Source organism: Porphyromonas crevioricanis (assembly GCF_900476255.1).
Taxonomy (GTDB): domain Bacteria; phylum Bacteroidota; class Bacteroidia; order Bacteroidales; family Porphyromonadaceae; genus Porphyromonas; species Porphyromonas crevioricanis.
Genome location: NZ_LS483447.1, coordinates 1122401 through 1180071 on the forward strand (window position 1 = coordinate 1122401; position 57671 = coordinate 1180071).

General features: G+C 44.6%; 31 protein-coding genes, 1 tRNA gene and 1 pseudogene (2 of these 33 running past the window's edge). 24 read left to right on the forward strand and 9 right to left on the reverse strand.

Annotated features, from left to right (window positions below; genetic code table 11):
- The 6 genes from DQN70_RS05005 to DQN70_RS05035 all read right to left on the reverse strand — a co-directional run.
- Nucleotides 1-556, reverse strand: the start of a protein-coding gene (locus DQN70_RS05005; RefSeq protein WP_023935739.1) for a hypothetical protein. The gene continues 1040 nt to the left of window position 1, outside the view; 556 of the gene's 1596 nt are visible here — the first part of the coding sequence; its start codon is at nt 554-556; its stop codon lies off the left edge, out of view.
- 33 nt (nt 557-589) lie between these two features.
- Entirely contained in the window at nt 590-2524 is a 1935-nt protein-coding gene (gene fimD / locus DQN70_RS05010; protein ID WP_042225920.1) for a fimbrial tip adhesin FimD, read from the reverse strand.
- Nucleotides 2525-2551: 27 nt separating this feature from the next.
- The gene (locus tag DQN70_RS05015) at nt 2552-3898 is read right to left on the reverse strand and encodes a fimbrial protein (RefSeq protein WP_023940395.1); all 1347 of its coding nucleotides are present in this window, start codon (nt 3896-3898) and stop codon (nt 2552-2554) included.
- A gap of 30 nt (nt 3899-3928) precedes the next feature.
- A complete protein-coding gene (locus DQN70_RS05020; protein ID WP_023935744.1) occupies nt 3929-4819 on the reverse strand; it encodes a FimB/Mfa2 family fimbrial subunit in 891 nt (296 codons plus the stop codon).
- A 251-nt stretch (nt 4820-5070) separates the two neighbouring features.
- Nucleotides 5071-6231 carry a fimbrial protein gene (locus DQN70_RS05025; protein WP_023940396.1) on the reverse strand — a complete coding sequence of 387 codons (1161 nt, stop codon included), beginning with the start codon at nt 6229-6231 and terminating at the stop codon, nt 5071-5073.
- Between the two features lie 1240 nt (nt 6232-7471).
- A complete protein-coding gene (locus tag DQN70_RS05035) occupies nt 7472-10507 on the reverse strand; it encodes a leucine-rich repeat domain-containing protein (protein ID WP_158441735.1) in 3036 nt (1011 codons plus the stop codon).
- A gap of 184 nt (nt 10508-10691) precedes the next feature.
- Between DQN70_RS05035 and DQN70_RS05040 the strand changes: the two genes are divergently transcribed.
- The 18 genes from DQN70_RS05040 to feoB all read left to right on the forward strand — a co-directional run bounded on the left by DQN70_RS05040 (nt 10692) and on the right by feoB (nt 33102).
- On the forward strand, nt 10692-12341 hold the full coding sequence (locus DQN70_RS05040) for a fumarate hydratase (protein WP_042120077.1): 1650 nt from the start codon (nt 10692-10694) through the stop codon (nt 12339-12341).
- Nucleotides 12342-12728: 387 nt separating this feature from the next.
- The gene (nhaA, locus tag DQN70_RS05050) at nt 12729-14075 is read left to right on the forward strand and encodes a Na+/H+ antiporter NhaA (protein ID WP_023935755.1); all 1347 of its coding nucleotides are present in this window, start codon (nt 12729-12731) and stop codon (nt 14073-14075) included.
- 114 nt (nt 14076-14189) lie between these two features.
- Nucleotides 14190-15080 carry a CsgG/HfaB family protein gene (locus tag DQN70_RS05055; RefSeq protein WP_023940399.1) on the forward strand — a complete coding sequence of 297 codons (891 nt, stop codon included), beginning with the start codon at nt 14190-14192 and terminating at the stop codon, nt 15078-15080.
- A 9-nt stretch (nt 15081-15089) separates the two neighbouring features.
- Nucleotides 15090-15428 carry a hypothetical protein gene (locus DQN70_RS05060; protein ID WP_023935759.1) on the forward strand — a complete coding sequence of 113 codons (339 nt, stop codon included), beginning with the start codon at nt 15090-15092 and terminating at the stop codon, nt 15426-15428.
- Complete coding sequence (locus DQN70_RS05065; protein WP_036888526.1) at nt 15425-15865, forward strand: DUF4810 domain-containing protein; 441 nt, start codon at nt 15425-15427, stop codon at nt 15863-15865. The genes DQN70_RS05060 and DQN70_RS05065 overlap by 4 nt, the downstream gene beginning before the upstream one ends.
- A 1-nt stretch (nt 15866) precedes the next feature.
- The gene (locus tag DQN70_RS05070; RefSeq protein WP_023940400.1) at nt 15867-16541 is read left to right on the forward strand and encodes a GNA1162 family protein; all 675 of its coding nucleotides are present in this window, start codon (nt 15867-15869) and stop codon (nt 16539-16541) included.
- A gap of 230 nt (nt 16542-16771) precedes the next feature.
- Nucleotides 16772-16843: transfer RNA gene (locus DQN70_RS05075), tRNA-Met, on the forward strand.
- A 256-nt stretch (nt 16844-17099) separates the two neighbouring features.
- Complete coding sequence (gene ftsH, locus DQN70_RS05080) at nt 17100-19103, forward strand: ATP-dependent zinc metalloprotease FtsH (protein WP_042120078.1); 2004 nt, start codon at nt 17100-17102, stop codon at nt 19101-19103.
- An 18-nt stretch (nt 19104-19121) separates the two neighbouring features.
- Entirely contained in the window at nt 19122-19967 is an 846-nt protein-coding gene (locus DQN70_RS05085) for a phosphatidate cytidylyltransferase (protein WP_023940402.1), read from the forward strand.
- Between the two features lie 69 nt (nt 19968-20036).
- Nucleotides 20037-21452 carry a DUF389 domain-containing protein gene (locus DQN70_RS05090; protein WP_023935770.1) on the forward strand — a complete coding sequence of 472 codons (1416 nt, stop codon included), beginning with the start codon at nt 20037-20039 and terminating at the stop codon, nt 21450-21452.
- Nucleotides 21453-21640: 188 nt separating this feature from the next.
- Nucleotides 21641-22192, forward strand: coding sequence for a pyruvoyl-dependent arginine decarboxylase (locus DQN70_RS05095; protein WP_023935772.1), 552 nt, complete (start codon nt 21641-21643; stop codon nt 22190-22192).
- A 211-nt stretch (nt 22193-22403) separates the two neighbouring features.
- On the forward strand, nt 22404-24068 hold the full coding sequence (locus DQN70_RS05100; RefSeq protein WP_023935774.1) for a T9SS type A sorting domain-containing protein: 1665 nt from the start codon (nt 22404-22406) through the stop codon (nt 24066-24068).
- A gap of 425 nt (nt 24069-24493) precedes the next feature.
- The gene (gene gdhA / locus DQN70_RS05105) at nt 24494-25831 is read left to right on the forward strand and encodes an NADP-specific glutamate dehydrogenase (protein ID WP_023935776.1); all 1338 of its coding nucleotides are present in this window, start codon (nt 24494-24496) and stop codon (nt 25829-25831) included.
- Between the two features lie 104 nt (nt 25832-25935).
- A complete protein-coding gene (locus DQN70_RS05110; protein ID WP_023935780.1) occupies nt 25936-26478 on the forward strand; it encodes an HD domain-containing protein in 543 nt (180 codons plus the stop codon).
- 103 nt (nt 26479-26581) lie between these two features.
- A complete protein-coding gene (locus tag DQN70_RS05115; RefSeq protein WP_023935782.1) occupies nt 26582-27826 on the forward strand; it encodes an N-acetylmuramoyl-L-alanine amidase family protein in 1245 nt (414 codons plus the stop codon).
- Between the two features lie 44 nt (nt 27827-27870).
- Nucleotides 27871-28764: an MlaD family protein gene (locus tag DQN70_RS05120; protein WP_036888530.1), complete on the forward strand. Its 894-nt coding sequence runs from the start codon at nt 27871-27873 to the stop codon at nt 28762-28764.
- A gap of 64 nt (nt 28765-28828) precedes the next feature.
- On the forward strand, nt 28829-30364 hold the full coding sequence (locus DQN70_RS05125) for an MBOAT family O-acyltransferase (RefSeq protein ID WP_023935786.1): 1536 nt from the start codon (nt 28829-28831) through the stop codon (nt 30362-30364).
- A gap of 179 nt (nt 30365-30543) precedes the next feature.
- Nucleotides 30544-33102: a ferrous iron transport protein B gene (gene feoB / locus DQN70_RS05130; protein ID WP_042225910.1), complete on the forward strand. Its 2559-nt coding sequence runs from the start codon at nt 30544-30546 to the stop codon at nt 33100-33102.
- A 772-nt stretch (nt 33103-33874) separates the two neighbouring features.
- On the opposite strand, the gene porU is transcribed toward feoB, so the two are convergent.
- From porU to DQN70_RS05145, 3 genes are all read right to left on the reverse strand, one after another.
- The gene (porU, locus tag DQN70_RS05135; RefSeq protein WP_023940411.1) at nt 33875-37363 is read right to left on the reverse strand and encodes a type IX secretion system sortase PorU; all 3489 of its coding nucleotides are present in this window, start codon (nt 37361-37363) and stop codon (nt 33875-33877) included.
- A 65-nt stretch (nt 37364-37428) separates the two neighbouring features.
- Complete coding sequence (locus tag DQN70_RS05140) at nt 37429-38055, reverse strand: fumarylacetoacetate hydrolase family protein (protein ID WP_023935798.1); 627 nt, start codon at nt 38053-38055, stop codon at nt 37429-37431.
- 65 nt (nt 38056-38120) lie between these two features.
- On the reverse strand, nt 38121-39347 hold the full coding sequence (locus DQN70_RS05145) for an S-adenosylmethionine:tRNA ribosyltransferase-isomerase (protein WP_036888533.1): 1227 nt from the start codon (nt 39345-39347) through the stop codon (nt 38121-38123).
- 163 nt (nt 39348-39510) lie between these two features.
- Here DQN70_RS05145 and DQN70_RS05150 point away from each other — a divergent pair, with 163 nt between their 5' ends.
- From DQN70_RS05150 to DQN70_RS05180, 6 genes and pseudogenes are all read left to right on the forward strand, one after another.
- Nucleotides 39511-40767 carry a hypothetical protein gene (locus DQN70_RS05150; protein ID WP_111759346.1) on the forward strand — a complete coding sequence of 419 codons (1257 nt, stop codon included), beginning with the start codon at nt 39511-39513 and terminating at the stop codon, nt 40765-40767.
- A 151-nt stretch (nt 40768-40918) separates the two neighbouring features.
- Nucleotides 40919-41515: pseudogene (locus tag DQN70_RS05155) on the forward strand (transposase); the annotation flags it as partial.
- Nucleotides 41516-42298: 783 nt separating this feature from the next.
- Nucleotides 42299-47728 (forward strand): DUF6603 domain-containing protein, encoded by a 5430-nt coding sequence (locus tag DQN70_RS05165; RefSeq protein WP_145980603.1) that lies wholly within the window; start codon nt 42299-42301, stop codon nt 47726-47728.
- A 20-nt stretch (nt 47729-47748) separates the two neighbouring features.
- On the forward strand, nt 47749-51429 hold the full coding sequence (locus DQN70_RS05170; RefSeq protein WP_143742814.1) for a hypothetical protein: 3681 nt from the start codon (nt 47749-47751) through the stop codon (nt 51427-51429).
- 13 nt (nt 51430-51442) lie between these two features.
- The gene (locus tag DQN70_RS05175; protein WP_023940906.1) at nt 51443-56209 is read left to right on the forward strand and encodes a hypothetical protein; all 4767 of its coding nucleotides are present in this window, start codon (nt 51443-51445) and stop codon (nt 56207-56209) included.
- 25 nt (nt 56210-56234) lie between these two features.
- On the forward strand, nt 56235-57671 hold the 5' portion of the coding sequence (locus tag DQN70_RS05180; RefSeq protein ID WP_023940904.1) for a hypothetical protein. It continues 459 nt past the right edge of the window; 1437 of the gene's 1896 nt are visible here — the first part of the coding sequence; the start codon lies at nt 56235-56237; its stop codon lies beyond the right edge, outside the window.

A 57671-nucleotide genomic window follows, 5' to 3' on the forward strand; every position in this document is an offset into this window, starting at 1 on the left:
CGAAGGGAGACAAAGTGCCTTTGTCCCACGTTTGATACAGAGCAAATGTTGCACCAGCAAGCTTCGGAGTATTGACTACGAGCTCGAACTTAACCTTATTTCTTAACAAAGCTATCGTACCCAAGTCTTGACCTGCCGTAACGGCCGGATATGTTTTGTGTGCCCACATGCGAATTTCTTCTCCTTGCACATTCAAGGCTGGTAGCATCTCCTTTTCATCCTTTCCAATCCAATTCTCGGGGTTGGTAAGCGTGTAGTTGGCAATGAAGTGTATGCTCCTGCTTTTGTCCGAGCGATTGATATTCACAGTGAAGCGATTGGTCGTTGCTTCTTTTTGGGCAACTGACCGCTGGAGGAATAACCCATTTTCATTGAATACCCACAGCTCCAGTGTATTGATAGTGTTTTCGTCCACTGCACGCATGGTGCTGAACTCCGGCATATCTACCGTAAAGGAAACCCTGGCATCATCCTCCGGCCCGAAAGACTCTCTTTCTTCGGACGAACATCCTACCCAAATGAGCGGTAGGAGAAGCATGTATATAAACTTTTTCATAGCAAATATTCCTTTGTCTTTAGGGGGGCTGTATTACATATTCTCTTTCACGTCTCTCACACAACGTACGTGAGCTTGATGAGTTGTAGCATTACCAGTCCCATTCCTTATTTTCGTGGTTGTTCCGGAAGCGTTCCAATAATACCTGCCAGTCATGATGGATTGTACAGCTCCTTGAGGAGTGTTTTGTAGTTTATCGACCAATTGGATTTCTGCATCCGTTGGTAAACGCCAGTCGTCAAGAACTTTCCCTCCTCGCGTCTCTGTGTAGGAAGCGCAAACGTGTAGGGCATAAGAATCTTGTGGGGTGTTGTCATACTTTAGGTTACCATTGCTATAGGTTTTCTTGTATTCCATACGAATGGTAGCTCCCAGTTGGGAAGCCAATTCAAACGAGGGAGAAATCATTTTCTTCGTAGCTTCGTCAGAAAGAGTTATATGATGATCTCTAAACTGCAAGGTGTTTGAGGGAAGATAAAAACCTTTGGTTTCCACTGGTGGAAATCCGAGTATCATGTCTCCGGAGGGGATGAGCGACACAATGTGGTATATGGCCTTGTTGTTCAAGTTGGGTGCCAAAGTACCATCGGGCCTCCAACTTGATTTTTCACCCCAGGTGAAGAGGATATACTCGGCCGGGAATTGTATTACCACAATCTTTTCCATCAAACCGGGGACTCCATTGAATACATGCACCTCAAATTTTTTTGGGACATTGTTCTTCGGTAGTTTACTCTTGATTTTAATCTTACTCCCATCGAATGATACTTCCGGATACATCTCATTTCCGGGAGGGATTGGATCATGGTGCTCTACTCCATTTTTATCCACGAAGGAATAGTGAGGATCTTGGATTACCGCTGTTATGGGTATTTTGGATGTGACATAGGAGACTTCGTACGTCTCGATCTTACTCATCGTCACATTGTGCTCAGCAACCAGCAGATATTCAGTAGCCGGCAATCCAAACTCATCCTCGTTTTTCTCCCACTCCTTTACTGATAGTTCTCCATGTATGGATACCGGCTCTTCTTCTGCGCTACCACCCAGTACCTCTATCTTGGTGTTGATTTCGTAGATACAGTTGCTTTTGAGCTTTTTGTCCGAAGCATCGATGGGGATAGTGTAGTAACTGTCTACCTCTTCACTCGGGTTATTTTGTTTTTTGAATCGGGCGTGAATCTTTACCTCCGGCTTCAGGGAATTATCGTTGTCCCAAGAGGAGAAGTAAGAATAGTAGTGCGGTTTCCTTCCTACTGCTAATGGGCGGTATTCACTATCCTTGTACTCTGCTGTGTTAGGTACCTCTTCGGCATCAAGATAAGCCTTAGTAACGATATTGTGAGCCTTCGCTTCAAGAGAACCGTCTACCAGATCATATCCGTCCACCCCGATTGAGGTGAGATTTACACGCAGCTTGGAGGCCAGCCTTTTTACCTGCACTTCTCCGAGTACTTTCCCTTCGAGGGTAGACATATCAATGTTCTTGGCCGTTGAGCCATACATTACGAAATCGTTCAGGATGTTTGCCTCTATGCTTTTCTCTACGAGGAGATGTTTCAGATCATTCTCACTCTCAGGAATGGAAGCCGGTTCGATATTGACTAACAAATGGATGTTGAAAGTCTTACTTCCGTCGAACTTGCTTTGTACATCCTGTGGTACGGGTATCATGTAGCGGCTTTGCTCTGCATTGAACAGAGAAGTACAGTTGACATCCCATACGAGCTGGTGGGTTGCATTGTCGTAGACAGCGAGCTGGAGGGAGGATACTTTATTCTCATTTAGAGCATCATCTCCCGGCTCCGTACCGGCTCTGACAACGTTGTTCTCTCCGATCCGAATTTGCAGGCTGAGAGTCTCTATATTTTCTTGTCCCTTCCTTACCAGCTCTTCCTGATTACATCCCTGCCAAATCATTAGGAATGCTAGCACAAGTAAGTAAGAGAATGCGAATCTTGTCTTCATATCTAAAATCTTCATCTTTATATGTAGTTACCTCTGGATGATAGAGATGCTCGCCGGGTTTGTATGTGCACCGTTAAGCACTTTGTTGCCTCCTACTGCGAATGACAAGGTTGTTCTGCGTACTCCGCCACCGGGGGCTTTGAGTGGAAGGATCTTAAGGGAATATTCGGTTTCTCCATCGGCATCTCCTTCTGAGACGAAGTCTCCCTCTTCTTTGAAGCCGAAGTCCAAACCGTTGGAGAGCGTTGCCTTCCAGCGAGAATGAGTGGCAGCCTTGATCTTGACTCTAAGTACCAGAGGTGAGCTTTGCGACACTTCTTGCTCTTCTGTGAGTGCACTCTCCGGATCTATCGACACAAGGTAGGGCTTTACAAAGTCGAAATTTACATCCTCCACATTCCACGGCAACACCTTCGTACTTAGCAGTAACACATTGGTTTCTCCCAACTTGCTTATTGTGGCAGAAACTTTGTAGTGATGGTTGCGCAGGATGGAATAGTGGTGATCTACCGAGGTTGTCTCGTCGTTGATATAGGCTCTATAAGTGGTCGGGATACCGTTAAAGAGAGCTTTTACTTCCAGTCTGGAAGCTCTATCGGTTGTATCTGCTACAATGATTCCGGGGTTTTCGTACACGTATATGCAGCCGTTGTCCATCACACTTTGAAACTCTCCCGTGAGAGAAAGATGTGTGCCATTGTAGTTTTTCTCCCAATTCCAAAGCCCTAAAGCAGGATCATAGGCTCCCAATGGACTCGCAGCGAAGAGCGTCCCCGTCTTGGCGTTGCGCTGTATTGCCAATGAGGTGATTGCTACTTCGTCTGTGTTGCTGTTGGTTTCTTTCTTGATTTCAAGGGAGATCTTAGCCACAACACGTTGAAGAGTTACACTTATCGAGGAAGAATTGTCCTCGGCAATTGTTACTCCAGTTTGCTTGCCCGTCATCAAGAGAGGAATCTCTTGTGTTTGTGCTGTCTCTATGGGTTGAATTGCATTCAAATCGGAATAGAAGAGGACATCATCCAACTGTGGTGTGATAGCTGTGGGTTCGTTCGCTATCACGTAAATAGTGCGATCGCTGCCCACATGGGCTTTGATCGTCATAGTTTCGCTCAGCTCAGCCGCTTTGAAATGCTTTTGGACATCAAGTCCTGCAGGACTGAAGACCATAATCCTCAGACTTGTGATGCGAGCATCATCGGCAAAGAGTCCTCCTCCGTCTCTCAACTCTATCCCGGAAATACGGAGAGAGAGATTTCCTTCTTTGTCACTGCCTCCGATAGACGCTTCCTTGTTGCACGCAACTCCAATCCACAAAAATCCCAGAAGCAGGATCAGAGCAGAAATGCTGTATGTGAATGTATTCTTGATCATAGCGTATAAGAGGTGTTCCTCCTTAATAATTTAGTATTCAACAAATTGGTATACTTCATTCCATGGCGTAACAACTACCTCCACGCTTATATTAGCTCTCAGGTCAATGATGATGTTCAGCAATCGACCTACTTCGGGGAGAAATTCTTTCCCGTCCGAACCTTTTGAGAATGTGCGCTCCTTGTTCCCATTTACCATGAGATCCAGATTGAGCAATTTGTTTTCTGCCGTGGGGTAAATTCCCACTATGGGTGTTTCAAAGTTTCCATTGCTGTCCACATTTCCCGGGAGCTTATACTTGACAAGTTTTCCCATCAAGTCCGATACTAGCTTGTAGGTATCCGGTGTTTCCCCAATCACAGGTCCTGTGGTGGCCGGATCCGGTGCAGTCGTTTTGCCTGCCAGCCATCTTTCGTAGCCACGTATAAGCACATGTACTTGAGCTGTGCGCCTGCGAATATCCAGTGTTTTTCCCTCTGTTTCTTCTACATCTCCATACTCCACCTCTGTCTCCAGCGATCCGGAGAGAAGATCCGGAGCAGTCTCTGCCATGCCCCCTTCGGATGCGAGTTGGAAAGATATGTCTGCGATGCTCTTGACATCGTTTGTTTGCGACCACATACGGTCATTCGGGTTTGCCCATGCGACAAAAGTCAATTTCTTGGGACCAAAATATCGGATATATACAGGGGTGCGTGCAGCTATTTCTTCGCCGGAACGCTCGATACGTTCTACGAGTTTTCCGGACTCGTCAAAGACAAACAAGACGACACGCTGCACGTCCCCGGATTCGGTAATATCCCTCTCGTCAATATCAAGAGCTCTGATATATAACTGGAAAGGTCGAGGACAATCCGAGAGGTCCTCCTCAATACAACAACCAATAAAGCATCCCGATATCAGAAAAAACAATATCGGCATGATTAATTTCTTTGCGTCTGTCATAACGAATACGTGAATTTGGTTCGGTAGTTTGCAATGGCCTGTTATTGAGTCTTAGTCATAATCCGAGGCCTGCGTTTCCTACTCAGGTTAGTAGAGAGGGGGAGGGAGGAGGTCCTCCCTCTTTCCCCTCTTGAGATTACATTCTAAATAGCTCCGCCAGTTCTCCAAGGGTGATTCCTATTCTCTTAATTCATAGATAGTTCCCTTGGATAGGCTTCGGTAAGAGATTACCAAACGACTTTCTGAGTCACTTCGTTCCAAGCCTGAACCTTACATGTAACACTCAGATTAGCATCTTTAGCTACAGGGTTTTCTGGAGTGTTTGTACCGGGACCATTGATATCTACTTCCATGAAGTACTTGTGGTTGCGTTCAACTCCCTTTTTCTCGCTGTTCCCTTCGATCTTGGTCGTCTTGCCAAGCTCTCTGTTGATTATAACAGGATAGAATGTTGTGTGATCTGTTTCTGAAACAATCCACTTCATTTCTGCAGCGATTTTAGCTTCTTCCGCACTCAGTTTATTTCCCTGTGCATTTTTTAAGGTGCCCTTGAAACAAAGGATAGTAGGATATTTAACATCCTCTTCTTTGTTTGACAGCAGATAGAAACCCGCTTTTTTCAGCAATTCATCAGTAGCCTCATTTACACCATAAGGCATTGAAAAAACCATTGTAAGGAATTTCTTTACCTCGTATGTGGCAGGAGTATAGGTGCCCGCAGGAACATTTTCGCCGAAGTAAAATCCAGCAGTTGCCAAAGTCAGATCTTCCCCAAAGATTTTGGACTCTTTCTTTGCTACAAGAGCCATTACGGTACTTAGTTCTACAGAGAATTTCTTCTTGAAAGCATCAGAGAATTCTGTATCCACCTTTTTTACTTTCACTGCAGCATGTACGTGGGCCAGATTAGCCTCAACATCATTCTCAGGATCGTTTCCCTCTTTCAAAACCTTTTTAACCTCTGCTGTCATCATCAAATGGTCTGCAGTTGCAGACGGAATTCCTCCTTCCAGATTGCATGTCAGATCCTTAGCTTCCTCCAAGGTGAGGTCTTCAAAGGCAAGTGTCCCCTTGTTGGCAACCACGAGGATGGTGTGCTCTCCTGTAGTACACTTGATGTCTTCTGCTTTCCATTCTGCCCCCACGAGCTGAGCCGCTTTGCAGGCTTCCTGGATTCCGGCTGCATTGTACACGAGCACTGTGGCGTCAGAAATTTTTTGCTCATTTGCCGGATCTTCTGCTACTGCGCGCATGGCCGGAGTAGCCTGAATTGTTACACTTACTGAAGCATCTTTTGCATCCGCAAGACCGTTGAGAGTCTCATTTTTGTTACAAGCCAACAACGCCAAAGCGGCCAATCCACTCAAGAAAAACTTTGTTGTTTTCATCTTCTTTTTGTTTTTAGTTGAACAATTAGTTAGTTATATTCTCTTTTTCTTTTACAAATACCTCCCGTGCGATGTCAGTCCTTTCGGACACCCTTTCAATGTTTCTCCGTTGTTATTTTCTCTGTACCGAAAATGTGACCTCGCAAAACGAGGCCTTTCCCTTTTTTGATTTCCTTGTTTCTATCTGTTGGGGTGCAATGTCACCAACCCTGCCTTCTCTTTATCCAATAAGGATCGAAAATGCACAATTGAAACCTTTTACCAACCCCACGTCACCTCCTGCAGTAAAGATGGTGTCTGCACACTTGTGTTTGGTTTTTACGTATTCCGATACTCTCTCTCGGAGATGCGATCACTCACTCGTTTATCCCTTCAATCTCCTTCTCCCATACGGAATACTACTGCAAATGTAGAGATATTTGGTATATATTCCAAGCCCTTTTTTGTTTTTTTGCCTCATATATTTACTTTCGAATTCAAGTTGTTAATACAAAGGATGTTAAGAAGTGAGGGTAGATAACAAAGAGTAATATTCCATACGATAAATAGAAGAGAGTGGTGTAAAAATAGCATTGAAAAAAGGTATTTGATGAAAAAGAAAATGCCTCGGCGTATGTATTACCCGTCAGTAGAACAAGAACCCGGCCGAGGTGGGCTCGGTAGGGTAGATTAGGTTATACAATATTCCTCGTACCTACATGTTTCCTATATATTATAATAAGGTGTAGTTGCTTCCACGCAATACATGCAATAGTCACAACTGGGTTGATACAATTTTCTATTTATTGGCGTATTAATTTGTATTTGTTTTGTGATTTATACGTAAACTTTTTGTTGCCTTTTTAGGGCCAAAAAGAGACTCATTTGGCCTTGTCTTTTCTCTCTTATTTGCTTCCTATGGGAGCCGTTTTTTTATGACACGGGAGAGAAAGAAAATTCTCTCCTGAGAGAAATTTTGCTAACACAGGAGAGAATAAATTTTTTCACAGGAGAGAATTTTGACCCTCCCAGAATGCCGATGAATAGAGCATTTTGAGAAGTGGATTTCGAGAGTACGAAAGGGAGGATATTAGCTCGGAGATTTAGGCCTTTTTCTCTCGAATTTTCTCGTTTAGAGCCAAGATTGGATTTTACAAAACATGTCGGTTTTTGTCTCTGAAACAGTTCCTCAAAAAAGAAGTCGGGCACCCTATTGCCATAGCAAACAGGATGCCCGATTTCTGCAGGAGAGATGTTATGATTAGCGCATCAGCTTGATCACAGAGTGCCCTTCTATGTGCAGTAATACCGCGAGCCCTGCATGGGGAGTGGGGACGAAGAACTGCCCTTGTTGGGTCTTAGATCGTGTGAGCAACTCTCCGCTAACTGTACAAGTCGTATAGTTGAGACCTGCAGCGAACCCCTCTACAAGCCACCCATCGGATACCTTGTATATTCTATAGTTGCTATGCTCAATGGTCTCTATCCTGGTGTCGATGCTACCTTTGATGTGCTTAAAAATCTTCCAACCATCTGCTTGGGAATATGCATCCACGGCATCGGGTTTTACGTGCAAGGTGGCTTCGTCTAAGAAAACAATATCGGAGAAAGCATCGGCCTCAATGTCGGCAGGCTTGCTGTCATAGGCAAAGACACGTTTGATACTCTGGCATTTCTCAAATGCTCCTTTCCCGATTGTGCAACCATCGGGGATATGGATCTCTTCAAGTAAGTTGCAGATACCGAACACCCCCTTTCCAAGGCTTTTGAGCGTAGGAATGTGTGGGAAGAGAAGCAATGAACGTCCATAGTAGAAAGCCGAATCTCCGACAGACTCCAATCCGGGACTAACATTCTCTTCGTATCCTACAGAAGCAAGAACAGGGTTGAATGCCAATGCTTGAGCTTCTATTTTACGCAAAGATGCCGGTAATTTTATCCCCTTCACAGCCGGATGATACGACAGAGCGAGACGACCGATCGTTTGCAGACCTTCTGGCAATTTGATTGCAGCTTCTTCACCCTCGATAGGACGAGTGGGGAAGAAGAGCAGAGTAGCTCCATCTTGTGTATAGAGAGCTCCATCTACCGATTTGAGAGCCGTATTGTCTATTGCCACGGTTACATTTTTCAGTAAGGGGCAGGTCGCGAAAGCTCCTGGCATGATACCAAGTGCAGAGGCAATGATTTGGTAGGTATCTCCCTCTCGTCCGGCCGGATAGGCTATCAGAAGAGTCTTTTCTTTGTTGTAGAGAACTCCGTCTTCTGCTGTGAAATGAGGATTCTCAGCCGGTACTTCGAACTGCCGTAGAGCTGTGGCATAGAGGAAAGCTTGTTCTCCTATATACTTCAGATCCTTGTTCAGCGTCAAGGAGGTCATTTTGTTAGCCCCTTCGAAAGCCTTGGCGTCTATGTGGGTCACCTCGCCGGGCAAGATAGCGGCACCCTCGGGGTTCCAGGAGATCAGGTGGCCTTTTTGGATCACGGGAGCATCCGGATCCGGTTCGCCACTTTGGCTGCACAGTACATTAACCTCTATATCACTGGAGAGACTCTCTACTACATAGGTAAGCTCTCTGTGTCCACTTACCGTTTCTGAATTGAGTTGCCATTCCTCAACCTTGTTTGCTCCGATAGGGTGGGCTGTAAAGATGATTTTACTGCCTTTGGGGAGGGCATCTCCTGATTCGAATGAAGAGCCATCTTGCAGAGCCGCTGTAAGGGTGCCGTTGTCAGTGTTGAAGGAGCTGAATTTGACGATGAAATGATCCGTCATTCGGTCGAAGTTTACCGCTATATCAAGCCCGTCTTCGGCTTTGCACTCATAGGTTGTTTTGCCATTTTGCCCCGATATTACTTCATAGCTTATTTGAGAGCCTTCACCGACTTCTTTCGACCAGTCTGTCACGCGATACCCTCTTCTGGGCGAAGCCGTGAACTTCAGATTGCTGTTCAGCGGCACCTTTTCTCCATAAGGGACATTGATGCCCCCATCTCGGGAGCAGGAGATCGTTCCCTGGCTGGGAGCCAAACTACGGTAGAAGATATAGCAACCTTCGTCTTTCTTGCGGAAAGTTACATTTAGATTGATGTCCTCTGTTACCGATGCGATCTCGTACATATTGTTCTCTACACTCGAGCTGATATCCGTGCCATTCAGAGTCCAGCTTGCTACATAGTAGTCGAAGAAAGGAATAGCCTTGAAAGTAATCGTTGAGCCGGTGGGCAAGGTTTGTCCCGACACCACAGCTACAGCCCCGGTTGTCCAGCTCTCTACTTTCCCTCCATCGGAGTTGAAAGAGTAAGTAATAGTTACGTTTGTTATAACCGAAGGAGCACCGACAATGATCTTTGTTTTTCTGAGTTCTTTGCTCAGTCGTGTTTTCACTTCTTCGGAAGCTACATACAGGGTTGTGCTTTCTTTGTCATTGAAAGCTCCGTTGAATCCCTTGAAATTGGGACTCAGATGTATGTCCATTACTCTCAAAGAGCCAACACCGTTCATGGTAATGAAGCTGTTGTTTTCTACCTCTTCGAGCTTTGGTACTATCAGCTCTGCCAGCGAGCTGCAGCCGTTGAGCGATTTGTCTCCTAAGACGGTAGCCTCCGGCAGGGTCACTTTTGTCAGTCGAGAACAGCCGAACATGGCCGACTCTCCAACTTTTTTGCATCGCCCATCGAGAGTCAGCAGTTCAATACCTCCCGCCACTGCAACTAATACACCGTCCGTTTTGCGGATCAGTGCATTTTCGGAGGTATAGAAACCTTCGGCTCCGGCCTCTATTTGCAGGTTTTTGAGCATTGTGCAGTTGGTAAATGGATTTGCACCAGTGCTGGCAAGCGATTTGCCCAGAGATACGTTCGTCATGGCCGAACAGTTGGCAAATGCTCGTTTCTCCAGTTTGGTGATCGCAGGGAGGGCCAAAGCCTCCAAAGAAGAACAGGCATCGAAAGCCTCTTCTGCAATTTCGGTCACTTTCGGAGCCATTATGCTCACAATGCCAGTACATCCCTTGAATGCATTTTTTCCGATTTTGACTACGTTCTTGAAGTCTACCGAAGTGATTGCTGTGTTGCTTATCGGATCGGTGTCTCCCCAGCCATCGGGATCGGGTTCGCCCGGTGTGTAGAAGCAGTTTTCTGCAATCTCGGTTACATCCTCGGGAATTGTAATACTCCCACTTGCGTCTGCCCAGGAAATCAATTTGCCGTTCTCTATCTTTTGGGCAAATACATTCGATAGCGGTAGTGCCTGCAATACAATTGCAAATACTACCCATTTGAAAATCCTTTTCATTTGCATTTTATTTCTTGTTTGAAAAGGAGGGGTCGGGACCCCTCTGCCAACGAAGGTACAAACCTTAATGAGACTGTTGCTCCTTGATCCCGAAATATGCATTATCCTTCTCTCTTATAAATTAGAGACAAAAATGTACCTTTGAGAGAAGTTATAATCGATTATCATTTCTCTAATTGTCATCATGCCTACACCAGAATTTCGATATCAAAAGCCATTTGAGATGGCTACAGACAAGACCGAGTATTATCTCCTGACGAACGAGTATGTCTCCGTCCGCCCCTTTGCCGGGAAGGATATGCTCTGTGTGGATCCTGAAGGATTACGTTTGCTGGCACGTCAGGCCTTTCATGATGTTTCTTTTTTTCTCAGGAAAGAGCATCAGAGACAAGTTGCTTCGATCCTTTCCGATCCCGAAGCCAGTGAAAACGATAAATTTGTTGCTCTTACTATGTTGCGCAATGCAGAAGTCTCTGCCAAGGGACAACTGCCGTTTTGTCAGGATACGGGTACAGCTATTGTCTTGGGCAAAAAGGGGCAGAACGTCTATACCGGAGGTGGAGATGAAGCTGCTATTTCGCATGGGATATACGATACTTATACGACAGATAACTTGCGCTATTCGCAGAATGCTCCCCTTGATATGTACCGAGAGGTCAATACGGGTTGTAACCTGCCTGCTCAGATAGATCTCATGGCAGTGGATGGCGAGGAATATAATTTTCTTTGCATTGCCAAGGGAGGAGGATCGGCGAATAAGACTTTCCTTTATCAGGAGACAAAGGCCCTGCTTAACCCGGATCGGTTGCTCCCTTTCCTTGTGGAAAAGATGGCCTCACTTGGCACGGCTGCCTGTCCTCCTTACCATATAGCCTTTGTGATTGGTGGCACCTCTGCCGAAGCGAACCTCAAAACCGTAAAGCTGGCTTCGGCCAAGTATTATGATGAGCTTCCCACCGAGGGTAATGCCTTAGGGAGAGCTTTTCGTGATGTGGAGCTGGAGCAAAAAGTGTTGGCCGCAGCTGCTAAACTTGGCTATGGAGCGCAGTTTGGAGGTAAATATTATGCTCATGATGTTCGGATTATCCGTTTGCCGAGGCATGGAGCCAGTTGCCCCGTGGGAATGGGAGTGAGCTGTTCGGCAGACCGTAACATCAAGGCTAAAATCAATCGGGAGGGGATATGGATCGAGAAGTTGGAGACCAACCCGGCAGCACTTATCCCGGAGGAATATAGACAGGGGATGGAAGGGCAGGTAGTGAAGATTGATCTCAACAGGCCGATGAGTGAAATTTTGGCCGAGCTGGATCGCTATCCTGTGTCTACTCGTCTTTCTCTCAGTGGTACCATTATTGTTGGTCGAGATATTGCTCATGCCAAGCTGAGAGAGCGTATAGAGCGAGGCGAAGGATTGCCGGACTACATCAAGAATCACCCAATTTATTATGCTGGTCCGGCCAAGACTCCCAAGGGGATGCCTTCCGGCTCTTTTGGCCCGACCACAGCAGGGCGCATGGACTCTTATGTAGATCTTTTCCAGTCTCACGGAGGCTCGATGATTATGATAGCCAAGGGAAATCGATCTGAGGTTGTCACAAATGCCTGTCATAAGTACGGAGGCTTCTATTTGGGGAGTATAGGCGGTCCGGCAGCTGTTTTGGCGGAAAACAGTATCCGAAAGGTGGAATGCCTCGAATATCCCGAATTGGGTATGGAGGCCATTTGGAAGATAGAGGTAAAAGATTTTCCTGCCTTTATCCTTGTGGATAACAAAGGGAATGATTTTTTCGCTGAGATCCGGAGCCGTTGTGCCAATTGTGCCATAGGAAGGTAGCTATCGGCAGACACAACCCTCTCTTGTCTCTATAAATACTGTAGATGAGGCCTACTTTTGGGCCGTATTTTATTCGGACAGAGAGGGAGGAGTCTCGCTTGTTACAACAGGAACGATGGATGAAGAATGGTGCCGGAAGGTATATGCGCAGATTAATTCTTCTACCTTTCTTTGCAAGGTTATTGCGTAATACGGCAGTCGCTGTGCTGTTCATTGACGTTCAGGTTTGGTCTCATACCCAAGTGCTTCCCTTACCTCGAGAGCATCAAAGCCCTGCGATTGCCATCATCCTGCAAAGCCCGGCAAGAAGCTGTTTGGGTAGTTTGGGAGAGTCTGTACAACGGTCTCTTCGTGTGATTTAGGTTTTTATTAAAAGATACACAGCTTATGATGAAAAGAAAGCTCATCAATCCGTTGTCACGGATTACGAAAAGAAAGCCCAATGCTACATTGATGCTCTTTGTCGCTGCTGTATTGGCGGTGATTGTGGCTAATAGCCCATGGAGTCGGTTTTATTATGAGTTGCTCAACTATCCCGTATTGTTGCAAATAGGCAACTACAGCGTTTTTTCGCATAATGGCGAGACCATGAGCTTGTTGGAGTTTGTAAATGATGCCCTGATGGCAATCTTCTTCTTTGTTGTCGGCTTGGAGATAAAGCAAGAGATGTTAGTCGGGGAGCTGAGTAGTTTTCGCAAAGCCGTCCTTCCCATTGTAGGGGCCTTCGGTGGTATGATTTTTCCGGTACTTTTTTACCTCTCCGTTTGTCATACAGGCGATGAGATACATGGAGCCGCTATTCCTATGGCTACGGATATTGCCTTTGCTTTGGCTGCTTTGGCTGCTTTGGGAGCACGAGTGCCTACCAGTCTCAAAGCATTCTTGACGGCCTTGGCCGTGGTGGATGACATAGGGGGTATCATCGTGATCGCTATCTTCTATTCGGGGCATATTTCCTTCCTGCTGTTGGGAGTAGCTTTGGCTATACTTGTATTGATGTTTGTATTGGGAAAAATGGGAGTGACACACAAGGCTTTCTATTATCTCTGTGGAATCGTCGTTTGGACTCTCTTTGTCGGTAGTGGCGTGCATGCTACTATTGCCGGCGTCTTGCTGGCTTTCACAATCCCGGCACACTCAAAAGTCAATATGCACAACCTTCGGTCAGAGATGCGAGTCCTGTTCAACCTGATGCCTGATGGAGAACGCACTAATAGAGATGTTACTATGCTGAGTCGTGACCAGATCAGTATCATTTCTTCGATGAAAAAGAAGGCTGCCAAGGCTATCTCTCCGGTACAGGAAATGGAGTCGGACTTTTCTCCCTTCGTGAACTTCTTTGTTCTGCCACTGTTTGCTTTCGTCAATGCAGGGGTGGTACTCGGAGGCGTAACTGCAGAGGGAATGTTTGGAGTACCCTTGGCTATCGTACTGGGTTTGTTTGTCGGCAAGACTTTGGGGATATTCTCTTTCACAGCCCTTTTCATCAAATCCGGTCTCGGATGTATGCCTAAGGGAATGACTTATCACAACCTGCTTGCTCTTTCCATGCTTGGAGGTATCGGCTTTACTGTGGCTCTTTTCTTGGCTTCTCTGTCGTTTGGCGATGTCCATCCGGAGTTGTTCAACGAGGCTAAAATGGGTATCTTCTCTGGTTCGATTTTGTCGGGGATTTGTGGATACTTCTGGCTACGCTATGTCTTATCTAAGGAGCATAAAGCCGGGATAATATAGGGTTGGAATTTGTTTTTAGTAGGATTTTCAATGGACGAGGTTTTCGAGAGCCTCCGATCAGGAGAAGTACATTGGTGTTTTTGTATTGAAGGTTAAATTTTAATAGTTAAGAATATGATTGAAAGGGTATTCACTAAGCTCTCCGTTATCTCTGCCGTGGCAATCATGCTGGCAGTTCCATTTTCTGCGTTGGCGCAAGAGAAAACTATCAAAAGGAAGGTCGCAATAGGTAGATTCTCTAACGAGACACAGTATTCCAAAGGGCTTTTCTACGACAAGGACAATGATCCCATGCGAAAACAGGCCTTGGATATTTTATCATCCAAACTCGCAGCCAGTGGGAAATTTGTCCTTTTGGAAAGAGATGATCTTGATGTCCTCGTGGCAGAGGCTGGAGAGGGGATGAACAAGATTGGTGCCGATTACATTATTCTTGGTTCGATAACGGAGTATGGTAGAAAGGTAGAAGGACAACAGAAGATTTTCTCCTCAACCAAGACTCAAACAGTGGAAGCGGGAGTAAGCGTTCGTCTTGTAGAAGTTGCAACAGGCCTGATTGTTTATTCTGATGAGGCCAAAGGATTTGCAGAGACCACCACTAAGCAGACCCTTGGTATTGGTGGCACTGCCGGCTTTGATGCTACGCTTAGTGATAAAGCAATTTCTGGAGCTCTCAGTCAATTGGTCGAAAACATTATCAATAAGTGCATGGATAAGCCGTGGAGGTCATATATCCTCTCTGTTGATGAAGGTTCTTATATCATTTCGGGTGGTATATCACAAGGATTGTCTGCCGGAGATGTCTTTAATGTTTATAAGAGAGGCCGAGTGGTTAAGAATCCTCAAAACGGACTCTCCGTTGAACTCCCTGGACAAAAAGTTGGTGTTGTTTCTGTGCTCTCTTCGTATGGCGAAACTCCAGAGACGGAAATTTCTTTCTGTTCTTATAAAGGGGAAGCTATAGATGTTGAGAATCTTGGTAAGTATTATATCTCAGACAAATAAGGATCGTATATGAAGAAATTTATTGTCGCAACTATTGTAGCTCTGTTGTTTACAGGCTGTGGAGTAGGTTCGTATTCCATTTCTTCGGGCAAGGCAGATGAGGGAATGCTCTCATTTGTCAGTGCTCGTAAAACACCTATAACCGTTACAGTTGATAATAAAACATTCAATGTTAGTACTGTCAAGGGCAAGGCCTGGCACAAGGACCGAAACATCAAGAAGACTGCCCGAAATACAATCTTCTTGACTCCCGGTCAACATGATGTCATTGTTGTCGCAAAAGGTTCCAAAGTTTATCACAAGAGAGTTTTCATTTCCACACAAGAACACAAAGTGATTGAGTTGTGAAACAATTGTTTATCTCTTTGCTGGCAGTAGTACTCCTTTCCTCTTGTGGTGTTACAAACTCCCTGTATTATTGGGGTGGAGTGCAAGGAGGAACGACTGTCTATGAACATTTGGCCTACCAGTCGTATGACAAACAGACTCCAAAGAGTATCTGTAATCTTATCACTGTGTATGAGAATATGGTGAAAAAGCCCGGAGGTGTTAGGCAAGTTCCTCCTCCCGGTATTTGCGCTGAATACGGGTATCTTCTTCTTCAACAGGAAACAGCTTCTATATTTCTCAACAATGCTACGGCATCTCAGAAACGCCTCTTTAAGACCGATGATTATGATGCTCTGTTTCAGGAAAGGGGTAGAGAGATGCTACAGAAGGAGATAGAGCTGTATCCGGAATCTGCAAAATTCATTGGACCATTGATCAAAAAACTTGTGAGATAACATGAAAAGATTAATCTCCATCATTATTCTTGCAGTGTTTGTGAGTTCCTGTGGATTAGGAAAGCAGATGACACGCGAGTCGCAATATGCCTCCTTGTATGAGAATATGCCTGCAACTATTCTTGTCATGCCTCCCATTAATAATAGCTCCAATGTTGAGGCCAAAGATTTGCTGTATACATCCATAAGTCGTCCTCTTGTGGAAGCCGGATACTATGTGATTTCACCCCTTCTTGCAATGGATGTTCTTAAGTCAGAGAGTGCTTATGATGCAGAACTTTTCATAGATAAGCCACTGACAATGTTTAGGGACTATTTTGGTGCAGACGCAGTGGTTTTCTCTCAAATTGATGATTGGACTAAGCGAGGATTGGGAATTGAAACAAAGATTCGATACATCATTAAGTCTACAATTACGAACGAAATACTATTTGACCGTAGTTGTGATCTTTATCTTGATCTTCAGCAAAATTCTGGAACAGGTAGTACATTCAGTGCTTTTGTAGATCTTGTAGCATCCGTCATTGTTACTGCAACAACCGACCATATTGTAGCTGCAAGAAAGGCAAACTACTATATCTTCAAGGATATGCCTCATGGGAAATATAGCCCCTTGTATCTGAAAGATAAGGATGTAGTAGTCGAGGATAAAGATGTCAAGAAAAGGGTCAAATAGAACTCTTGTGCAATTCCATTATGCCTTGTTCTCTTATCTTGCAGATCCTGTAATAGATCCCTTTGACACCTTGTTTGGGTGAAATAATAAGAGTATGGGAAGGGCAAGTGTTCCGAAATATCTACCCTCTGAAAGATGCTTGTTAGCTTGAAAAAGCTCCTTGTATGTGAGACTTGATGACAAAAGTTTGGTAGTATCAATATAATTGCTACCTTTGCAGCGCATTTGATCGCGGAGTGGAGCAGTGGTAGCTCGTTGGGCTCATAACCCAAAGGTCGTAAGTTCGAGTCTTGCCTCCGCAACTAAATAAGGACCACCATAAGATTTCAGGATCTTTATGGTGGTCTTTTTATCTAATAGCTGAGAGCTTTCCCTTTGAGACTATTGCATAAAGAGAGATTGCTAACTACCTCCTAATGGTTTGTTTGGGCTATCTTTGCGAGGCAGTGCGGAGTGGGTTTGTGAGGATATTGTAGCAAGGCTCACGGCTTTTGGGCAACTTTTGACTTCGGCTGTTTGTTGCTACAGGAAAAGAAGTGTAATTCGCAATCGAGTCTGATGATAAAAAAACAAAACAAACCATCTCCTCCAAAAGGAGGCAGGGGGTTCAATCCAATCTGGATATACGTGGGCATATTTGCTGCCTTGATTGCTTTCTGGGCTATATCCGGAGAGATGAATAGGTACAGCAAAGAGTTGAGTTGGAATGAATTTCAAGCCATTGCCAAGCGGCAAGCATTCAGCAAAGTATCTGTGGATAGAACAACCAACTCTGCGGAGGCAGTTGTACGCCCTCAAATGGTGGATAGTGTTTTCCAACCTGGAGATTTCCCGGCTCGAACTGTGAGTAATCAGAATCGAGAATATGTAGTACGTACGATTATTCCTTCGGTAGATAAATTCTCCGATTTTTGCGATGAGAACCACTTGGAAGCGGAGATCTCCTATGTAGAGAAAGGTTTTAGCCTGTGGTCTATCTTACTCAATTTTGGCCCATTCCTCTTGTTGATTCTCTTTTGGATCTGGATGATGCGTCGCATGAATTCCGGTGGAGGAGCCGGTGGTGGAGGTGTGTTCAGTGTGGGTAAGTCAAAGGCCCAGCTCTACGATAAGACGGGTGTGAATGTATCTTTTGCCGATGTTGCCGGTCTCAAAGAAGCTAAGCAGGAGGTTGAGGAAATTGTGCATTTCTTGAAAAATCCGAGCAAATACACCGAGTTGGGGGGGAAGATACCCAAAGGAGCTTTGCTGGTAGGCCCTCCGGGTACGGGCAAGACCTTGCTGGCCAAGGCAGTGGCAGGAGAGGCGCATGTCCCATTCTTCTCTATGTCCGGATCGGACTTTGTAGAGATGTTTGTCGGTGTAGGAGCCTCTCGTGTAAGAGATCTTTTTAAGCAGGCCAAGGAGAAAGCCCCTTGTATCATCTTTATAGATGAGATAGATGCGGTGGGGCGAGCTCGTGGTAAGAATGGTAATTTCGGAGGAAACGATGAGCGAGAAAATACGCTTAATCAGTTGCTTACCGAGATGGACGGATTTGGCACCAACTCGGGGGTGATCATCTTGGCTGCGACGAACAGGGCCGATATTTTGGACAAAGCTCTGCTCAGAGCCGGGCGCTTTGACCGTCAGATCTATGTGGATTTGCCTGATCTGAATGATCGAAAAGAGATCTTCCTTGTTCACTTAAAGCCTATCAAGACCGATGCTACCGTGAATGTCGACCTTTTGGCTCGACAAACACCTGGCTTTAGCGGAGCCGATATTGCCAATGTTTGTAACGAAGCTGCTCTTATTGCAGCTCGTGAGGGTAAGGCTTTTGTCGGTTGGCAGGACTTTATGAATGCAGTAGACCGTATCGTTGGAGGGCTGGAGAAGAAAAACAGGATCACCACGGCAGAGGAGAAGAAAAGTATTGCTATCCATGAGAGTGGTCATGCTACAATTAGCTGGATGCTTGAGTATGCGAATCCTCTGGTGAAAGTGACGATTGTTCCCCGAGGTAAGGCTTTGGGGGCTGCATGGTATCTCCCCGAAGAGCGACAAATCACCATTACAGAGGCTTTGTTGGATCAGATGTGTGCAACCTTGGGAGGCCGAGCTGCAGAGGAACTTTTCTTGGGACGTATTTCCACCGGAGCTGCCAATGATCTTGAGCGAGTGACACAGTTGGCCTATGCCATGGTGACTATATATGGGATGAGCTCCAAGTTGCCCAATCTGAATTACTATGCCATGCAGGGTGATGGCTACAATTTTACCAAACCCTACAGCGAGTCTACCGCTATGCTTATAGATGAGGAGGTGCAGCGGATTATAAATGATCAGTATGACCGGGCGAAGAGGATTTTGCAGGAAAATAAGGAGGGACATGCCCGACTTTCCGACCTTCTGCTTGAGCGGGAAGTCATCTACACAGAAGACGTAGAAAAGATCTTCGGAAAACGTCCATGGAAGTCCCGTACAGATGAGTTGCTTTCTTCCTCGTCGGAGGTAACTGTCAAGGACGAACCCTCTCCGGTAGAGGAGTCTGATCCTCATTTGCCCGACAAAGAATCGTAATAAAGACTTTATAGCACGATGAAGACCTTGATTATTCGCTCCATCTCAGGCCTGGTATATGTGGCACTGCTTGTTTGTCCCATTTTTTTCAAATTGCCGGGTTTCTATGTTGCAGTCTTTTCCCTGATTGCCCTATTGTCTTTGAGAGAGTTTGCCTTATTGGTAAATCTGAATCGTAAACGCTGGCTGCGTACCATATTAGATTGTCTGGCTGGGGCTTACCTTTTTATGGGGCATCTGCTATACTGCACGGACACGATGGGGATAGAGGTCTTTTTCCCCTACCTTTTCTATCTGTTGTACACTTTGATCCGCAATATCTATTCGGATAGAGAACAGATGGTACGAGATACATCCTTGACTTTTATGGGGCAGGCTTATGTTGTGTTGCCTTTGCTTTGTGCCAATTTGATTGCCTTTGGACCTCATACCACCTCTTTTCTGGATATGAGAGTCGGGTTGTTGCTCACTGTCTTTGTGTTGATCTGGGTCAATGATACTTTCGCATTCCTTTCCGGCTTGTCTTTTGGTCGCAGGAAACTTTTCCCCTCAGTCTCTCCCAAAAAGACTTGGGAAGGTTTTTTAGGCGGTGTATTGGCAAGCATGATAGCAGCGACTTTAATAGGCCGCTTCTTGATAGAAGGAGGTGGTGGGTCGAATTTTTTGATGTGGCCATTGCTCGGACTGATTGTTTCTGCGACTTCGACTTGGGGAGATTTGTTTGAATCCAACCTAAAGCGTTTGGCTGGTGTCAAAGACTCTGGAAACTTGATCCCGGGGCATGGAGGGATGCTTGATCGTATAGATAGTGCTCTTTTTGCTTTGCCTGCAGCTTTTTTTGTCTACACCGTATTTATCCCGTAGATCATTATCGCCACCACGGGATAGCAGGTGTTCTTGTGAAGTCCAACAATATAAATAGCAGCTCGGATCATGGAAGAACATTCAACAACTGATACCTCCAATAATCAACCGGAAGAACAGGAGAGAGGTACCTTCTCTATACTGTGTGAGTTAAAGGAACGATTTCTCCATATCATCAACCTGAAGGAGGGACGGGAGGATGATCAGTGGATTATCGAGAATATAAAGGCCGATGTCGATTTTCGAGGATCTAAATTGTGGATTCTTGTTTGCGCTATTTTCATCGCATCGTTAGGGTTGAATGTCAATTCTACGGCCGTAATAATAGGAGCGATGTTGATTTCCCCTCTCATGGGGCCTATCATCGGTTTTGGTTTGGGGTTGGGAATCTCCGATTTTGCCCTAATCAAACGCTCTTTGCGCAATTTAGCCTTGACAACGGTTTTCAGTATCCTAACGGCTACGATCTATTTCCTCATCTCTCCTCTTAATCAGGCTCAATCCGAATTATTGGCCCGTATTCAGCCGAGCATCTACGATGTATTGATAGCTTTTGTCGGTGGCGCCGCCGGTATGATTGCCGGTAGTAACAAGAGCAAAGGGAATGTCATCCCGGGTGTGGCTATTGCTACAGCTCTTATGCCTCCTCTTTGTACAGCCGGCTATGGCTTGGCAACTTGGCAGATGCAGTTCTTTTTCGGAGCTTTTTATCTCTACATCATCAATTCTGTTTTTATTGCAGCTGCCACTTTCCTTTTCGCCCGTCTTTTGCACTTGCCTCGTAAGGTGTTTGTGGACAAAGAGAAAGAGAGAAAAGTGCGCCGATTAGTGACCGTTTTTGCTGTCGGAACTATTTTGCCCAGTATATACCTGAGCTATGGGATGATCCGTGAAAGCTATATGGAAGACGCCGCCATACGCTTTGTGAAGGAGCAATTCAATGATCCACAAACACAAGTGATAGGTAGTCAGTTGCACAAAGAAGAGAAAGGCAGACATCGTTTGGAGGTAATTCTTTTCGGAGCCAGTTTGTCTGATGTGGAGATTGAGGATTTGTCTGCCAAGATGCCGAATTATGGTTTGAATGATGTCTCTCTGATTGTTAAACAGGGCTTTGAGCAGGAGGCAGATATGAAAGAGTTGCGAGAGGTATTGCTCAGAGATATGTATGATAACAGCGAGCGAATAATTACACGTCAGCGTTTGCAGATAGACTCTCTGACAGCCGTACTATCGTCTTACTCCAAATATGCTCAAATAGAAAGACAGGTGAGTAAAGAGGCTTCGCAGCTTTTCCCTTCGGTCAATTCTACTTTGCTTGTTCCCTCGGCGGCATACATCAGTGGTCAGGATTCCACTCTTACAGTGATCGTTGAAGCCGGCAACAAACTGAGTGAGAAAGATCGTCAGAAACTGGAATCCTGGCTCCACACCCGCACCGATGCCAAGAAGTTGAGAATGGTCGTAATGAATGCTACTCCGTGACACTGCACGGTATAGGAGGAGAGGTGCATCTCCTTTCTCAAGTGTGAGTTTCTATCGTGTTTATGGCAAATGGAAACTTTGCTACCTTTGCAAGGCTGTACTCGGGGGAGTTTGCTTTTGAAGTCTTGCTCCATAGTAGCCGGCATAAGTGATATTTTTAGTAACGTTTAAGTATTCAGCTGATTGAGATGAACAAATTCTATGCGAATGTAATACCCAACAAGTTCTTCGTTACCAAAGGAAGTGGCGAATCCGATTTGGAGCTTCATGCCGGCTCATACCATATGGCTCTCTACGATGCCGGTATTTCGGATTTTAATATCATGACTTACTCCTCTGTCTTACCCGCTACTGCCCATTTGGCAACGATGGATGAGATCGATTTACCTCCCTTCGGATCTGAAATGAAGACTATCATGTCTGTCTCTCATGGTTTCCAAGATGAGTTCGTTTCTGCCGGTGTGGTGTATGCTTGGATGTACAAAGACGAAAACTTCGATGAGAAAGTCGGAGGTTTGGTTTGTGAGGTAAGTGGTCGTTACCGTATTGAAGAGTTGGAAAGCCGTCTGATACGTGTTATCAACGATCTGCACCGAAAGACATATTCTCAGTATTACCTTGGTGAGCTGAATTTTATCACGGAAGGGATCACTATAGAGAAACGCTATGGGACAGCCTTGGCAGCTCTCTGTTTTGTGGACTTTATTACACCAGAGATACAAGTCAATCCGGAGCATTGATTCTTTTTGATTTTTTACTAAAAACAGGACACCCTTTATGCAATGTTTCGTAGAGGGTGTTCTTTTTTTAGAAGGATAGAGATGAAAGACGGATTTTTTTTCTACATTTACCTCGCGCTTTCGGGGTCCTTTTGTGAAATATTCTTGCTCATATATAGGGAGGACTAAAGATGTAAGTTTTTTTAGGTGTAGAAAACATAAAGTTTTAGTTATGAAAAAGATTACAAGATTTTTCTCTGGAGGGTTATTTGTTGCTTTGGTCATCTTATTGTCTGGGTTGTTGCCATGGCAGGTTGCTGCTCAGTCTGACAAAAATGTCATTACAATAGAAACAAAAAAAGAGATAGGGGTAGAAATCAAATTGAAGATCTCTGCTGAGGGTAGCGTAACCATCAAGGGAGTAAAAGATCCCGAGAAATTCCAAAATGGTAAGGAGATCGTTTATAGAGTTGATAATTCCAAGATTCAGATTGAGGGGAATGTAACTGATTTCCAGTGTCGATTTGGAGAGCTTTCTGCTCTTTTCATCTCAAATCATACTTCGATTGTCAATTTGGTATGTAACAACAACAAGTTGACGAAGTTGGATGCTTCGAATTGTGAGAAGTTGGAAAGTTTGAAATGCTACAATAATCGCTTGGAAGCATTGAATGTTTCTGGCTGTACTTCCCTAAAGGAGTTGGATGCTAGCAACAATACGATATCAGAAACAAATTTTGCTAAATGCCAAAGCCTTGTATCGTTGATATGCAGTGAAAATAGTCTAGCAGAGATAAATCTTGAGGACTGTAGATCTTTGGAAGAAGCACGCCTTCAAGAGAATGCCCTTAAAGGCTTGGATGTTAGTAATAATAAAGCCTTGAAGAAACTATCCTTGCACACTAACTTTATCCAAGGGGATAGAATGAGGACTCTCGTTAATAGTTTGCCCGAACGGGATAATAAAAATCGAGGAGAATTGGTAGTGGTAAACCAATATGGAGATAATAATGTATGCCTCGTGGAAGATGTGGAAATTGCAAAAAATCGCAAGTGGGATGTCCTAAATAGAGAGAGGGGTTTTTACCCCGGGCGTGCTCCGATAGGGAATGGTGTAACTCGGTTGATCTTCGATGAGTCTGTCGAAGTTGGTCGTGTAATCAATCTCAACATCAAAACAGTAGAAGGCGATTTTGATGTTGAGGGGGCTTGGGTGAAGAGTGCTACATCTTGGAATAGTACCTATGTAATTACTTCTAAAGAGCTGGTGATAAAGGGAGACTTATTAAGATTGAGTTGCAATAGGAATGACTTGAAGAGTGTTGATATTACCGCTTGTCCTACAATGTCTTCTTTGGATTGTAGTGTAAATAAACTCACGAGCTTGAAGATCTCACCCAATTCATCTCTCACAAGGATAAGCTGTTATTCAAATCAGCTTGTAGGAGAGGAAATGGTTGATATGCTTAATAATTTGCCCGATTTATCTTCTGCTCCCCAAAAAGGAGAATTGTATGTGATTAATACCAAGGCTCAACCGAGAGATAAGAATGTTTGTACTCCAGAGGATATCAAGATACCTTACGGGCGTGGTTGGATTGTATATGACCAAAAGGGGAATGATGTCGTGGAATTCCCAGGTCGTTACCCCCTGTCTGTTGCAAGTGATATGAAGTCGGGATCTGTGAAGCTGTATCCTAATCCTGCACGAGCTTTCCTGAATATAGAGGGCTTACCGGTTGGCACCATGGTGCATGTATATTCTCTTGTCGGGGAAAGGCTTCTTTCCGCCGAGAGTTCTGTGGTGGGCAAGATGACTCTTGACGTTTCTAGTTTGCCTCGTGGAGTCTATCTATTGTCTGCAGGAGAGACGGTTTTCCGTGTTACATTGAAGTAAGTGTAGGTACGCTTTTTAGTCGCTGTCCTGCGTATTGAAGGGAAAGTGTATATGCGAGCATCCCACAGCCTCCTATCAAGTTGTGGGATGCTCGTTTCTGAGAAACTTGAAGAGACTGCTGCATAGCACGGACACTTGCTTAGTTGTTTTTGATATTCGAGCTTGGCATAACGAAAAGTATACTTTTTATTCTCGTTTTCAATTTCTTGCATTTTCCGTATCCTGTAGAGTCAATGAAATGGTAAGTTTTAATGGTTATTTCGAGGCTTATGCAAAATTCTTTTTAGAGAAGGAATACAGGGAACCATTAGTTTGTTGAACAGTCTCATTCGGAAGCTTTTATTCCTTCAAACCGTTGTTTATTGCAACGCAAAGCTCTACCTTTGCCGAAGTGATTATTCCAAACCTAAAACAGTGTTTCTATTATGAAGACTAGTGAAATCATGGCCCAGCTTGAAGCCAAGCACCCGGGCGAAAGCGAGTTCCTTCAGGCAGTTCGTGAAGTACTTCTTTCAGTTGAGGAAGTTTACAATCAGCACCCTGAATTTGAAAAGAATGGTATCATCGAGCGTATTGTAGAGCCCGATCGTATCTTCACTTTCCGTGTGCCTTGGGTAGATGATGCAGGTAAGGTGCATGTTAATATCGGTTACCGTGTACAGTTCAATAATGCTATTGGGCCGTACAAGGGGGGGATTCGATTCCATCCATCTGTAAACCTCTCTATTTTGAAATTCCTCGGATTTGAGCAGACATTCAAAAATGCTCTTACAACACTTCCTATGGGTGGAGGAAAGGGTGGTTCAGACTTCGCTCCTAAAGGACGTAGTGAAGCCGAAATCATGCGTTTCTGCCAAAGCTTCATGACCGAGTTGTGGCAAAATATTGGTCCTGACACGGATATTCCTGCAGGTGATATAGGTGTAGGTGGTCGTGAGGTGGCTTATATGTATGGTATGTACAAGAAGCTCGCACGCGAATGTACAGGTACGATGACCGGTAAGGGCTTTGAATTTGGAGGCTCTCGTCTCCGTCCTGAGTCTACAGGTTTTGGTGCCGTATACTTCGTACACAATATGTGCAAGGCTCACAACATCGATCTCAAGGGTAAGACTGTAGCAATCTCCGGCTTCGGTAATGTGGCTTGGGGTGTAGCTATGAAGGCTACCGAATTGGGTGCCAAGGTTGTAACCATTTCTGGTCCTGATGGATACGTATATGATGAGGAAGGTATCAACACTCCTGAGAAGTTCGCCTGCATGCTTGAACTTCGTTCTAGCGGTAATGATGTTGTATCTGACTATGTGAAGAAGTTCCCCAACGCTAAATTCTTCGCAGGTAAGAAGCCTTGGGAGCAGAAAGTAGATATCGCCATGCCTTGTGCTACTCAAAACGAGATGAATCTCGAAGATGCCAAGATGCTGCACAAGAATGGTGTAACGCTGGTTGCCGAAACTTCTAACATGGGTTGTACAGCTGAAGCAAGTGAATACTATGTAGCACAGAAGATGCTCTTTGCTCCAGGTAAGGCTGTAAACGCTGGTGGTGTATCTTGCTCTGGTCTTGAAATGACACAGAATGCTATGCACCTCTCTTGGAGCAACGAAGAAGTAGACAAGTGGTTGCACCAGATCATGAACGATATACATGAGCAGTGTGTTACTTATGGTAAGCAAGGCGACTATATCGACTACGTAAAGGGTGCCAACATTGCCGGCTTCATGAAGGTTGCCAAGGCTATGGTAGCTCAGGGCGTATGTTGATGATCGGATCGAAAATATTCAGATCATAAATAATGGAAAAGGGGGGCTCGCAGTTGCTTGTGAGTACCCCCTTTTCTCTGTTTAAATCTCCCCCTACAAAGAGAATGAATCCCATAGCAGTTATAGAGAAATACTATCGACCTGAGACAGAGCTGTATCAGATATTGATGAAACACAGTACCGATGTGGCTGAGTATGCTTGCCGGTTAGCCCAGAAATATGGCTCCGAAGCAAACAAAGACTTTGTCTATGAAGCAGCTATGTTGCACGATATTGGTATTTTCCTTACCAATGCTCCATCCATATGCTGCAGTGGAGAGTCCGGATATATCTATCATGGTATCCTTGGTGCTGAATTGTTGAGACGAGAAGGCTTATTGGAGCATGCTTTGGTGGCTGAACGACATACTGGTACAGGGATTTATCCCGAAGAAATAGCAAGCCGAGGTTTGGATTTTCCTCCTGATAGGATATACTATCCGATAAGTTTGGAGGAGCAGCTTATTTGTTACGCAGATCTTTTTTTTAGCAAAACGAAGCTGGAAGGCCCTAAGAATGTCGAGCAAATCCGGAGATCTGTGAGTAAATGGGGAGAGGAAAGTCTGGCTAGATTTGAAGAAATGCACTCTCGTTTTTCTCTCCTTTGAGAGAAGTGGAGATGATGGAAGGTTGTTTTTCGCTTGAGGAACGAAAGAACCAGAAAGATCTTTCATGAGATTAATGACTACCTTTGCCCAATGTATATAACAGATGTGTACACTGCATAATTTTGGTCGTATGGCGCAGCCGCTGAGTATTTCCTTTGGGAGAGTGCGAGGGATGTTGCTTCTGCTTCTGACTTTGCTGTGGGGGATAGCCTTTTCTTCTTCTGCCGCAGAGAGACGATCGCAGAAGTCTTTTGTTGTGGTTGTAGATGCCGGACATGGAGGACACGATGCCGGCACTTGTGGAAACGGACTCAAAGAAAAGGATATTACTCTTGATATTGCACTTAAGGTAGGGCACTCTATTAAGGCTCGTTACCCTCAGGTCAGGGTGTTGTACACTCGAGACAAGGATGTTTTTGTCAAACTCCATGAGAGAGCCGGATTTGCTAATCGCAATAAGGCCGATCTTTTCATCAGCATACATGTCAATAGTGCTCCCAATAAGGCTGTTTATGGTACAGAAACCTTTGTCTTGGGATCGGACAAGGCAGACAAAAATGAGATTGTAAACGAGACGAACTTGAGAGTTGTGATGAGAGAGAACCAAGCAATCACCCTCGAGGATGACTATCGAGAGACTTACCATGGATTTGATCCTTCATCTACAGAGAGTTATATTGCTTTCTCCATGATCAAGAACATACACTACGACCAGAGTGTGGAGCTGGGCACTTATATTCAGGAGGCTTATCACAGTGCCGGTCGTAAAGCAGATCGAGGTGTAAGGCCTGGAGATTTGTTGGTTGTTCGCAATGTGGCGATGCCCAGTGTATTGACGGAAGTTGGCTTTATTACAAATAAATCGGAGGCGCAGTTTATGGCCGGTCAGACCGGACGCAAACAACTGGCTGATGCCATTGTTAGAGGGTTTGGGAGGTATTACCGTCGTTTTACCGGATCGGTTTCGGAGACGACTGTTTCCGAAGATTCAACAAAAGAGGAAAAAGTTGTGGGTGATGATTCAGGAAAGGATGAGAATGCCACTGAGGTTGCACCCGAAACGACTGTCCGGACTTCTGAAAAAACTCCCAAGCAGGCGTCTCAAACTCAGGGGACAACCTATGGGGTACAACTCATATCGGCAAGCAAAAAGGTCAAAGTCAATGATCCTCAGTTTAAGGGCTACGCAGTGCGTTGCGAACTGGTGGGCAAGCGCTATGCTTACATCCATGGATCTGTGAACAGCCTCGACAAAGCCAAACAGCTAAGAAAAAAGGTGCGTAAGCATTTCAAAGATGCTTTTATCGTTCGTTACAAGGATGGAAAGCGGGAAGAAGCAATCTACTGAACTTGAGTGCAATACAACAGTCTAAATCTCTCAATACCATAATCATGAAACTTTCGGAGAAAACCAAAATAGGTATCCTCGCTATTCTTGCTTTGATACTCGTTTATTTCGGTATCAATTATCTCAAGGGAATCAACTTGCTCAAAAAACCAAATATTTATCATGTCTCTTTCGAGGAAGTTCACAACGTCAATAAGGCTTCCCCCGTGTTGATAGATGGCTATAAGGTGGGGATTGTCAAGGATATGATTTTTGACTTTAAGAAAGGTCGTGGGATCACATTGGTGTTGGATCTTGTCTCGGATATGAAAGTCGAGAAGGGCACTTCGGTAGCTATAAAGCAAACAGCTCTCAGCGGTGCAGAGGTGCATCTATCTCGTCCGGAACAGGGAGGGCAGGGCTACCACTCCGTAGGAGATACCTTGCTGGCATCACCAGGTAGTGGAGATATTCTGGCTATGACCAATAATAAGATTATGCCGGCCATTGTAAATCTGCTTCCTAAGGCAGACTCTCTGCTGTCAAGTCTTACTCGGTTGGCAAACAGTTCGGAGTTTAGTACCATCCTGCTGAGTCTAGAGCTCAGTGCCAAGGAACTCAATAAATCAATGGCACAAATCAATCAGGTTGTGAGGAGAGATTTCGACCCTATGATGGCCAACCTGAATGAGACAGCCGGTAACATCAAACAAGTTTCGGAAACCCTTTCCAAGGTAGACATGGATCGTATACATCAGACGCTTTCGGATCTCAGTGCAATGACGCACGAACTGAAGCGAGCTGTCGCGCAACTTGAAAAGACGGATAATACAGCTGGCCTATTACTCAATGATGACAAATTATACAAGCGTATAGATAGTCTGGCGAATAGTGCGGATATGTTGATGAAGGATATACGAGAAAATCCGAAACGCTATGTGCATTTCTCAATCTTTTGATTGAAACCTTAGCTCTCCCTTGTTGTTTTTATCTTTCTGGCCCGAGACTTTATCTCAATTCTGAATGGATTTTTTCTCTTCGCTCGACTTCTCGAGAGTTTGGGAGCTGCTTTGCTATGACCCACAGTCTCCTATTATCTTTTCCGGAGGCTTGTTTTTTCTCCTCTTCCTTCTGTTTCTCCCTATCTATATGATGCTCAGGCGTACAACCTTGTTGCGCATCATGTACGTTACCCTTTTCTCTCTCTTTTTCTATTACAAGAGCAGTGGCGTATATGTTGGCCTTTTGGTATTAGCTGCAAGCAGTGATTTTTTGATAGGATCGTTGCTATTCAAAACAGCTGATCAAAAAAGAAAAAAGCTCTGGGTTGCTCTCAGTATGTGTATCAATCTGGGAGTTCTTGCCTACTTCAAATACTTCAATTTTTTGTTGGATTTGTCCACCAATATTCTCCAAAATGTGGGGGACTGGTGGGGAATAGCCGAGTTGTCAGCTATCGAATACACTCCCATGGACATATTCCTGCCCGTCGGTATATCATTCTATACATTTCAGACGATGAGCTATATCATAGATATATACAGAGGTCGAATCAGGCCCCTAAATCGCTGGATTGATTATTTGTTTTATGTGTCGTTTTTCCCGCAATTGGTAGCTGGCCCGATTGTACGGGCGCGGGATTTTATCCCTCAAATCTACAAGAAGCCTCTCGTTACAAGGAGTGAGTTCGGCGAAGGATTGTTTTTGATTATTTCCGGATTACTCAAGAAAGCCGTCATCAGTGACTATATCAGTCTGAATTTTGTAGATCGCATTTTTGATCAACCCTTGCTCTATCATGGGGTTGAAAATTTAATGGGGATTTACGGATATACTTTGCAGATTTACTGCGATTTTTCCGGGTATTCCGATATGGCTATTGGCATAGCTCTTTTGTTGGGTTTCCGTTTTAACATCAACTTTGATGCACCCTATCAGTCGGCTACTATTACCGAGTTCTGGCGCAGGTGGCATATTTCTCTCTCTTCCTGGCTCAAAGATTATCTCTATATATCGCTTGGAGGAAATAGAAAAGGAAAGTTCCGTACCTATCTCAACTTGCTTATTACGATGTTGCTGGGAGGCCTATGGCACGGAGCCGCTTTGAGGTTTGTGTTGTGGGGAGCCATACATGGCACGGCCTTGGCTGTACATAAATTTGTGATGCATCTGTTCCCTCGTGCTAAGGCCGAGGGCGGAGATATGAAGCCTTTGTGGCGATTCTTAGGTGTAATATTCACTTTTCATCTTGTAGCTTTCAGTTGGGTACCTTTCAGGGCCGCTAATATGGAAACTGTGGTCCAGATTTTCTCTCAAATCATACATGATTTCCAGCCACAAGTCTTCTCTCAAATGTTGGTTGGATACCCCTACGTTTTTCTTCTTATGCTATTGGGCTATTTGGCTCATTTCACCCCTAAGAAGTGGGATTTGGGCATACGCTCTGTAGTCAGTCGTTCTCCTTTTGTGCTCCAAGCATTCTATCTGTTGATTGCTGTCTTTATTGTTTTCCAAATAAAGAGTGCGGAAGTACAGCCTTTTATCTATTTCCAATTCTGATAACACTCCTGTCCAAATACCTATTTATGGGTAGTTTTTTGGTGTATAAATGCCCCTCTGCAGGGGGCATAAATTCGTACTTTTGGACCCAAAGAGTTTCGGTTTGAGCATGGCATCTTTCCGGCAGGCTGTAAGTTCTTATCAAAGGGTCGGCCTAAATCCTCTTTTTGCTATCACAAATGAAATTGTCAGAATTAAAAACAGGCCAGCGAGCTGTTATTAAGGCGGTAGGGGGTAGAGGAGTCTTTCATAAGCGCATCATGGAGATGGGGTTTATAAAAGGCAAGGAAGTAACGGCTGTATTGGTAGCCCCTCTTCAAGATCCGGTCTACTACAAGATATTGGATTATAATGTGTCTCTGCGCCGAGAGGACGCTAAGCGCATTGAGGTAGAGTTGCTCCCCACAGTCGCTCATCAAGAATTTGTGGAATCCTCCTTCTCCATTACTTCTGAAGAGGAGGCTATTAACGTTTCTAGCGAAAGAGATGCTATCACTTACCCTTACCCGGATAGGCAGCATATACGTGTAGCTCTTTTGGGAAATCCCAATTGTGGCAAGACTTCTCTATTCAACCAAGCAAGCGGAGCACATGAGCATGTCGGGAATTATAGTGGAGTGACGGTAGAGGCCAAGACAGCCCACTTCACACACCGAGGGTGTCGCATCGAGATTGTAGATCTTCCTGGTACTTACTCTCTGTCTCCATACAGTCCGGAGGAGCTTTATATCAGGGAATATCTCACCGGAGATTCTCGCCCGGATATTATCCTGAATGTAGTGGATACGACAAATCTGGAACGTAATCTCTACCTCAGTGTACAGGCCAAGGAAATAGGTTTGCCTATCGTAATGGCCTTGAATATGTACGATGAGTACGAGAAGAGTGGAGACAGGCTCGATCACCGGCAGCTTTCCACACTGCTTGGGATCCCGATGCTTCCTACTATTTGTCGAACTTCTCGAGGATTGGAAGAGTTGTTCGATTGTATCCTAAGGGTTTACAATTCACAGGAATCTCGTTTGCGGCCTATCAGTATTGACTATGGAAGTACTTTGGAGCCGGTCATTGAAAAGCTAAGTCGTACTGTGGCTGAACATCTGGGAGATTTGCCAGTTGGCTTGTTGCCTCGTTATGTGGCTATAAAATTGGTGGAGGGAGACAGCCACACCGAGGATTATATTAGGAAGCGTTGCAAAAAGGCTGACTTTGTGATTGCAGCGAGAAACTTTGCTCTAAAAAATGTCGAAGATGAGTTGAGTGGAGAAGAATCTCCCGAGACAGTCATTACCGATCGTCGATATGGCTTTATCGCCGGAGCTTTGCGTGAGACGTATATCGCACGACATAAAACGGCACATACATTCTCAGACCGGATTGACCATTGGATTGCTCATAAGGTGTGGGGGTTCCCGATCTTTTTGCTTTTCATGTTCATTATGTTCGAGGCCACTTTTGTTCTCGGTGCTTATCCAATGGACTGGATAGAACAGGGTGTTGCCTTGTTGGGCGATGCCATAGGCAATCTAATGCCTGATGGGTCGTTCAAGGATCTACTGCTCGATGGCGTGATAGGAGGGGTAGGGGGAGTGATTGTCTTTTTGCCGAATATCTTGATCTTGTACTTCTTTATCTCACTCATGGAAGATAGTGGCTATATGAGCCGAGCTGCTTTCATTATGGATAAGTTGATGCATAAGATGGGGTTACATGGAAAATCCTTCATCCCCCTTGTTATGGGATTTGGTTGCAATGTGCCGGCAATTATGGCTACACGAACAATCGAAAGCCCCAAAAGTCGAATGATCACTATGCTTGTGTTGCCTTTGATGAGTTGTTCCGCGAGGTTACCTGTGTATTTGTTGTTAGCCGGAGCCTTTTTCCCTCAGTACGCAGGATTGGCCTTGTTCTCTATCTACTTACTGGGGATTGTGTTGGCTATTTTCATGGCACGACTTTTCAAAAAGACATTGTTTGCAGGGGAGGATATGCCTTTTGTCATGGAGCTTCCCCCATACCGTTTGCCGACATCTCGTTCGGTACTTATCCATATGTGGGAAAAGGGAAAGCAATACCTGCGCAAGATGGGTGGAGTCATTTTGCTTGCCTCTATTGTCATCTGGTTTTTGGGCTATTTCCCTCGCAATGATGAGCGAGACTTTAGCACTTTGGCACAGATAGATCATGTAGAGCAGACTTTGATAGAAGCCGAACAAAGGGCCGTCGTTGAGAAAAAGATCAAACCAATAGAAGACGAGGTCTCAAATCTTTCCACTACTGATGAATCGATCCGAGAGAAAGCTGAGCAGATTGTACAGCAGGAGAACTCTTATATCGGACGGATTGGCAAGTGGATAGAGCCGGTGATACGTCCTTTGGGATTTGACTGGAAAATAGGGGTGGCCCTGATCTCCGGAGCTGCTGCCAAGGAAATTGTGGTCAGCACATTGGGCGTTATATATATGGGAGACAATTCGGAAGATGCCGATAACCGGCTGACCGAACGACTTAAGGAAGAGCGCAATAGCCGAGGAGAGCTCTCTTTTACTCCGCTGATTGCGATCTCACTGATGGTCTTTGTCCTTATCTATTTCCCTTGTATAGCCGTGATTACAGCCATAGGCAAGGAGAGCGGTAGTTGGCGTTGGGCTCTCTTTTCTGCTCTTTATAGCTGTGCCTTGGCTTGGCTTATGTCGTTTATTGTTTTTCAGCTTGGTAGGCTCTTCGGCCTGGGGTAAAACAGATGGTGGGTCCGCGCAGATTGCAGTAAGCGCAAGGCACTGAGACTAGGGTTTGTCGTACATTCGTATATGACTAAGCTCGAATGTCGAAAACAATGCAGTGAGTGCCATGTTATGCAACAGCCTTTGTGGTTGTAGTCAACTTTTCATTGGAGAGTGTCTGCCCTTCTTTTCAGGGCAGACACTCTCTTTTTTTGATAGAAAAGATTTGATGGTTTGACTTTTTAGGCTGTTGCATGGCACTCAAAAACTCCTGCCTCCGGCCATTTTGAATGTATATGTTTTGTAAACTCTTTCATCCTCCAAGAATTGGAAAAAGAGAGAAAAAAGAGACTATTGTCAGCAAGTAAACAGCAGTCTTTTTTGTGCCTTATTTTGACCTCTCAAAACCCCGATGAATAGGACGTTCTGGAAGGGACAAAATTCTCTCCTGAGAAAAAATTTGCTCTCTCCTGTGTTAGTGAAAATTCTCTCAGGAGAGAATTTTTGTTCTCTCCCGTGTCAGTAAAAAATGGCTCCTGTTGATATCGAAAAAAGAGTGGGAAACCCCAGTAAAAGACCTCCAATTTGAGCAAGGGAAATCCCTTAAATCGAAAACGAAAAGATGCAAAAAGAAATAGAAAGCAACACTCTGGAAGGCTGCCTTATGAAATGCAGATAAGTCGAGAAAAATGCAGTCGGAAACCCACACAGAGAGCTTGTACAATCCGGAAGAGAATAGATTGTAATACTCTCTCCATTGGGTGGAGAGAGTAACAAAGGGAAGCTGTCATTGTCTTTGCAATAACAGCTTCCCCTCGGAATGATTCATTTGATCATTGTTGTGGCCGATAAAGATTCGATATAAATACAGCCCGTCAATTAGCCCGGGATCTATTGAGAAAGTCAGGATAGCCGGGGCATCCGGCTGGCTACTGATGGTCGTTTGAGGAGTACGTTGGACCACTCTCCCTGTGAAATCGTAGAGCTCGGCATAGCATTGCAGTTCTACAGAAGGCTGGTTGGTCTGTATGGCTATATTCACTTGATCGGAACGCACTGGATTGGGTCTTACTGTTGTTGCCACATCTACCGGACTAAGCCCAGGTACTACCCTAAAGGCGAAATCATAGGTTGTCACGTTATTGAAAATATCCCAAACTGTGAAAGTTGCTGTATGGTCTCCTTCATTCAGCGTTGGCAGCACGAACGCCACTTCTCCCTTTCCACTCTCAAGAGAAGAGGGTGTGAAGTAGCTGTTTAACTCGTGTACGGCTGTTGTTGCTCCATGGATGGAGAGAGAGATACTGTGTCCTGGCCCTAATCCTGAATGGTTGATCCCACTTTTGTCGAAGAGCTTGGCTACAAATAGGGGCGATTCGTTGACTTTGTCTCCGCTTCGGAACTTCTCCACACCGAGATAGCAATGCTCGATTACTGGAGGTTCTTTGTCTTCGACATCTTGGGCCAACCCATGGTCTATGAAGAAAGACTTGTCGTATCCGGTGGCTTCTAACCCTCTCTTTTCGTCATAACAGTAGAAATTAGCTCGTCCCTCGGTTCCGGTGTAAATAAGATCTTTGGGAACAACGAAGCGACATTCAAATCGACCATTGACAACTTCGGCCAAACCTGCATAGATAACGCTCGGATAATCCTGTATGGTTTGGGTTTTCCCAGATTTGTCGGGGAAAGTGGTTAGCTCTTGCCGACTATCGAAGATTGACACATAGAGTTTACCATTGTACTGTTCGTCAAGATTGTCCCCCCCACTCTCCGTTACTTCTCCCTCTATTACCACCGATTGCATGGCTCGTAGGGGGATAAGGTCTTTTCCCCCGCTTGCCAAACCATTGATTTTCTTTACTCTGATTTGGTGGGTTGGTAGGCGTAAGCTTAAGGCCGGATCCCCAATGAGGAAGAAGCTTAACTTGTTGATTGTGTCAGAGGGACTGACATATTCGTTGGGATTCTTGGCCTGAGACAGTACCGAGCCCAATCGATAGCTGCGTTTGTTGAGAGTTTGCTTGAATAGCCTTCCTGTCAAGGCTTGGTTAAGCTCGAAATTAGGCACATCGAGTACCACCCTGGATGTCGTAAAGAGGGCAGGAGCTCCACTTTGTTCATTGAAAAGGACTTCTTCTCCTGCGGATGTAGAGAAATGGTCGAAGTTGCAAAAGTCACAAGTGGCTGTGATCCAGATGGGAAGGTTTTTGTACTTGAAGTTTTTGATCATTTGCAGGGTCAGTAGCTGCTCGTCGGCCCAGCCCTGAGGTCCTCCATGACCATTGTAGTTGATCAGTAAGGCTCCCTTGTTGAGTACATCCATGAGCTTTCGAGTTGCATCCGGTACGGTGGTTTTGCCATTGACGGAGACTAATTTGTACATATCCATCAATACTTTATCAACGATCAGAGACGGGTTTAGCTCTTGCAGGCCATCAGCGATTCTGTTGCTTTGCCTGAAATGAGAGAAGCCGTCTTGGTTGTCAGCAACAAATATGGCTCTGGTTTTCCACTGTCCGGGTTTCCTATCTTCGGCATAGCGGATTGTTTTGGTTACAACGGTATGTGCTTCGGCTAGTGTCCGCACCGGGATGCGCCCAACGCCGATCGTGTATTTTTGTGCTCCTATGGGTTTGTTGGATTCATTTGCATTTAGGGCAGTGAAATAGGAGTCTGCGGTATACGAATCTAGATTGAGTGAATTTTCACTTTGATAGGTGAGCAGGAAGTTGTATCCCTTGGAGCGATATTGTTTCCAATCTGTTGTAACCATACGGTTGTCGTAGCTACCGTCTCCGAAGAGTAATAGCTGTATTGGACAGGGCTTTTCCGAGGTGGAATTTTCTATCAGGTAGCGATCATAATAGGTTTTAGCCAGAAGCCTATAGGCTGTGGCATCGGGTGTACCTCCGGTAAATTCGTTGTACACCTGCTCATCCGTAGCTACAACAACTCTCATCCCATCTGCCGAACGGTGGTATTCGGCAAGTCTTTCTGCTTCTGGTTTGAGCCCGGTCGGGGTGATGATAATCAGATCCGGCCAAGTTTCACCTCTGAGATTTTGATTGGCAACAGGTCCTGTAATTTGGACTTTCCGTGCATCTGATAATCGGAAAGCGATATAAGTAGCTCCTCTGTCTCCCGGGGCTTCATCGACAAAGCCGTAGGTTCCATTGTATGGGCGAAGAGGACAGAGATATGGGTTACCTATTTCAGATGTAGAGAAAACTCTCGTTTCTGAATCGGCTCCATCTATCATGTAGCGCAATGCTTGCCCTTTTTTCTCAGGGCGAGGTAGCTGGTACATAGGTAACTGTTTGCCCGGTGATAGACGAAGTTGGCCATCGATATTCAATTCATAGTAGTCCAGATATACAGATTGCCCGGTTCGAGAATATTTGAGCTCTACCCATAGTTTTTCAGAGGTCGGTTGTACAGCGTCCTTGCTATAGGCAATGCAGTCGTATCCACGGACATAGGAAGAAAAGCGTTCGTTGTTAGGATCGATGCGGGTTTGGATGTCTTCTATCACATGCCGGTTATTCAGGCTCATTGTCATTTTCCCTTCGGTAGATCTGCGAGATACATATCGGAGCTTGGCACGAATATCTCCTGTGGCATGTGGGGGGAGTATCTCTTCAAATTGGTAATCAGTGCGAAAGGCAAAGGATTCACCCCATAGCTTGCGCCCTGAGAAAGCAAGCGAGGTGCGGTCTTCTTCGTGTAACAACACAGCTATTGTAGACCGTTCCTCTCCTTGTGCAGCCTCGGAAGGAGTTTTCTCTTGTATGCGTACAGGATCTGCTGCATCCGACAAGAGATAATAGCCGGATGAACTGTATATATTGGTCGTGTGTTGATAACGCTTTGTCTTACCGTCGTAGTACCAGGTTGTCGTCCCGGGTGAGTAGAAATAGAGAGCATTCCCCTCCCTCAAAGAGGGTTGTGCAGGAAGGTCCGTAGCCTTGATACGACGGAGATCTTCTGGGAGCATTGCCCCTCCATAGCCATATACTCCCACTTTTTCGGGATCTTTGAAGCCGGCTCTACGCAATTCTTCGTCAGTAATGCAATAGACACCACTTTCGGTAACATCTACTTTGACCCAATGCCCTGAATTCATAACCGAAGTTTGAGCAGCCAAAGGAAGAGCCTCCGAAGATGGAGGAGGGAAAGATTGGGCTTGGACCCGAGGAGAAGAAATGAATCCTACTGTACACAAGAGAGAGAGGCAGAGTAGGGATAGGAGGTGGTGGTATCTATGTACGGTCATCTTTTTTAGTCTTAAATCGAAACAGAGGGGGGCCTTCCGGTATCTCTAACAAGAGGGATACCCGACTATTTAACGCTCATCTCAAAAGCTTTATTGTTTCCCACGTACCCTACGAGAGTTTGTCCTATGGCTATGGGGCCTACCCCGGCAGGAGTACCACAGTAGAGCAGGTCTCCCATTCGAAGAGGGAAAATGCGACTGGCAGCGGCAATCAGCTGATCTATGGAAAATAGCATGTCATGAGTGTTGCCTTTTTGCACACAGTGCCCATCAATTTCCAAACGGAAATCCAAATTGGTGAGATCTCCGAATTGCTCTTTCGGAAAGAATTGCCCTACTACGGCTGAACTTTCAAAGGCCTTGGCAGCCGTCCATGGCTTGCCTGCTGCTTTGGCTTGTCGTTGCAGATCTCGAGCTGTGAGATCCAATCCCACTGTCAGTTCACTGTAATAGCGATGGGCAAATCTCTCATCTATATATTTACCAATGCGATCTATTCGCACAACGATTTCCGTCTCATATTCTATTTGACTCGATAGATCCGGGTAGAAAAAAGGATAACCCAGTCGGTGCACTGCATCTCCTTTGAGGAAAAAAATTGGAGACTCCGGTTTCGTTTGGCAAAGGATTGTACCAGTGCTCATTTCTGCGATGTGATCGCTATAGTTAGATGCAACAGCTATGATCTTCATACAGAGCAAATATAAGTCTTACGCAGATTAGGAGAAACTCTTTTTCTTTTTGGGGTTGTGGCAAATTAGCGTAACAGGAGAGAGCTGTCTCCATAGCTCAGGAAACGATAGTCTCTGTCGAGTGCATGTCTGTATATATCTCTCCACTGCTCTCCCACAAAAGCAGCAACCAGCAAAATAAGTGTGGATTGGGGTTGATGGAAATTCGTCAGTATACCCTCTACTACTCGATAGGTGTAGCCTGGAGCAATTAGTATGCCAGTGGGGAAAATCAGCTGCTCCAATTCATTTCTTTCCATATACCTCAAGAGAGTTGCAAAGGCTTCTGTGCGGTTGGGCAGAGATGTGGAGCGGATATAGGGACTCCACTGTTCGACTTGTAATTCAGAAACGGGAATGGAAGGATTTTCGGCAATTAAAACCGCTAAATAATACAGACTCTCCAGTGAGCGTACCGAGGTTGTCCCTACGGCAATGGGTTTGCGAGCGGTTGTGGCCAGTTCCTTGATTAAAGACTGGGAGGCTACAACTAATTCTCGATGCATGTGATGTTCGCCGATGGTAGCTGTTTTCACCGGTCGGAATGTACCGGCTCCTACATGAAGAGTCAAGTCCAGTACTGGTATTTGTTTACGAGCCAAATCGGTGAAGACTTTGGGAGTGAAGTGTAGCCCTGCAGTCGGAGCTGCTACCGACCCTTTAGCCTGGGCATAGACCGTTTGGTAGGTCTGCAGATCTTGCTCTTCTGTCTCTCTGTGCAGATAGGGAGGAATCGGAAGTACACCGCACAGCTCCAGTAGGTCTCCGAAGCATAGTTGTGGGTTGTCCCAAGAGAAGCGTACGATTTCGCCCTCTCCTTCTCTTTCTCCGGTTCGTTCTGCTCGTAGTGTTACTTGAGAACCGTCTCGATGTTGTATTTGGCACTCTAAAGGAGCTCCTCGCCACTTCTTGGCATTTCCGATCATGCAAATCCAACTGCACGTCTCAGTGGTAGTTAGATTGGTGTCATAACCGGCAGGGAGGTGAGGCTCCAGACAAAAGACTTCGATACGGGCACCATCTCCATTTTTTCTGAAAAGTAATCTGGCTCGGATTACCTTCGTGTTATTGCGCACCAAAATGGCATCTGAAGGCAATAAATCGGGCAAGTCAACAAATAAATGATCGGAAATGCCCCCTCGGTTGTAGAATAGTAGTTTGGAGTGCGAACGCTCGGGTAACGGATATTTGGCAATCCGCTCATCCGGCAATTCGTATGTATAGTCCGATATACAGATCTCTGTTGTTTTCATGACTGCAAAACTAATCATTAGTGATTGTTACACCATTCTATGGTAATAGATGCTTAGATACCTCAGAGAAATTTGATTAGAACCTGATAATTCGAGGCTAAAATCTTAATTTTGCGTAAGATTAAAACTGGTATCTATCAAATAAATTGTATTTGTAATGAAAATGTCATCATTTAGAAATTTTTGTGGGTTTAGTCTGGTCCTCTTTTTCAGCTTAGCTCCAATGCAGGCGCAGTTTGGCACTTTTGGTAAGAAATTGAAAGAGAAAGTCGTAAAAGTAGCAAAAGAAGTTTCGGAAGAAGTGAAGCAAGGGGTTGAATCAGAGATCAAGCAGGAGAAAAATCCTGTGCAAACACCGATTCAGCAATCGGTTGTAGATGTTACTAAGCCCAAGGGAGGAAAAGTATTACAGAAGGAGTCCGATCCCCTATCTATAATGAAAACAGTACAGGTGGCAGAGCAAACAGATGATAGTTTTTATGCTCAGGCTTATCAAAGAGATAATGGGGGAGCTTTTGATGAAAAGCTGGATCTCCGTGCCCAGTTTGAATGTTTGGCCTATTATTTATTGAAGTTGAAAAAGGCTGTAGAACGGCGAGATATTGAATATATGGCTTGGCCTGATGATAATAAACATTTGTTGTATTTCTCCTCAGTTTCAAACAATCCAAGCAATAGAAGCATAGCTGACTTTTCTTGGAATGATTGGTCTGCCGAATATGACAGAGTAACAGGGGCTGTGAATAAGATCATGTTAGCTCCTTTCACTGGGTCATGGAATGGGTCTTCAGTGAGTTTGATAGAATTACTCAGCAAGATAGACGGGTATATCAACAGTAAAGCGACCCCAAATCAGAAGAAGTACTATTTGTTCGCAGCGGTGCAGAAGCTAACTGAAGGCTTGTATGATGGGCGATTGAGAGATGAAGATCTTCAGGTTCAGACTTTGGTTGCTTCGTTGAAAAAGACTTATTCTTTAATGGATAAAGAGTATCAAGATATTTATCCCAAGCCGATGAATCGAAGAGAGATAGATGAGAGATATCAGCAGCAAAAAAAGGAGCAAATCTCACGTATACAGGAGGAGTACAATGAGCGGAAGAATCGCGTCTACGACATGCCAAAAGCAGGACGAATGAATACGCCTCAGATGGTCGCAACTTTTGAGCAGATTATGCAAAAACAGTGGCCTAATGATAAAATAGTTAAGACGTTGATTAAGAGTGATGAGTGGACTATTCAGGATAATTCAACAGGTCGCTATAGGGTGGTATTTGGGTATGTGATTGTGAAGAAGCCAGATGGACGTTATCAGGCCATACCTTGTTCAATGGCAGGAAAATGGTCTCCTGGTGCAGGTAAGTTTGGTGCCTATAACTATCATTCGCTCGGAACACCTTTCTATGTGAATTATCGTTGAGACTTGCTGTGTATTAGGCTTAGTTGCAAGGTCCTGACTTTTGTAGCCATTTAGCAATCTTTTTCGATTAAGTATGAGGAGATTGCTAGAGGCTTTTGTGGAAAAAACATTATCTGAGACCTTTGCAGGCCAGTTGCCGTGCAAAGGTCTCTATAAACCCAATGGAAGCATTACGATTGAAGTCGCAGACGACAGGGAAGACAATCGGAGCGAGCAGGAAAAAGAGGCGGCGGAGGATTATCAAAAACAGCTTGTCCGTCAGCGTAAAGGGACGGATGAATAAGCACGTTGGGTGTACAAACAAAAGTGTTATCACTATGGATACAAAAAGCATTGTTTGACCAATGTTCAAAGGGTGATAACGACTGCAGCGAACTGCAGTGATACGAAGGAGCTTATTCCGCTATTGGAGAGTATAAACATTCCACAAGGCACAGCCATCCTGGCGGACAAAGGATATGCTTCTCAAAAAAATCGTTCGTACCTGCAAACACATCACCCTCAAGATGGCATTATGCACAAGGCACAACGCAACAGGGCATTGACCAAGCAAGAGAAACAGCGAAACAAAGCCATCAGTCCGATACGGACTACTATCGAACACACCTTTGGCAATATTCGTCGGAGGTTTCATGGCGGACGATGTCGCTACCGGGGGCTTGCAAAGACCCATACCCAAAACATTCTTGAGAGCATCGCCTTTAACCTATACAGAACACCAGGGATAATTATGTCCTTATGTGTATAGGATAAGACATATTATTACCCTTGCGGAGATCGTTCATGTAGCTCCGCAAGGGTAATTTACAAGCCATTTTATTCCTTGTCCCTTGCTTCCCCCCAAATTCTTCCCTCCTTTTATCCGAAGAATACCTCTTTCCTACATCTCCTTATTTTTCAAAGATTTCTATATATAATTTGACCTCGAATAGTTCTTTTGTGGAAGCTTGGATGCCAAATCTTGCTTTTGGATGACAGTTTTTGCAATATTTGATTTGTAGGATTAAAAAATATATCTTTGTGACACCGTGCAGATAACACGATATGGCTATGCCTACACAGAGGAATACCTTAATGGGACTTTCCAGCCAGCCTAAGCCTCGCGATTTATTTGGAGTCTTGAGATACTTCATTAAGTTTAGCTTGGAAGAGGAGAGAAGGGAGTTTTCCCTTTTCATAAAATGATAAATAGGCTCTGCTGGCGGATTTAACGAGAGACTTCCTTCTTGGGAACGAGAGATTTTAGTTGTTAGTTCGCAGTAGTTGCAGATGTCTGAGTCAGGTTGATTCTTCTTGTTGTACTGAGGCTTTGTTACTATTCAAAGGGATAGTTGTTCGTTTTGTTTTGTGTCGAAAGTGTGTTCCCTGAATAGATGATGATATTGACAAAATCTATAGAACTATGAGTGCCCTCCCTACTCATCCCACCTCCCTGCAAGGAGCTGAGAGAATACTCTCAAAAATTGGACTTGTGCTATCTAAGAGCAAAGAAGCTCTTTTGAAGGATCTGCTTCAGAATATCTCTGAATATATGCCGGACAAATCTGAGTTGGAGGATTATTCTCCCAAAGATTTCCTGTCCGAAGTAGAATCCGGAAAATTCAAGTTTGAGGACTATGTCAACGGCCTTTTCCATAGACTTGGTTACGATCTCTCACAGTTTGAGAAGAATAGAGAATTGTTCGATTTGGTCAAATCTTGCATGGCTGTTTTGGTCAAACTTGGGAATGTGGTGCAAAGTCTCTCTACAACAGTCGACTGGAAGAGTGAGATTGATTTGGTTCTGACCAATCCATCTTCTGCCGGATCGAAAGCAGCGTCTTTTCTGACGGCTGCCAAAAAACTGTATGACCAGGGAGGATTGGGAGACTCTGAAGTACCAACAGATGAAGGGCTTCTTGGCAATATTTACAGTCTTCTGGAGCTAATTGTAGATCTTTTTGACATAGTCCGTAAATTCAAAGATATAGAGGGGGAGAAGCTGGTTTCTGAATATGAGGGTTTTCTGGATTTCCTTGATGACAACTTTTTCAATAAGGAATTTGCAGATCGAATTCTGGATCATATCCTCATAACTATCCTGAGCAATGCCAAGGACGTATTCTCAGACGATATCTGTGCTCTTGTCGACGGAGCTTCAGACATTTCTAAATATATCAGAGAAGGTATTGAGGAGCATTTAACTCGCCCTGTTAGCGAAGTTGTCGATGAGATCAAAGCCCTCGAAAAGGAAATAGCAGAGCTTGAAAGTCAGTTATGTGACAGGGCGGAAGAACTTGCGAAAGCAGCTAAAGAAAAAGGCCTGCAAGCGGTTAGGGAAGTAAGTTCTGATTTGACAGTAAGACTCAAGACCGCCAAGGCTAGGTTGGAGGAATTGGGCAACGAATTGTTTGATGACTACAACCAATTCGTTAATATTCTGAACAAGATCTATGTTGTGTTGGATTTCCTTAAGGTCTTTGATAAAGAGACTATCAAGGTTGCCAAATACATTCCTAATTCTATCGAACTTCCCTATTCGTGCATTCGGGCAGATATAGATCTTGTTTCGCAGGACTTTCAGGCAATTTTGTCTGATGCAAAGAAATCTGTCAGGGAGGTAAATGATCTTCTTTCTGATGCAGTTGCGAAAATGAAGGCAACCGCACCGACTGTCGAGATCCAAGTGATTAGGTGGTCACGCTTAAAACGCTTGTTCACTGATCCTATTGATTATCTGAGGGAGATTTACCCTATTGAAAGCTATGATGATGCCATCAATTTGATGGAAAAAGTTTTGAAGGTGATGCGAGCCTTCAATCCGCAGGTTCCGAATATTGAGGACATCCAACAGTTTTTGCATGAACTCCTGATCCGTATCAGCGAAAAGATCAAAGATTTTGGAGCTCAAATATCCAATACTGAGGCTGTTAAGAATCTGGAGAAATTCCGAGATTTCATTTTTGATGTCTTAAAGGTCATTTCTGAGTTTGGGACTGCTGTCAGGCAGGAATTGACAGAAGCCTACAAGAATGCAAAGAACGAGGCCAAATCTGTGTTCGACTCTCTGTCCAGTGGCGTCAGGAAAGAAATTGATCTCCTCATTACAGAGGGCAGCTCTGACATTGAAAGACTTCTGTTCGATTCGAAATTAGATATCAATAATGAATTTTTCGGGCGCGCTTTTGTAGATCCTTTCATTCGTATACTAAAGGAGAAGGCAGCGGAGCACGAGTTGTTTAAAAATGTTGACCCTGATGCTTGGGGAAAAGCCATTGTTGTTTCGGGAGCAAAGGATGCCAATGTTCTTCTTAATAACTTCCGACCATTGCTCCAATCCATGGATAAAATGGCAAGGGCACTTTTCGAAGAGGAAGTCTGGAGGAATAGACTCAAAGGTGTGATTGATGATCTTGGAGAGGAATTCGAAAAGCAGATGGAGAATATTCCCTCTTCTGTCAAAGATGTCGAGAAATATGGGAGAGATGCAATCGAAAAATTGCTCAAAGGAGGTTTGCCGAACAATCCCTTCTCGGGGTTCAATATCTACAGATACTTCGAGATCTTCAGGGACGCAATAGAAGAAATTTTGCCGGACTTTGGACCTCTTTATTATGACAAGTTCTTGACAGCTGTTGAATCAACTGTGACATCCTTGACTGAGTCTTCTCAGATAAGGGGTACATTGAGGTCTGTCAGCAATACAGTCGATGACTATCCGGATAAGCTCAAATCTTTTTCTGTAGATGTGTTCAGAGCTTATCTTGATCATCTCCTCACATCTCTCTACAACAATATCCTCAAACCGTACAAGAATGCCATTGAGAAGGCGGTGAAGACTTGGCTTAGAGAAGAGTTGTTGCCCAAGGCTGTTGCCAGTATCAGGAGGAATCTACCCAATATTCCGGACTTGAGAGAGTACGAGAAGTTGTTCAATCCCGAAAATCTCAAGTTTGCCGAACAGTTGATTGCTATTCCTCAGGAAGCTGCGGAGATTGATTCTTGGCAAGATGGTCTCCGATTTGCGATCAAGTTCTATAAGGCTGTACCCACAAGCGTGAAGAAGTATTTCAGGGAGCTGGTCGATTTGCCAGATTTCGATTTTGGAGCAGTCAAACTTCCTCCATATTCGTTAGATGTCAAAAATAAGTTCCTCTGTGTAACTCTTTATGAGTATGCCTCTTCACAGAAACCCTCTTCTTCATCCATATCAGGCAATGTGTCCATTAAGATTATTGCATTCGTAGGATCTCGGAAGATTGGAGAAAGCGATAAGGCTGGATTGTATCTCCTACCTATGATTTCCGGTGATTTTGGAGTAGAAATCAATCTCGGAGCCAATCATAAGCTAAAACTTGGTGCTTCCGAAAGCATGAACGGAGACTTCGATTTTGAGCGCGTTGATGAGGATGCCAAGAAAAAACTTCAGGATTCGCAGAAGTTGGGAGTATTCCTTACAACAAAGCCCGGAGACCGGTTACCTTCTATCATCCCTCTGGACGAAGTCTCTGGTTCGCTCAAGGCTTATCTCGAGTTGCTGTTTTCCCGGACAGAGAACAACAAGTTGATGATCTTTGGACCCGACCCTGACAAGATTTCTGATGAAGACGATAGCATTGCTTCACTCTCCATCATGGACTACCCTCAGAAGATTTACGTTGGATACAACGAAGGGTTTGATGCGGGGTACCTCGGAAGTCTACGCGACTTGGAGCTGAATTTGTTTTTGGCCAGTATGAATGACTTCTTTGCCAAGATATTCAAGAAGCCTATCAAAGTTGGCTTGGAGTCATTGGATATCGGGTATAGTGTTAAAGACGGATTTCGGATCAATGGTGATTACCTTGTCCAGATTCCTTTGGACAAGAATGTGGACCTGAATTTCGTGAAATTCAACAATTTGATGATAGAATTGGGAGGAAGTCCCAGCAACAATCTGCTTGCGGATTTCAATTCCTCTTTTACCGCTGATTTTCATGGAATAGCCATTTCGTTCGCAGATCTTGGATTTGGAATAGATGTCAATGTCTTTAATGACAAAGGTGGATTTGGAGACTTCGACATTAGACCGCATTTCAGTTTCCCCGATGGAATAGGGATTTCTATTGATACCAAGGCTGTAACCGGTGCCGGAATCATCAAATGGAGTAAGGAGAAAGAGGAGTTTCTGGGAGCAATTAGTATCGGAGTCTTGAATCTCTGTAGCGTGGATGCACTCCTTCTTTTCCGCATGCGTATGCCTGATGGTAGCAAGGGGTTCTCTTTTATGGCTGCACTGAGCACGACTTTCAAACCGGGAATCCAACTTGGAATGGGCTTTCAGTTGACCAAGATCGGTGGATCTCTGGGTATCAATAGACGGATTGACCAAGATAGACTCATCAGTGCTACTCGAGATGGAACTTTGGGTGCCGTACTCTTCATAGACGACATTGCCCAACATTTGGATACGATACTGGGTAATATCACGACCTATTTCCCGACTCAAGAAGAACAAGTCTTTTTCGGTTTCATGACCCGAATCACCTTCTCAGATGTTATGGAGATAGATGCAGGGCTTTTCATTCAGGCCCCTGATCCAGTCGTGATAATTATCGCCGGAGGAATGCATATCGGCCTTTCGAAGTCTTTGGATTGGCTTCTGTCGCTCAATGTCTACTTCCTCGGGATGATTGATTTTAGCAAGGGCCTCTCCTTCGATGCTTCGCTAGTTGATTCTCACATCGTAGGCATTGACCTTTATGGCGATGTGGCCTTCCGGATGTACTGGGCCGGTGATACCAAGGGCTTCCTTTTCTCGGCGGGAGGATTCCATCCTAAGTACAAGCCGGAAGCTGGTTTTAATGTCCGTGATATGCGGAGAATCGGAATGAAGTTGAATTATTCCGTGCTCAAATTCTCCCTCGATACTTACTTTGCGGTCACGTCCAATACCGTCCAGTTTGGAGCAAGGATGGAAATGGACATCAACCTATACATCTGTTCTATCTCAGGCTTCTTTGAGTTTAATGCGTTGTTCCAGTTCAACCCCTTCCTATTTATGGTCGAAGGATCTGCGGGAGTGAAGGTAAAATGTTGTGGAATCACATTGCTCGCAGTAGGTATTGCTCTGGAATTGAGTGGACCTGCAAGATGGCATGCCTCTGGAGAAGCTACTTTCCGGATCCTATTCGTCAAAAAACGTGCACATTTTAGTAAGACTTGGGGTAGAGCTCTGGAAGGCAGCGAAAAAAAGTACATCTCTATATTCCCCATCTTTGAAGCCGGCTTTACTGACAACACCAACTGGCAAGTTTTCTCAAACGATGTGGTCGATAGACTGGTTTCCTTCTCCGAAATCGAATCTGAAGGACTGGTCGCGAAGCCGTCTGATACAATCGCTTTCAGCCAAAGTGGTGTGCCACTCGGAGAACGAATGGAGAAGTATGGTGAGGCTGAACCCGGTGATGTTTGTCAGATCGAGATGGAAAAGCTCTGCATTTCCGGAATAGAGCTTACAAAGGAGGACGACTATGAGTTCCTGTCCACTTCCTTCGCCCCCGCACTAATCAAAGATCTGACCGATGAGGAAAAATTGGCAGCCCCTTCTTACCAGAAGATGAAGTCTGGTTTTATTCTGACCCATGGATTGCAGGAAGAGAAAGGGGAGGGAGTGGAAGTCAAACCAGCTCAAGAGCGTGTTTGTCAGTTCTTGGACGATGATGTATGGACTAAGTGGCAGAGATATTCTGTGGAGACATCCCAAACCGAATGGAGTACTCGGGAAGCATTATCCACTCGTAAGATGGGGATATCTGCTTTGAGGAATGTAAACGGTCCTTCTGATCCTCTAACACGTAAATTTTCTAAAGAAATAATGAACAGAAAACATTCTTCTTCCCAAAGGAGGAATGCAGAAGGCATTCGCCGATATATACTGCAATCAGATTGCACATTAAAGCGAAAGGCTCGTAGTTTCATTGACCAACTCGAAAACGTATAAAGCACAATCCTTGCATGAAGATGGAAAAATACGCAACCACATACTATTTCCCTTGGGTTAAGAAAGGATTGGGAAATAGGATTGCCGAGGAGGATAAGCTCACAACATCTGAGATTCAGAAGGATCTTTGGTTGACAAAGCATCGGGCCGCACTGTTTCTCGAAGCTCACTTCTTGAATACAGACACTGCTTCGCAGGACGGAGATGAAGAAAAATCTACAATCATTAAGACCAAGGAAATTCAGTTTGTTGGCCCAAGCGACATTACACAGGTATTAGATCAGGCTATTTCCAAGGTGACTCCTAAGCCTCTGAGTACATCAATGCCTCCCCAGTATTTGCCCTATATCGAGTTCTGGGAGCCGGATTTCCCTTGGCGTTTTTCTCCTGTTAAGCCTAATGCTGATAATCGGATCCGACCGTGGTTGGCATTGCTTGTATGTGAGAAAAATCTTTGTGCTGAGAAAAAATCCGGGGATTTGAACTACGTTTCATTCAGTATTTCCGGAGAAGAGGTATACAAGAGCATTTTCCCTTCTCAAGAAGATTCTTGGAAGACTGCGCACGCTCAAGGATTTTCAAAAGAGACTCCGGTCTTCTCACGATTGCTGGCGTTACGTGCCGGAGGAGATCTGAAACCATTCACGGAGTATGTCGTCTTTTTGGTGCCTGCTTTTGAGACGGGAAGGCTTGCCGGATTGGGGTTTGATACGGAGAAAGTGAAAGATACCACAGCCCAAGCGCATGCATGGGAGTCGAGTTTTGAAGAACAAAAGACCATGCACCCTCGTCCTTTCGACTTTCCTGTGTACCATTCGTGGTCTTTCGTGACTGGGCAAGATAGTTTCGATAAGATGGCGGAGGATTTGAGGGTTTGGACGGAAGCCAAAACCTTTATCGACGTTGATATCACCAAGATGGGTGAAGGTGTGAGCTTTGATACCTTAGGTGAAGATGAACGACCGGAACGTCGTTCTATCCAGATGCCTGCTGCGGTAAGCTCCTTGAATAGAAAAGACGAACAGTGTTTCCCAGCTCCGGATGGGACGTTTCGTGAAGGTACTGTTTATCGCAGGTTGAAAAATCTTCTTTCCGGTAGCCCGGTTCTCATAGAGAATAAGGACATTCTTTCAGGGGAGAACGAAAGGGAAGAAATTGGTGGTGTTGATGATGATCCTTGGGTCGTCCCTCCCTTGTATGGAGCCAAGCATATTTTTGCTACCTCCGTAGATGAGCGTGACAATCAGAAGAGTGGAACCTCCTGGTTTTCTCAACTCAATCTAGATATTCATTATCGAGCAGTTGCCGGCCTTGGCAAAAAAATCGTCCGAAAATTCCAGGAAGAGTTTGTCGATAGAGCTTGGAAACAGGTTGAAGATATTCAGGCATTGAATGTCGAACTGTACCGTCGTTTGGCAAGTGCTAATGTGACTACCTCTCTTCAGAACAAAGTCTCGGTTGTCATGGAGAATGGAGAAAAGCATCCGGACTATATGAGTACTATGCTGCAGTATTTTCGAGGAATGCCTCAGACTCAAGAAATTCTCCGAGACAGGAATATTCCGCGTGCTTATGCAAGAGCCTCTTTTCAGTCTATGACAGAAGCTTTGGCCAGGATCCAGTCTTCTGTGGATCCGAAATCCATCATGCAAAATATCGCTGAAGCACAGATATTCAGACTTGCGGACTACAAAATCCCCGAATTGCCAAGTGTCCATCAGTTCCGCAGTCATACCAATAGCATTTTCGCTATTCTTTCCAAAGAAATTTTTGATCAGTATCTCACTGGGTATTTTGATTACCAAAGGTTGAAAATTGACGAGTGGCATTTCCAATCAACCATCCCAGCTGAAACGAGAACCAACCCGGTTCGGAATGATCAGGACTTTGAGAACGGTCTGCGAATTGCGACTGTCCCGAAAGACAATCAAGAATATCTGTGGCACTATCTCAATTATGAGGCCACACGAACGCATTGTGGAGAAAAGCAAGATCTCTGCATGGAGATTATTCGGAAATTCTTGGATGGTGAGTTTTCTCGTCATGGAATTCTTGGAGTCACGAGAGCTTATAAGAACAAGTATTCTGTAGGATCTAATCCTTTTCATGGAACTGTTCTGTCCAATATTGTTGCTGTTGATGATCAGTTGTATGCTGAAGCTTTTGGTTCGGAGAAAGGTCTGACTCGAATAGGAGGCGAAGATGGTTGGTATTTTCTTTCTCGCAGGTTGTTGAAAAACGGTCAAGCGATTGAGGTACAGTATCGAGAACATGCTACTTCGTTCTTCAGAGATCCTCTTAAAGAGGTTGCACTCACACCTGGTGAATTGATTGGAAGATTAAAAAGAGAAATTGATGGAATTGTTACCAGGTCTGGTTCAGCCTCTGGTGAAAATTATAGGTTTAACCTTACGGGTCAATGGAAGCAAATGATGGAGAAATGGAAGAATTTTTTGGGTTTTGGCCCCAATTCCAATAGTCTTTCTCAAGGGTACGACATTTTACGAGAGCGTATCTACGACTACTTCAAGAATACTCCAATTGGGTTCACACTGCATTTGGACAAATATGATAAAAAGGATATGCAGTGCTTTGACTCTATCCAAGATTACATTGTTTTTCTCCGAGACTGCAATGACAATGGAACAAACGACTATCTGCGAGCTTGGAAACAGTTAGACGAGTGTGTCAAGGTTATTGAGATTCGAAAAGATGCTTTAAATGCTGCCGAGATCAAGGAGCGGAAAAATGCAGAGAGACTGAAGAAGGAACAGACAAGACAGATGCAATCGAACTACAATGGGTTCAAAGACAATCTTATTCTGGAACGTGTTCGTGAAATTGTTTCGGAATATATGTCGGAATTTTTTGCCGAGACTCTTTCCGGAAGGAAACTTCGTGAGAGCTATGTCAATGAACTGCTCCGGTCCAAATTCCCGGTTATGGCGTATCCAATTTTTCCGGAGCCGACCTATCACTACCTGCGGCTTTTGTCGGATAAGTTTATTCTCCCTTGTGTAGACGCCCTCCCGGATAATTCGGTTGTATTGATGCGGACGAACGAATCTTTTGTGGAAGCCTTTCTGTGTGGTATGAATACTGAAATGGGGAAAGAATTGCTGTGGAGGGAGTATCCTACTGACCAGAGAGGTTCGTATTTTAGAAAATTCTGGGATTCGGAGACCAGTAGAGAAGACATCCGAAATGACAACTTTTTCGATGTTAGACCTCTTCATACCTGGACTGGGAAGATTGGCGAGAATCATGCCTCTACCAAGGCAGGTCTGTTACTTTTCGTTGTCAAGGGCAGGTTGATGAAGCAATATCCAATGACGAAAGTATATCTGCACAAGGCCTCTGCTGATAAGTTCAAGCCAGGGGTTATTACTTTTGCGGAATCCGCCGATGAGGCCGATCGAAGTATTATCCGGCCGGTTTCTGAAGCATTCCTGCGAGATGATATTTATGTGGTGGGATTCAAGGCAAATTTCGATCAACTACTTGGTAATCCTGCAAAAGGTGATTATGGCTATTTGCTAACCTTTGAAGAGGATGTGCAGGACTTGAGTTTTGAGAAAAATCCTACTGATTCCGAACAGTTTATTCGGGCAAAGGATGCTGCCATTGCAGGTATGATCCTCAAAAATGATGCGACACTGTACGGCAAGCACCTATCTCTGTTTATTCCCAATCCATCTTGAATAAGAAAAAGTCATGGCTCCTATCACACAATACGAAAAGCAAAACGCTTTTGTGAAAGTTTTGAGTGACGTCCCAACCCATACCCCGTTGCTCCTTTTCCCAGTTAGGATAGAAACACACTTCCGCAGCAGAAAAGTTCAAAAGGAATTGTGTGTCAGAATCTTCCCGAATGAGATCTTCCTGGATTATCTGACTGATTCATTGACAAGGCAAGAGATCGAAGACGGAAAGTTTTTTTGGTTGCAATGGTTCATTGCCAGTGGAAGTCCCAGGCGAGAGTATGAAGCATGGCAAGTGCTGTGCGGAAAATATCCCTTGTATAGGGCAGCATGGATTTGCCGAACAATGAGACCGGAGACAATAGGTCTATTTCGTACAGGAGGAAAACTTTATTATCGGCGCCCTTATCAGAACTTGGAAGGCATTGATAATGCGTGTTTGTCGATCAAGAGACATTTGTCTTTTATCCATATTGATGAAAGACATCGGATTGATCCCGACACGGGAGAGTATATTTTTGAGAAACAGGTGCGGAAAAATATCAATGACATCAAGAATCAACTCTCCCTGATCGAACGAGAATTGCTGACGTGCAAGTATATTGTCGACTATCTCTATGACAGTGTCCAAGGAACTGTTGCGTATTTGCGAGAACGATTGGATGGCTTCCTTTCCTTTTATGAGAAATATCCCTACTACGCTGACAATGCACGCCAGATGGAGTTGTGGGATGTGGATTATACAATGATCAGATCCTTTAGTGCTGAAGTGGATGATTTCATCAGTCGCATGAATAAAGGCCGGATTCCATTGAATGAGATGATCTGGATGTACCTTCGTGATCCGAAGCACGATATTTTTCCGAAAGTCAGGATAAAAGAAACGGAGGCTCCTGATATGCCGGTCTCGCATATCTTACCAAATAGGTTTATGATGATTGGGGAGGAAGCTGAATCCAAGAGAGTAATCACTTGGTATGGGAATCAGATCCCTTCGAATTTAGAAATAGGTTTCAATCCAACGGATGAGACAGTTGAACTTCCTTACAAGATTGACGAAAATGGGAATCTGATAGTCAATGGGAAATGCAAATGGATGGTTGACTATGACGAGGCCGAGCGAGTAGGAATGGCAATTACTGTCCCTATAGACAGTGATGTTCAGCGATTTAATTACATCTACATACTCGGGTTCAAACAGACGGGATTCGGTGATTTAGAGCATCTGAAGAGCCTCTTTAATAGCCATAATTATGCCTATTCCCGAATTGAAATGCTTAAGGCTGGTACTCCTACCAACCATGTTGAGCATGGGAGAACGTATGCACCAGTGGAGCATGAAGACGAAATGCAGCAACGCTATGCTGCGGAAGTAGAAGACCGTTATCTAATTCCTGCTTATGACCTTTCTGACTCCAAAAAGGTTGCTTCTATACTCGGATTTTCAGAGAATGATTACCGGAAGACTTGGGGGCGAGTCTTGAATGCAGAACGTTCTGAGAATGAGATGGCGAGGATGGCTTACAGAGCTTTGTGGGATCATTATCGGGATAAGGTTAAAGTCAAAGACAGCCAGCTCGACCGACTTTTGGATGTCATCGGAGATTTTGTGGTGAACCATGTCCGTGCCAGAGGTAACATCCCTTCGTTCCGAATTGACGACTTGCCCTATGGGATACTCCCGGTGACAGACTTCCTAAAACTTGACGACGATTTGCGTAATGCCGATCCTCTACTCAAAGAGTTGAACGGTTTTCTCGTTGCCATGGCAGATGAATGGAAAAGGCTACGCAAAGAGAGCGTTATCAGTTCGGAAGATCTCAAGGGAATTGATGCCGACAGAAAATATCTTGAAATGGCAGGGCAAGCTCCACATTCTATTTCTCACCTGAGACGTACCGTGATTGATTCCCCTTTGCTCCCCAAAGGAGATCAAAAGGTACCTTCCTATCTGAGTCGTCTTGAGGAAGTTGGTCATTTCTATCCTTGGGGTATTTCCGACCTGACAGAAAAGGAGGATCTGGCCGAACCTGTGGCGGTAGTCAAGAATGTCCTTGATAAAATTTCAGATGAGGATGCAGAATTGTTGGCAAGAGAGTTTCTGGATCTTTTCACATACAGGCTTGATGCTTGGTTTTCTGGTGAGCTTGACTATATCCTAAATGAACAATTTCGCCAAAGAGGAAATCGTGTCCCCAAAATTGGAGCTTTCGGCTGGGTTTTCAATCTAGAGGAGAATAAACGAACTGTTCTGGACAACAGCTCAGAAATAATATCCAAGATGAGGATAGCAGCCGAAGACAACAGTGGATCCAAGAATATTTATCAGATGTCCGGAAAGGACAAAGGGGAATTCGTTGTTGCTCCTTCTATCCAACACGCCCTTTCTGCATCTGCCCTACGGAGTGCTTATCTCCGAACAAAGAATAGTGCTCTGGATTCGCATATGTGCGTGAATCTCTCATCTATGCGAGCACGGCAGGCTCTTCGGATTCTGCAAGGAGTACGTTCCGGCATTTCGTCTTCTGCCATTCTGGGAGCTGATTTGGAGCGTTATCTTCACGAAGCATACCGAGAAGGCAGGAATATGGAGACTGAAATGGATCGATACATCCACCCTCTTCGGAAACTTTTCCCTCTGAAAGTAGAGATCGAAGCACAAGATCAGCGGGCAGACAACTATAACATGCAGGTGATCAGTGGAGAAGCTATTATCTCCTCTATTCTGGATAAATGGGCTTATCAAGAATCAGTCAGTTCCTGGCTGGAGAAAAACCGCAGCACCCTGGATTGGTACACGGTCTTGCATGAGGAAACAGGAATAGATGCCATACACTCCCATCGCATGAGTCTTTTCAAGGGTATCGAACGACTTGTCGATTCTTATGATGCTTTGAATGACTTGCTACTTTCCGAAGGTGTGCACCGTCTGATTCAAGGGGATATGGATTCGTTCTCTGCGATTACAAAATTTATGGTAGATGGTAATGGCAATCTCCCTCCTGCATCAATTCTTGATACCCCAATGGAGCATGTGGTTGTGTCCCACAGGGTAGGTGTTTTGATGCAATATCCTAAAGATGTCATTGGTACGGCTTTCTGTGCTGCAGAGCCTTCCGTAGATGGGTGGATTGAGGAAATGATAGGCTCTCTGTCCGGAATCTTTTTTTGTGTACAGCGATTTCATTCGGATGGAGTGCCGTCTTGGCATGTATGTCGTCTCAATGAGATTGGTATGCATCCAATCGAATATCTCTATCTATCGGAATACGAAACCACTTTCATCCGTCTCGTCGAGACTGCATGGAGATTGAAAAATCACTGTCTGAAGGACAAGGTTAAGATCTTTTGGGACTTCTCGGAGGCAATTACGGAGAGACCTGGTATCAGCTTGGCTGAAGCTGAATTCCTGATCAGGAAGTTGAGAAGTTTGCTACTTCGCAGCAGTGCTATGAAAGCAAAAGATTGGATTCCAATGCCTCCTGATGATAGCACTGCAAAAACTGTGATTGAGACAGGTCCGGATGACGAACAATCTCTTGATGTGGAAGACTTGAAGTTTCGCTACAAGTATGTTCTGGATCTCCACAAATCCTTGCATCTGAGTATGTCTCTCCAAATCTTGAACCTAAAGTCCGCTCGCTACATACCGGATATGGAGCTTGCCAAAATGTGGGATTTTTTGGCGAAATGTGTCAGCTATGGGCTTGTAAACAGTCTGCCTAATTATGATCCAGAACTCTTTTTGGTCAGTGAGGCTGAGGGAGAGCCAATTTTTAGAGTCGATCCGGTATTACAGCGGATCGAATTTGATAAAGTGAGACAGAAGCAGTTGGATTTTCTATCGACTTTTGCTATCGCTGCTGACACTGTAGAAAAACGCATCCAAAAAGCCGAAAAGATTATCAAAACCGATGTACAAGTAATTTATTCTTCAGCTGAATACATCAAGGCGTTGAGAGTTTTGACATTGGACTCTTTCAAAATTTTCCCCGGGTTTACGATGGATGTTATGCTCCCCGATGTCAAAGATCGGATCGCTTGCGATACTCTTCTCCGAAACGGGATTGGCCAATATTCCAATCTGGACTTCGATTCATTTGAAGATTGGCAGATGGAAGTCTCAGAAGTATATGGCGGAATGAAGCTTTGGCATGATGTGGATATGATTCGATCGGCTTTTGGGATGAGATCTCCGAATACTTCGATTCTACAGGTCAAGGATGGCAGAGAGATTGCCGGAGATAAATGGCTCGGTTGTGGAGTTGAAGATGAGGGAGATCTCCAGAATGTCGATTCTATCGTGTTGTATGGGGCTGACTCTGCAGCCAAACTGTATACCAGGACAGGAGAGCGGCATTATAATGCAGGGTTCATCATTGATTCTTGGATTGAATACATCCCCTACAAGAAGCAGACAGCCGGTTTGACTTTCCATTGTGATCAACCGGATAATGAGGCACCACAGACTTTACTGTTGGCTATTCATCCAGAATTCAGCAAAATCGGAACTGATGCCACTTGGAGACTGGAAGATGTGCTCGGACTGCTTGATACGACTCGCTTTATGCTCATGAATAGGGCTGTAGATCCAGATATGATTTATTCGGATCCCTACCTATCTCGATTCCTACCTCTCTTGAGTAATTTTGAGCTGCAAAATTTACCCGGCCACTCCTTCTTCTCGAGTTGTGCTTTCAGACCACGAAAGTCTTTCATTGGAGGGAAGAGCGTCGATATTTTTGACTGTATCCCTGGTGGATACCTTCTCAGAAACTAATGTTGAATTTAAAATTGAACTAAATATGCCTTCAAGCAGAAACAATGAAAGTAGCTGGTTGGTCAGAAAATTCGGCTTATCCGGGTATTTGGACGAAGTGAATAAAGCCCTCCCGAGGAATGCTGTAGTCTCTTCCAGAATCGAGCCTCGAACTCGCAAGGAAGATTTTGCCGATGCGCTTTCATTTGAAGTTTTCGACCCACTGTGGACATTGACTCGTCAGTGGCAGTTTGGCAGGTTCAAAGCCAATGACAGCGGGTCAATAGTCACGACCAAAATTTCAACTGTAAGAACTCCTCTTTCCAATATTGTTAGAGGAGGTGAGGTTTTTCCATATTCTACGGATACCCCTTTGGAGTATGAAGTTGAAAAGTTGGATCGAAGGATCACCCCATACATCCGAGTGTCGTCTGCTACTCATTTTAAGAAAATGCTTGAGAATCATTTTGGAGCAGATCAATCAAAAATCGATTTTTATTTGGGAGAGCTTCTTTCCAATTATCCTCTTGCAACATTTATTCCTCCTGTTGAGGATGCAGATAGAGATATCGAGACTTTAAAACGAGAAGCGAATAAGACACTGGTAAAATTCAGTGCCTGCTTCGAGAAGCGGATCTTCGATGGTTATACCCTTTACAGAGATGCAAATTTATTTTACGAGCAGCATCCGGAGCTGGAGACACTGCTGAAAAAATATTCCACTTGGTTCCGGAAAATGTACCTTCCGAATGATTTAGAGACATCTTGTTGGAATGAAAGAACACTGGGCTATGATGTCGAAGTGAAGGGGAATGGGACTGATTACAAAGCAGAAAGCTATGACTCAGACACCTTGTCTTGGTACTCGTTCGACGGAGAGGAGAAAAGAGAGAGTGATGGTGTGGGGATAGAAAAGATGCTGTCTTATTTGCCTACGCCTGCAGACATACCCGGTGCTCCTAAAAGACGGCTCTGGGAATTTGAATACGGGAAAGTCAGATTCGGAGAGAACACCGGTAAAGACTATTCTATGTTGGCAAACTCAGTGATCATGCAGTACACTTCCATGTATAGCAATGATTGGTTGCTTACTCCGCTTGAATCTGAGACAGGGACAATCCTTGATGTAAAAGGAATAATAGTGACGGATACATTTGGTGATAGGATTTTCATCAATACTACACCAGAAGAATCTGATAATCATGCTCCGGAAGTGGAGTTTTCCGATAGGTGGGGGCTATTCCGCACCACAAAATTACATGCATATGATACCAACGACTTTTCTTCTTGCAAAGGTCTGCTCTTTCCTCCCACTATTTTGCGTAGCGATATGAGTGACCCACTGGAAGAGATAGAGTTCTTGCGAGATGAGATGGCTAACATGGTTTGGGGTGTTGAGACGAAGATAAATGATGGATGCGGTGGAACGATGGATGGAGGAGGCTTATCGGATACTGTATTGTCTGTCATTGATGCCAGAAAA

What these genes read in the sequence shown, in the direction of transcription:
- DQN70_RS05115 (WP_023935782.1), top strand. Translation starts at nt 26,582, where the DNA reads ATGTGTACACTGCATAATTTTGGTCGTATGGCGCAGCCGCTGAGTATT.
- DQN70_RS05015 (WP_023940395.1), bottom strand. Translation starts at nt 3,898, where the DNA reads ATGATCAAGAATACATTCACATACAGCATTTCTGCTCTGATCCTGCTT.
- DQN70_RS05035 (WP_158441735.1), bottom strand. Translation starts at nt 10,507, where the DNA reads ATGAAAAGGATTTTCAAATGGGTAGTATTTGCAATTGTATTGCAGGCA.
- DQN70_RS05170 (WP_143742814.1), top strand. Translation starts at nt 47,749, where the DNA reads ATGGAAAAATACGCAACCACATACTATTTCCCTTGGGTTAAGAAAGGA.
- feoB (WP_042225910.1), top strand. Translation starts at nt 30,544, where the DNA reads ATGAAATTGTCAGAATTAAAAACAGGCCAGCGAGCTGTTATTAAGGCG.
- DQN70_RS05095 (WP_023935772.1), top strand. Translation starts at nt 21,641, where the DNA reads ATGAACAAATTCTATGCGAATGTAATACCCAACAAGTTCTTCGTTACC.
- DQN70_RS05120 (WP_036888530.1), top strand. Translation starts at nt 27,871, where the DNA reads ATGAAACTTTCGGAGAAAACCAAAATAGGTATCCTCGCTATTCTTGCT.
- DQN70_RS05060 (WP_023935759.1), top strand. Translation starts at nt 15,090, where the DNA reads ATGAAGAAATTTATTGTCGCAACTATTGTAGCTCTGTTGTTTACAGGC.
- DQN70_RS05125 (WP_023935786.1), top strand. Translation starts at nt 28,829, where the DNA reads ATGGATTTTTTCTCTTCGCTCGACTTCTCGAGAGTTTGGGAGCTGCTT.
- gdhA (WP_023935776.1), top strand. Translation starts at nt 24,494, where the DNA reads ATGAAGACTAGTGAAATCATGGCCCAGCTTGAAGCCAAGCACCCGGGC.
- DQN70_RS05085 (WP_023940402.1), top strand. Translation starts at nt 19,122, where the DNA reads ATGAAGACCTTGATTATTCGCTCCATCTCAGGCCTGGTATATGTGGCA.
- DQN70_RS05110 (WP_023935780.1), top strand. Translation starts at nt 25,936, where the DNA reads ATGAATCCCATAGCAGTTATAGAGAAATACTATCGACCTGAGACAGAG.
- fimD (WP_042225920.1), bottom strand. Translation starts at nt 2,524, where the DNA reads ATGAAGACAAGATTCGCATTCTCTTACTTACTTGTGCTAGCATTCCTA.
- DQN70_RS05090 (WP_023935770.1), top strand. Translation starts at nt 20,037, where the DNA reads ATGGAAGAACATTCAACAACTGATACCTCCAATAATCAACCGGAAGAA.
- DQN70_RS05140 (WP_023935798.1), bottom strand. Translation starts at nt 38,055, where the DNA reads ATGAAGATCATAGCTGTTGCATCTAACTATAGCGATCACATCGCAGAA.
- DQN70_RS05150 (WP_111759346.1), top strand. Translation starts at nt 39,511, where the DNA reads ATGTCATCATTTAGAAATTTTTGTGGGTTTAGTCTGGTCCTCTTTTTC.
- DQN70_RS05025 (WP_023940396.1), bottom strand. Translation starts at nt 6,231, where the DNA reads ATGAAAACAACAAAGTTTTTCTTGAGTGGATTGGCCGCTTTGGCGTTG.
- DQN70_RS05175 (WP_023940906.1), top strand. Translation starts at nt 51,443, where the DNA reads ATGGCTCCTATCACACAATACGAAAAGCAAAACGCTTTTGTGAAAGTT.
- DQN70_RS05165 (WP_145980603.1), top strand. Translation starts at nt 42,299, where the DNA reads ATGCCGGACAAATCTGAGTTGGAGGATTATTCTCCCAAAGATTTCCTG.
- DQN70_RS05055 (WP_023940399.1), top strand. Translation starts at nt 14,190, where the DNA reads ATGATTGAAAGGGTATTCACTAAGCTCTCCGTTATCTCTGCCGTGGCA.
- DQN70_RS05070 (WP_023940400.1), top strand. Translation starts at nt 15,867, where the DNA reads ATGAAAAGATTAATCTCCATCATTATTCTTGCAGTGTTTGTGAGTTCC.
- DQN70_RS05040 (WP_042120077.1), top strand. Translation starts at nt 10,692, where the DNA reads ATGCCTACACCAGAATTTCGATATCAAAAGCCATTTGAGATGGCTACA.
- DQN70_RS05100 (WP_023935774.1), top strand. Translation starts at nt 22,404, where the DNA reads ATGAAAAAGATTACAAGATTTTTCTCTGGAGGGTTATTTGTTGCTTTG.
- ftsH (WP_042120078.1), top strand. Translation starts at nt 17,100, where the DNA reads ATGATAAAAAAACAAAACAAACCATCTCCTCCAAAAGGAGGCAGGGGG.
- porU (WP_023940411.1), bottom strand. Translation starts at nt 37,363, where the DNA reads ATGACCGTACATAGATACCACCACCTCCTATCCCTACTCTGCCTCTCT.
- DQN70_RS05020 (WP_023935744.1), bottom strand. Translation starts at nt 4,819, where the DNA reads ATGCCGATATTGTTTTTTCTGATATCGGGATGCTTTATTGGTTGTTGT.
- DQN70_RS05145 (WP_036888533.1), bottom strand. Translation starts at nt 39,347, where the DNA reads ATGAAAACAACAGAGATCTGTATATCGGACTATACATACGAATTGCCG.
- nhaA (WP_023935755.1), top strand. Translation starts at nt 12,729, where the DNA reads ATGATGAAAAGAAAGCTCATCAATCCGTTGTCACGGATTACGAAAAGA.